Genomic DNA, 40,862 nt, shown 5'->3' on the forward strand with positions numbered 1-40,862 from the left:
GTCAATGGGTCCGGGCAGATTGGCGGCGCGGGAGGCGATGGTGAACTGCGAGCGCGTGTAGGCCAGGGTCAGCGGATTGTCACCAAAACCAGTGTCCCGGCGGAAGTCCCCCAACCCGAATCCGAGCCGGTAGGTGGAACGGGCACCTGCGATGGCAGGTAGCGCCTGCACTCCGCGGGCGGTTTCCACCAGGGCAACAATCTTCACGTCCTGCAGAGCTTCAGCGGTGCGGGTCACGTGCTCGGGGCTCTCCACCATGGCCAGCATGACGCCGTCGAGCCCCGGAACTCCGGACAGGGCGGCCAAATCTTCAGCCCACCAGGGAGTACCGAAACCGTTGATGCGCACCCAGCCACGGCGGCGATGCCCGCTGTCATCCAGGCTGGAGAGCCAGTCGATCACGGCCTGGCGTGCGGTGGCTTTGTCCGCCGGGGCCACGGAGTCTTCAATGTCATAAACCACCACGTCCGCAGCGCTGTCTGCGGCTGGAGCGAATCGGTCGGGCTGAGCGCCGTTGACCAGCAGCCAGGAGCGGGCAAGTTCGGGGCCCACCTGCTGGTGGGCCGTGGCAGTGGCTTGGCCGCTGGTCTTGCGCGAAGTTTCGGGAGTGGATTCGGTGATCGTGGTTGTCATGACGAGTGTCCTTCACAGTGAGGGGCTTGAGTCTGGAAGCCCAAGGTGTGCCCCACCGAGTTGTTCTCAGCATTTCCGTGTCATGCCAAAAACAGCTCAGCGAGGAGAAAAGTAACCGCCCCTGCCAGCCGGCCCACACGGTGAATCAACAACGTGCCGCCGAGCAGGTCACCGCAACTGATGGATTGCAGCGGTTACCAGAAAGATCCGTTGCACGACCACCACCGCGAGTGTGCGGGAGGGTGCACTGCGCAGACCTGATTGATGGGGTCTGCACCGGGGAACTTCTGAAACGATGAACCAGACCCTACCGGATAGTAGTGATTCAGGCCACATGGCAGCACAGCGCGCTGGCGTGGCACTCTCGGGGCCGTACGGGATCGTCTTACTACTGCCCTCACGGCAGTACCTGCCCAGTCCCGTAGGCCTGATCTGCCCAGTCTCGCAGGGCTTTATCTGCTCTTTAGTTTGACCTCATGGCCCGGTCCCGCACGGGAAACTGCCCGGTGGGTCTTTCACTGATCCGAGTGATCAGGAACAATCACCGCCGCTTGGTCCGCGCGGTGGCCGGAGCGCTCCACGGGTCTTCCGGCCAGGGGTGTTTGGGGTAACGGCCGCGCATTTCTGCCCGCACCTGGGCGTAGGGGCCGGACCAGAAAGACCTGAGATCTGAGGTGATGGCAAGCTCGCGCCCGGCGGGTGAGAGCAGATGGAACACCACCGGAACGGTCCCCTCCAGAACGAGGGGAGATTGTGCCAGCCCAAAGCACTCTTGGAGTTTCACCCGGACCACGGGCTGGTCCCCTTCCCAGTCAATGCGGGGTCGTGATCCGGATGGCACGGGCAGTGCCGTGGGAGCCAGCTCCTCCAGGCGGGCAGCTTCCGGCCACGGGAGGAGGCGTTGCAAGGCGGTTTTGAGATCCAGATCCTTGGGGCGGACCCCTTGGGCCAAGCGGGCGATCTCCGGAGACAGCCAGGTCTCCAGGTTGGCCAGGAGTGCGTCGTCGTCCATGTCTGGCCAGGGAGCGCCCACGTGGCGATGTACGGCGGCAAGGCGGGCACGCAGTTGCTTGGCCTCCGTGGAGAAGTGGAGCAGGCTCAGCCCTTGGCGCAGCAGCGTTTCCCGAAAGGCCTCCTGCGCTTGTGCGGGCGTCGGTTGCACGGGAGTGGAAGCCAGGATGATGGCGCCCAGGCGATGCACCTGCCGCGCAGTGATGGTTCCGTGCGCAAAGTTGGTCTCCACCCGATTGGTGACCAGATCACTCGCCAGGTGGGTGGCGATGGTTTCCGCGGTGGGCTGGTCCAATGCCACAGCGCTGCGGATCACGGCCCCGGTCCCCTGCGCGTTACGGCCCTGAGCACGGGCAACATCTGCCACGGCCAGCCACTCGTGATGTTGCAATGCGGAGCCGGACGGTAGCCCGGCTCGGGTGCCACCGGCAAATAGATAGGTGTTGCCGTCCTGGCGGGCAATCCATTCTGGACGGGCCAGGGCCACCACCGCGCCAACGTGGTACTCGGGGCGAACCGTGAGTGTGCCGACTACTTCAGCCAGGCCAGCCGTGGTGTTGAGCTCAGCTGTGGTGCTGAGTTCAGCCGTCGGGCCGGTTGGGGTGGTCACCACATTGGCCAGCCTGCGCACCTCAGCGCGCCACGCGGGTGCGGAACGGACCGCCCGCAGCACGGCCGTGAGGTCACCACCCGGGGCGTGCTGGTCGCTGGAGAGTGTGGCCACCACCTCGGCCGCCGTTCGGGGGTCCACCAGATGGGCTCCCACCAGCAGTGCTCGGGCCAGACGAGGATCGGCTGGGACATCCGCAAGGCGTCGGCCAAGGGCGGTGGCGCGGTCGGCGTCGTCGGTGGCTCCCAAAGTCCGCAAAGTGGCCTGGGCTTGCGCCATGGAACGTTCCGGGGGCGCGGTGGGCAAGCTCAGCCCGCTGCCACCGGGAGCGCCCCACACCGCCAAGGCAAGGGCGGCCGCCGTGAGGTCAGCGGTGGCGATTTCGGGGGTGACGTGGGCGGGCATGGCTGCCCACGTACGCTCGTCGTAACAGCGCACGGCACGCCCCGGCCCCAGGCGGGCGGCACGGCCGGCGCGCTGATCGGCCGACGCCCGGGAGGCGGCCACTGTGACCAATCCGGTCATCCCGCGTACCGTGTCCCGGCGCGGCTCACGAGCCAAACCGGAGTCGATCACCAGGCGTACGCCCGGCACGGTCAGTGAGGATTCCGCCAGGGAGGTGGTGACGACGACGCGCGCCGGCTCCCCCGGGAGTCGCCCGGAAACGGCGCGATCCTGTTCCCTGGGATGAATGCGGCCGTGTAATTCCAAAACCTCCACAGCCGGAAGCGCACCGGAGGCGCCCTGGGCATGTGGCTCTCCACCGATGTCCGCGCCGTGGAGGTGACGCAGGTGCTCGGCAACGCGCGCCACCTCCCAGGCGCCGGGAACAAAAACCAGGGCGTCCGTGGTGGGGTCTGCCGCCAGCGCCCGTGCATGCTCCCGAGCAGCCACATCCGCAATGTGCCGCAGGAAAGTGCGGGTCACACCACTATCATCCAGACGTGGTTGCTCGGCAGGTTTCCATTCGATGTCCAAGGGATGCACCACGGCGGGGCTGTCCACAATCGGGGCCGGTGCACCAGCATCAGTAGGGAGTAGGCCGGCGAAAAGTGGAGCATCCACCGTGGCGGACATGGCCATCACGGGCAGATCCTCCCGCAGCTGCCGCACTTCGGCCAGCATGCCTGTCAAGAGATCGGTGTCCAGGCCACGCTCGTGAACTTCGTCCAGTACAACGGCCCCGACCCCGCGCAGTTCCGGGTCTTTGAGCAATCGACGCAGCAGGATTCCCGGGGTCACAAACTCCACCGAGGCATCCGGCCCCAGTGTGCGCTGGCCACGCACGCTGAACCCGGCCACCTCCCCCACCCGGGTGTTGGTGAGCCGGGCCAGCCGGGAGGCTGCTGCGCGCGCCGCCACACGCCGCGGCTGAGTCACGACGACGCGGCCCGCCCCCACCTCACGGTCGCCCCGTTTGGGGGAGGTGGGTGTGCTGTCCGCGTGAGGAGGTGTTGTTGGGTTGTTGGTGTGGGCGGGTGTTGAGACGGTTGCCGCCAGGAGATTGGCCACCAAAGGAGGAATGAAGGTGGTTTTGCCGGACCCGGGCGGTGCTTGAATCACCGCTGATCCCTGATTCAAGGCATCCGCAACTTGCGTGGCCAAGTCCGCGATGGGTAAGCCTGCACCAATGCTGTTCAGGTCAAAGGGAAGTGCTGGCATACCCATAGTCTGGCAGGCCGGGGTTCTCCGCATATGAGCTCGGGCTCTTTGTATAGAGGCTTGGGCTCTTTGCATTGGGGACCGGGCTTCACTGCATTAAGGGCCGGGGGCTGTCTGCAAAGAGCCTGGGGTCGGCGTCGGGGCTGTGGCGCTGCTGGAGGTCCGCTGTCAAGGACACACTGGTTGAGTGTGGTTGCGGAACTCTGGTGGGGGCGCAGTGGCGGAGGGGCCCACTGTCGAGCTCGCAGATTGTGGGCAGTGCCAGTGGGGGAATCAAAACAGTAATCGGTGGCTGCGGCCCAGGCTGGGCACGGTCGAGGTCGCATGTGCCAGTGCCAGTGCCAGTTTAAGCAGCGCGTGCTGGCTGCATCGCTTGATCACGTTTTGGTGACTTTGATGGTGAATGTGACGTTTGGTTGTCATTTAACCCTTGTGTTGTCTGACCCCCTTGGAAGACTTGATTCATGGCACCGAACAAAGGCCACCAGGAGGACGACTCCACAGGCCAGCTCCCACTTCCACCGCTGACACCGGCGCAGCCGGACGCAGCGGCCAGGGGCGTGGTCGGAGAGCACAACCGTGCAGAGACGAACAACACCAACGCCGTTCTTGATACCGGCCGTGCAGGTCTGGATGCCAGTTGTGCGGGACCTGCTAGTGGCTGTGCGGATCTTGATGGCCGTTGCACAGATCATGACGGCTGCTCCTCGGGCTCTGACAGCAGTTGCGGACGTCTAGATAGCAGCCGCGTAGGAGGCGCTGCACCTGCCCAACCGTGCAGCGCATCAAATCTCCCCGCACCAAGCACCGCCCCGGGTTTCGCCCCCGGCGGCATGGCAGACACTCTAGGGACCACACATCAGCGCGCGCCCCATGCCCCATCAGGCACTCCTTCAGATACTCCCGAACTAGCTTCTGTTCTGGAATCACCGGAGACCACAGCATTTCGGCGCCGCCATTTTTCAGCAGCGGATGTTGAGCCGGAAGACCTGAGAGAACAGGCGGCCTCCCTGGTCACCGGGATGCAGATGGACGTCTCCGCAGAGGCTGCTGCTCGGGGACGAATCCTGCGTCAAGCGGCCGACCTACATCTGATCACGCTGCGGGCAACTTTCCGTGAGGCTCAGGAGCAGCGGGAAGTTCTTCAACGGCGCCCCGGTGGCACATCTCCCCGAGATGTGGACTCGGCAACGCTCACAGAAATCCAACGTTGGGCTCAGGAGGACGCCCGCAGCATGGTGGTCGGTGAACTTGAATTGGCTCTCAAACTCCCCCGCGGGTCCGCTATGGAACTCTTGCGGCAAGCCCTGGTCCTGACCCAGCACCTGCCCCATGTCTTGGAACAGTTGGAGGCAGGTCAGTTGCTGTGGGATCAGGTGAAGGTGATCCTCAATCAGTGGTCGTCACTGACTGAAACCCACTTTCCGGACTGCACCCATCATCTGTCTGCTCTGAACACGTCGCAGACGCTGGCGGGCACTGAAGTTGGTGATCTGTGCGACGTCGCCCCAGACGCCGATCCACCGGAGACCCCCGGAACGGCTCCAGTGGATGAGTCTGCTGAGGCAGATGCCAACAACACCGGGCACCACCTCACTGGTGCAACGTCATCCGCATCAGCACTTGAGCCGCCACCGGCGCCTCTGGGCCGATTCCAAGCGGCTGGGGAACGTCTGGTGGTGGACATGATGGAGCGTGCCCAGCAGTGCGGGGCAGCCAAACTGAATGCTTACGGGCATCGTCGTCGTCATGCCATGGGTGCACCGGCTCAGGCACGGGCGCACCAGAATGCCAAGCGGCACCGGGGCGTCTGGGTGGAACCGGAGGACGATGGTATGGCCCACCTGCATGCCATCTTGGATGCAGCCACAGCCCTTGCCGCCTGTGACCGCATTGATCGGTTGGCCCAGAACCTCAACGATTCCCCCGGTAGCGCGACTGCCACCTCTGATGACCACCAGGCCAATGCACCTAAAGGCGCATATGAAGAAGACACCCGCAGTGGTGAGCCAGTGCGTCGTGGGATCGGGGAACGCCGGGCAGATGTCTTGGCCGACCTCCTGTTGGAGGCCGAACCGTCGCAGAAATCAGAACTGCCGCGTGGCATTCGGGGTCAGGTTTCCGTGATTGTTCCGGTGGAGCACTTGGTGGCAGCTGATCCCACGCTCGTCAAAGACAACAAAGGGTCGGCTCCCGGACCGGCTCGGCGGGTTCCCGCCACGGATGCGGACACTGCCGCGCGGTCTGAAGGTAAATCGTGGCAAGCCGAATCGCCCGAGTTGATTGGATACGGGCCTATTTCACCGCTGACGGCTGTGGAGTTGGCCTCCGGAAGTGCATCCTGGAAGCGGTTGTTGCTGGACCCCGGCACCGGGGAGATCACCCAGTTCGGGAGACAGTCCTACAAAGTTCCCGCTGGTCTACGACGTCAACTGCAGATACGGGATGCCACCTGTCGTTTCCCGGGTTGCCGCCGCGCGGCTGAGCGGTGCGATGTTGACCATGCTCTCGCCTGGGAGGACGGTGGCACCACGGACGCTGAGAACCTGGCACATCTGTGCCGTGCGCACCATCTGCTCAAACACCAAAACGGTCCATTCGGCTCGTGGCACGTCACGCCACAGCACGTTTTGCCCCAGGAATCATGGGGAACGTCTGCGCCAGATAACCACAGTTCGCCCACGAACAATGTCGGGTCAGCCATGCCCAGCCCTGGCAATGACGGCAGCCCTGCCAACGGTGCCAACGGTGCCAACGGCATTATGTTCACATCGCCGTTGGGTACAACACGGCACAGCAGCGTGGAACATTCGCTGTTCGCCACCAGCGACTCGGCAACCAGCGGCATCGACAACGCCAGTGGGAACTCAGAAGCCGCTACAACACACGATGTCTTTCCCGAGGACCCACCCCCGTTTTAGGGATTTGCCCCCTACCGGGGCAGGGCTTCTGCCCACGCCTATTGGGACATGACCCCGCCCATGACGTGCACGAGTTTTGGCCAGAACTGCTCCAGTACCTCGGCCGACTCGTGATTGGCTTCGCCCGATTCAGGATTCGCACAGCATTGAGCCCAAAACGCAGGCAGTTGGCGGAACCGCCACCATCACCCGGTGTGGGAACGCTCCGGCAGAACGGGCGTGGGATCGGCTGCCCAGAACCACATGGCATCACCCGAGACAGCATCAAACTCACGGACCCGTTGCGGGTCAGCCTCACAGATCCCTTATGGGCCAACTCAACAGAACCACATGGCATGACCCCCGAGACAGCATCACGACCACAGACCCACTGCGAATCAGCCCAACAAAACCAAGTGGCGTAACGCCAGGACGTTTCATCAAATTCACGACCCCGCTGTGGGTCAGCCTCACAGAACCACGTGGCATGACCCCCGAGACGGGATCACCCGGGACAGCATTACCCCACGCCCTCCCCGCGAGCCAGCTCAACAGAACCCCCGGTACGCCCCCTGGGGAATAACACCCGACAGAACCAGGGTGGGATGACCTCTACAGATCAGACTCGCATGATCCCGGGAAACGTGCCCGGAGAACGTCACTCCGCAGAACCCGTAATGATCCGGCCACGTAGGATCGTGCTCGTGACTGATGCAGCCCAAAACTCCTCGCAGCCCACCGGTGTTTCCGCTGGAACCACTCTCCCCCACCAGGTCTCTCAGACCTTCGATCCCACCCAGTGGCATGAGGTGGACGGCTTTCAGAACCTTGCAGACATCACCTATCACCGCGCCGTCGAACGCGATGACGCAGGCAGGATCACCAAGGACTTGCCCTGGGTACGCATCGCCTTCGACCGCCCGGAAGTCCGCAACGCCTTCCGCCCCGGCACGGTGGATGAGCTCTACCGCACCCTGGATCACGCTCGAATGTCCTCAGACGTGGGCGCCGTTCTGTTGACCGGCAACGGGCCATCCGAGAAGGACGGTGGCTGGGCCTTCTGCTCGGGCGGCGACCAGCGCATTCGCGGCCGCGACGGCTACCACTACGCCGATGGCGAGACCGCCGAGTCCATTGACCCCGCCCGGGCCGGTCGCCTCCACATCCTGGAGGTCCAGCGCCTGATCCGCACCATGCCCAAACCCGTGATCGCCATGGTCAACGGCTGGGCGGCCGGTGGCGGGCACTCGCTGCACGTGGTCTGCGACCTCACCATTGCCTCCCGCGAACACGGCAAGTTCAAGCAGACAGACGCCACCGTCGGTTCTTTCGACGCCGGATACGGCTCAGCACTCCTGGCCCGTCAAGTGGGACAAAAGTTCGCCCGCGAAATCTTCTTCCTGGCCCGCGAGTACAGCGCCGAGGACATGCTCCGCATGGGCGCCGTCAACGAGGTGGCCGATCACGCCAACCTGGAAAACCTGGGGATCGAATGGGCCAAGATGATCTGCCGTCAATCCCCCCAAGCCATCCGCATGCTCAAATACGCTTTCAACCTTCCCGACGACGGCATGGTCGGCCAACAAGTCTTTGCCGGCGAGGCCACCCGCATGGGCTACATGACCGATGAAGCCGTGGAAGGCCGCGATGCCTTCCTGGGTAAACGCGACCCTGACTGGTCCAACTTCCCCTACTACTTCTGAGCCAGCGCCAGTTCGCAGTGAGCGCCACCAATTTCGAGCCCACCACAACCAGCCCACACACACCCGAGCAGCATCCGTGAACCTCGACACCCCCCACACCTCCGCTCTCCCGCGGGACACAGTCATTTTGGACGGCCCCGAGTCAGTCACCCGCGCCGGTGGTGTGACCGGTCTACTCTCGGCCTTCCAGGAGGTCTTGCAGAGGGAGGGGCCGGCGGTCGTCGTCGCAACTTCAGGTAGCACCGGGCGACCCAAACGGACCGTGCTGAGCACCCACGCCCTGAAATCCTCTGCACAAGCCACCGCCGAGCACCTGGCCGCCATGCTCCGGCACACCCACCATCAGCCGGACCATCAGCTGAGCAGTCAGCCCAGTCACAATCCCGACCAGCGTCACAGCCAAGTCCCAGAACTCAGCCACGGCCAGCAGCTCAGTCAGGCCCAGCCCCCCAGTCCCGACCAGCAGCTCGGCCACGGCCAGTGGCTGCTGTGCCTCCCCCCGTTTTATGTGGCCGGCGTACAGGTGCTGATCCGCTCGGTCATCGCCCGCACCACCCCCGTGGTTCTGCCGGACGGCCCCTTCACCGCGCAGAACTTTGTGACGGCAGCCGCCCGCATGACCCACCCCCAACGGTTCGTCTCCCTGGTCCCCACCCAACTCCAACGCCTGGTGGACGCCGCCCCAAACCCCACAGTCCGCCATACACTGCGCTCGTTCACCGCGATCCTGCTGGGCGGATCAGCCGCCACACCCCACCTCCTGGAGGCTGCACACGCCCTGGGTGCCAACGTGATCACCACGTACGGCATGTCGGAAACGGCCGGCGGCTGCGTTTACGACGACCTCCCTCTCCCCGGCGTGTCCATTCACCTGGAACACACCGCCGACGACGACGCCACCTCCCCCGGGCGGATCTGGCTGGGTGGCCCCATGGTCACGGATGGCTACCTGGACGACCCCGCTCAGACGCACCGTTATGTCTTCGATCGTCTGCCGGATGGCGTCACCTCACCTTCCATGACCCCAACTGCACCACTCGACCCCGCGACCCGTTGGTACCGCACCGATGATCTGGGCGTCCTCACCACATCCCCCAGAGAATCATCCCCACGCCTGCGGGTGATCGGTCGCGCAGATGACGTGATGGTGACCGGTGGGGTCAAGGTTTCCGCCGGTGTTCTCCGCAATCTCATGGTGGCTCACCCGGGGGTGCGCGACGTCGTCGTCGTTCCGGTGGCAGACCCCCAGTGGGGGCAGAGGATCGTGGCTGCACTGGTGCCCGCTAAAGGCACGAGCACAGGCACAGGCAGCGCAAGCCTCCAGGAGGAACTGCGCCGACTGGAATCAACCATCCGCCAAGAACTCGGTCCGGCCGCCGTCCCCAAACAATGGCTGTGGGTCCCAGAAATCCCCCTCCTACCCACCGGCAAACCGGACCGGGCAGCGGTGATGGAGCTGTTCGTGAAAGAATGACCCGGTCCCTGCGGCGCAGATCAGCACTGCGGCGCGCCGGGGCTGCGGACCCGCCGGTCACACGGCGCGCACCCCGGTCTGCACCCTCACATCAGGAAGGTTGTCCGTGGCAACTGCCGCCCAGTGGATCGAAGGCGCACGGCTGCGCACACTACCCATGGCACTGGCGCCGATCATCGCCGGAACTGCGGCCGCTCAATCCATGTGGAGCGCCAACCTCAGCCTGGCCTTTCTGGCCTTCCTGGTGGCGCTGTTCCTGCAAGTGGGCGTGAACTATGCCAATGACTACTCGGATGGCATCAAAGGCACCGACGACAACCGCGTAGGCCCCCTACGTCTGGTCGGCTCAAAAGCCGCCACCCCCAAGCAGGTGCTCTACGCAGCACTGGGCTGCTTCCTCGCCGCGGCCGTGGCCGGGCTGGTCTTGATCGTGCTCTCACGGCAGTGGTGGTTCATTGTCATCGGCATCTCGGCAGTGTTCGCGGCCTGGGGCTACACCGGCGGCAAGCGCCCGTACGGTTACCGCGGATGGGGAGACATTGCCGTTTTTGTCTATTTCGGCTTGGTGGCCGTACTGGGAACCACCATCACCCAGGCGGGCAAGCTCAACCTGGATGCCTGGATTGCCGCCATCGCCACCGGCCTCTTTGCCTGTGCGCTGCTCATGGTCAACAACATTCGGGACATCCCCGGAGACCGTGAAGTGGGCAAACGCACCCTGGCGGTCCGCCTCGGCAATCACCACGCACGCGTGGTATTTGCCGCCGAACTGGGCCTGGCATTTGCCCTACATCTGTTCCTGTTGCCCTTCAACCTGTGGATGCTGCTGGTCTTCCTGGCGGTGCCTCTGGCTGTGATCGCCACCCGCACCGTACTGTTCAGCAACCAACGTCAAGCCCTCATCCCGGTGCTCAAACTCTGCGGGATTCTGAACTTGATCTGGTCACTGCTCTTCTTGGCCGCCGTACTACTGCGCCAGTGGGTCTGACCGGCAAAAGCGGTCAGTCTGTGGTCAGCTGTCCAATAGGCGCTCGGCACCCTGCTGGAACCACCTGATCAACGACGTCGCTGCCTCGCCTGATCGTCAGCGTCTCCCCCATTGATCCGGGCCGGTCTGCGGCTGAGTCTGTATTCGTGTCTGCGCTGTCCGCAGTCCCAGCAGACTCCGCATCCCCTGTGGCGTCCGTAATCCTGGTCGTATCCGTGGAGCGCGCAGCGCTCACAGAGCCGATGGCGTCCGTATGGCCTACAGCGTCCGTGTCACCGGTCGTGTGTGGAGCCCACGCCTCCCGCGCCGCCGGTGGTCTCCGCATCCTCGGCAACCTCCGCAGTCCCCGTGGTCTCCGTATCGCCGGTGGCATCCACGTAGGAGTCCTCCGCCTCTGCATCCTCATCCGCCAAGGTGTCCTTGCGGATTTTGGGCGACCGCGAAATCCATCGGCCCAGATCTTGCCTGGCCCCCACGTGGAGCTTGGGGAAGAAGATGTAGCACACCGCAAAGGCGATGATGATTGCAGCCAAGCCAGCGAACAGGATGCCCAAGCGGAGGTAGAGGCCCGCCACAAAAACAACGATCAACAAGCCCAAGCGCAACGCGGAGTACTTCAGAAAATTCACCACATCAGTCTAATGCCGTTGCCTGATGATCCCCCGAGTAGGCGAGTGCGCAAGCCGGTCAGCACAACCCATCCCGCTAGTGGCCGGCCGAAGCCTGCAGGGGCCACCGATCCTCCCAAGCTCCGGGTTCTTGGGTCCATTGCGCCACCTGATCGGGGAAGTGACCGGTCAAAACGTCTTCCAGGGTGACCTCATCCAACACGCTGCGCAGAGCGGCGCGCACAGCCACCCACACCACCGGCAGATGGGTAGCAGCTCCTGCGTACTCGGTGTCGGACGGGCGCATCCCACGGACCCCGGTCAACGGGCCATCCACCGTGCGAATCACGGCCCCAATGGTCATTTCATCAGCGGGTGCAGCCAACCGGTAACCACCGGCAGCCCCACGTTTGCTGACCACCAGACCGCCTCGACGCAGTTGCCCCATCACCACTTCCAAAAACTTGGCCGGCAGCTCTTGCCGCTGCGCCAAGGTGGCCACCGGCAGCGCCTCTACGCCACCGGCGTGGGCTTCCGCAAGCATGAGCAGAGCCCGAATGGCGTATTCGGAGCGCGCTGAGATCTCCATATGACGATTGTTTCACGATCTTTGACCCAGCCTCCCACCACTGGTTAGCTCCTCTTGTCCTAAACCCCACACCTTTGATGGGAATTGTGGGAAATGCTCTGTTCCGGCTACAGCCGGAGAATCCGTGAGGAGGTGCCCGGTGCGCACACTGATTTTGATTGCCCTTGTTGGGTTGGCTGCACAACTTGTTGATGGTGGCCTGGGTATGGCCTACGGGGTGACCACCTCTACGTTGCTGCTCATGATTGGAGCCAACCCCGCCGCGGCTTCAGCCACGGTGCACTTGGCAGAAGTGGGCACCACTCTGGCCTCCGGGCTCTCCCACTGGAAGTTCGGCAACGTGGACTGGCGTGTGGTGGCCAAGATCGGCATTCCCGGTGCCGTTGGTGGCTTCCTGGGTGCCTCAGTCCTCTCCAATCTGGATGCAGCCGTGGCCCGCCCTGTCATGAGCACCGTGCTCTTGGTTCTGGGCATCTACATCCTCTACCGCTTCACGTTCAAGGGCCTGCGCAAGGAGCGGTTGGGGCGCAAGATTCCCGCCAAATTCCTCTCGCCGTTGGGGCTGTTTGCCGGTTTCATCGACGCCACGGGCGGCGGTGGCTGGGGTCCGGTAGGAACCCCGGCGCTGCTGGCTGACGGCCGCTTGGAACCCCGCAAGGTGGTCGGTTCCGTGAACACGGCTGAGTTCATGGTCACTGTGGCGGCCTCCCTTGGCTTCCTGCTGCACCTGGGTTCACAGGGCATCAACTTTGCCTGGGTGGGCGCCCTGCTGCTGGGTGGTGTGATCGCAGCCCCCGTTGCCGCGGCCCTGGTCAAGGTCATTCCCGCCCGGGTGCTGGGCCCCGCCGTGGGTGGCCTGATTGTGCTCACCAACACCCGCACCTTGCTCTCCGCTGATGCCCTGGGTGCACCCCCGGTACTCACGCAGGTGATTCTGCTCGGCATCGTTCTGGTGGCCGCAGCCGCACTGACCTACGCCGTCCGTGCGCACCGCGCCGAGAACCAGCACGACGACGCCGCAGCCGGTTCAGCAGACACGGAACCATCCGGTGCTGCAGAATCCGTGGAATCCTCCACGGAAACAAGTGAGCCTTCGCTTGTGGCTGACCAGCCCCGGGCACGGTAAGGCACCCGTTGTGTAAGCAATATGATTGATCCATGATCCGAGCAATCGCAATCATCGGCGCCGCGGCGTTGGCAGTCGGCGTGATCATCTATTCGTTCTTCGACTGCCTACGCTCCGACCCCCGCGATGTCCGCGGTATCAAACGCGGCCCGTGGATCGCCGTGATTCTGCTGTTGCCGGTGATCGGTGGCATCCTGTGGCTCACTTTGGGGCGTCCGCGCTATGCCCCTCCCAGCTCTCAGCCCAGCCGCGGCAAGGGCCCTGACGATGACCCCAACTTCCTGCGTCAACTCGACGAAAAGCGCCGTTCCGAACAAGCGGACGCCCAGTTGGAGGAGTGGGAGAAACGCCGTCAGGCGGGAGGGGCAGCGGGGGCGGCCGACTCCACGGAGGACACCGTCCCGCAGCAGGAAAACAACAGCAACGACGACGGTGGTCCTGGTTCCGTCACGGATTCTCCGTCCGATTCGGAGACGAGGCCCGATGCCGACTCCACCACACCGGATGACGGCCAGGACCCCTCCGACGGTCTCCCGGGGGATGAACACCCGGACGACCCCCACGGGCGCCCAAGGTTCTGAGACCCGGTCAACCAGCTCTCCGGTCACACCAGCTCCGGTGGCACGGGAACCGGTAGGCCACAAACTTTGGACATGGAAAAGGGCACATCCAGTTGGTGGATGTGCCCTTTTCCATGTCCAAAGTTGAGCTTGGGTGTGCCCCTCAGAGACCCGAGTAGGAGTGAAGGCCGTCGAACACCGTGTTGACCACAAAGTAGTTGAACAGGATGCACACAAAGCCAACAATCGACAGCCACGCTGAACGGCGACCGGTCCATCCACGAGTGGCACGCGCGTGAAGGTAGGCGGCGTAGACCACCCAGATCACAAAGGTCCACACCTCCTTGGGGTCCCAGCCCCAGTAACGGCCCCAGGCATCGCGGGCCCAGATGGCGCCAGCGGCAAGGGTGAAGGTCCAGAACACAAAGCCCACGCTGTTGAGACGGTAGGAGAAGTTCTCCAACGTCTGGGCCGAAGGCACAATCTTCAAGAAGGCCCACCCGCTGGGGCCACCTTCCAGAATGCGCTTTTCACGCCGGTCCTGCACCAGCTGAAGGATGGCCATGGCAAAGGTGATGGCAAAGATTCCCATGGCCGCCACCGCAATGGACACGTGGATCACCAGCCAGTAGGACTGCAGAGCCGGCTGCAACGGTGAAACAGGTGTGGGATAAGCAATGGTGGCTGCCGTCAACATCAAGGTGACCAGGCCGGAGATCAGCACTCCCACAAAACGCAGATCCTTGATGGCCAACATGACCAGATACACGGCCACGATCAGCAGCGCCCCCGTGGTGGAGAACTCATACATGTTGGACCACGGAACGCGGTTGGCGGCAATGGCACGCATGATCACTGCGGCCAGGTGGATGGCAAAAGCCAGGACCATGAGCACCACGGCAATACGCGCCGCCGGACGGCGGTGGTCGTTGTCCGCATACGCCATGCTGGAATCGGCCACCTGGCCTTCCAGGGCCTTGGCGCCGTTGGAACGCCATCCGGCACGTGAGCCAGATCCGGCGTCGTTGCGATCATCCCGAGAGCTGGTGGCCCAGTCCTGTGCTGCCCCCTCTCCGGGGGCAGCTGCGGAACCGGCAGCACCACCGGCACGCGAACCCGCTCCTACCAGCGCCTCAGCACGATCCTCAGATCGCTGCTCCCGGCGCTCAGCCTCCCGCAGCGTTTTGGAATGCGATGCCATGTCCCACGCAAACGCGATGAAAACAAACATGTAGACCAAGGCGGCCATGAGCATGAACAGCTCAGACCAGGTCCCCAGTGTGGTGTTGACGGTGCTCATGGGGTCATTGTCTCACTTTCATGTGGGGGCGGTCGCCAGCATCACTGGGTTTCCGCCGGCGTCACTGGCTTGCCACCGGGGTCATTGGATTACTACCGGCATCACTGGGGCTCCGCAGCATCACCCGCATTTCCGCCCCGGACGCTGGCTGTCCACCAGCCTCAGAGGCTTTCCACCCGGGTCGCTGATTTTCAGCCATCCTCCCTGGCTTTCCGCGAGTATCACCGCGTTGGCTCTCCCAGGCGTCCTTGCTCCGTGGACCAGCGGGCGATTCTGAGGAGTCAGGCTTTCTGGCGCGCTGCGGTGGTGTTGCGTTGGGAATCTCGCACGCCAATGTCTTCCCATTCGGCGGTGAACAGGTCCACCAGGTTTTCAGCTTCCGCCTCCAGTCGCGGGTCCTCACCCCGGGCCAACAGGCCGTACTCCAGAACCAGGCGATCACCGGCGTCGGTGTGCACGGTGTTGACCCGAACCCAGGCGCGACGTCGCACGATGAAGAGGGACATGATCAGGCCCAAAAACGCCAGGCAGAAGGAGATGAACACGCCGCGGGTTCCGGGATCGTAGTGGAGGTCCAGACCCACATAACGCACTGTGTCCAGATACTCGATGGTGCCCAGGCCGTTCGGGAGGTCCACCCGCGGATTGGCTTCCGAAAGCATGACCGGGCCGCCGCTGGTCATGGGAGAGGCCACCTCATTGAGGTCGCTCACATCCAGGACGTACACGTTCTGCGGGGTGCCGTCGTCCAGGCCCAGGTCACCGCTGTAGACGGAGAGCACCAATGCGGGGTTGCCCAAATCTGGATCGGCTGAGGTCAGCTGCCCGGTGGCCTCATCAGTCCAGGCGGTGGGGAGGAAGGTTCCCGTGAAGCCAAGCTGCTGCGGGGATGCGTCCGGCACCTTCAAGGTGAAGGAGGAGATGTTGGAGGTGTCCTCCGGGACCGTGACCACGGGCCCTTCGTAGGAGACATTGCCTTCCCCGTCAGTCACCCTGACCACCGGGGCGTAGCCGTTGCCGATCAGGTAGGCGCTGACACCATCCACTGAGATGGGGCGGTTCACGGTGAGTAGTTCCTCCCGCGGTTCTTCCCCGGGGGCATCCGTGATGGTCACGGATGATTCATAGTGCAGCGGAATGCCGTAGTTACCCGGGTCTGAGGTGTCCCGGTTGTACTCCACAGTGAAGTCGTCCACCCGGATGGTGAACGGCTCCAACCAGTCAGCGTTGAAGTTGGACCCCGGGGTGAAGGAGTCGTAACTGATCAACGAATTGGCAAACGTGTCCCCCACGGTCAGAATCTTCTGTCCTTTGAAGCCGAACAGTGAACCGTAGGCCACAAAGATCAAAATACCCACCATGGCCAGGTGGAAGAGAATGTTGCCCACCTCCTTCCACATGCCCCGTTCAGCCCCCACGGAGGGGGCACCCGAGCCCAGATCCCGAACGTCCACGCGATAGCGGCGCTTCTTCAGGACCGCTGCGGCCCGCTCGATGACCTGATCGGCATTCGGTGCGGGGGCGCCGTCGCGTCCGCCCAGTTCCAGGGAACGTGACACCGGCAGGCGCCGCAGTTTTGCCGGGGTGCGTGGCGGCTGCGCCCTCCATGCCTGCCAGTGCTTGCGAGCGCGTGGAATCACACAACCCACCAGGGAGATGAACAGCAGAAGGTAGATCGCGGAGAACCAGACGGAGGAGAACACGTCAAAGAACTGCAGCTGATCCAGGATGGGCCCCGTGGTGGGGTTGGCCTCGATGTAGGCGTTGACCGCGCCAACATCTTGCACCCGCTGCGGGAAAATTGATCCCGGCACAGCCGCAACGGCCAGCAACAGCAGCAGGAACAAAGCCGTGTTCATTCGGGTGAGCTGGGACCACGCCCACCGCACCATGCCCAGGAATCCCAGGGCCGGGACCGCCACGTCCGACGACGCCCGCTGCTTCCCCTCCGCTGAGCGCCCCCACAATCTGAGGCGCCGTTTTTCACCGCCTGCGGCGGGGTGGCCATCAGACACAGGCTGGCCATCTGACACAGGCCGGCCGTCAGACGCAGGGTGACCATCAGGGACGGGCTGGCCACCAGGCACAGCGCGGCCAGCAGGTGCAGACTGATCATTCAGTGCAGAGTGGGCATTCGTTGCAGGGCGGCCGTCAGATACAGCCTGGCCTTCCGCTGCGGAGCCAGCACCCTCGGTGGAGGTTGCAGGAGCAGCACCCTCGGTGGGGGCTGTGTTTGCCGCGGACCTGCCGTGGGCGGACCCGTCCTCCGAGTGGGATGCAGCGGAGGGGGTCACGGACTCGTCGTCGTGCTGATTCTGGCTCACGTCACTCCTGCGGGCCATCGCCGTGGTCCTGGGGTTGGAATTGGTGCTGGGGCCGGTCCTTGCCGCTGGGACAGGCCGGCAGTGATCGGAAAATCTCCGGCGGCGGGTGCTGGCTGGGCATCAAATCACCGGCACAAAATCTTGGACCAGTTCCGCTTGGAACCAGGAGACGAACGCGGTCCACACACCGGTCATGAGCAGTAGTCCAATCAGGATCAGCATGGCACCGCCCAGGCGTTGCAGCGTCAGCCGGTGTTTGCGCATGAATCCCAGCGCCCCCATGCCGCGACGGAAGGCCAAGGCAATCAGCAGGAACGGAAGCCCCAGCCCCAGACAGTACGCCAGGGTCAGCACCGTTGCCTTGCTCACGGAGGCTCCCCCGCTGTAGGCCAGCATCTGAACGGCCGCAAAGGTAGGGCCAATGCACGGGGCCCAACCCAGGCCAAAGGTGATCCCCAGCAGCGGGGCCCCCCACAGCCCGGGTGGCGGTTTGCGGTGAATCTTGCGTTCGCGTTGCAGGAACCCGAATCCGCCCATGAACACCACGCCCATGAGCACCACCAGAGCACCCAGCACCACCATGACCCAACTTTGGCCGCGCAACCACGGGAGGGCACCCAACTGCGCCAAAACCACGGACATCAGCACAAACACCACGGTGAAGCCGGCAATGAACAACGCCACACCGGCAAACATCCGTCCGCGTTTCTGCTGGTCCAGGTCAACACCGGTCAACCCGGTCACGTAGCCCAGGTAGCCGGGGACCAGGGGGAGCACACACGGGGAGGCAAAGGAGACCAGTCCCGCCAGAAACGCCACGGGGAAGGCGGCCCACATGGAGCCGTCCAGGATCAGGGACGCAAACTGATTGCCATCCGTCACGCGCTCACCACGTCATCCAGCAATGCCTTCAAAATGGACGGTTCAGCGATCCCCAGCACACGTGAGGCCACCCGTCCTTCAGCATCCAGGATGATTGTGGTGGGAACGGCCTGCGGCGGCACAAACTTGGACAGCGCCAACAGGACGCCACCATCGCGGTCTTCAAAGGACGGGTAGGGAATCTCAAAGGTGCGCTCAAAAGCCTCCGCTGTGGCGCGTTCGTCCCGAACGTTGACCCCGTAGAAGGCAATGGCGCCGTCGTGTTCGTGGGCCATCTCCACCAGGTCCGGGGCTTCCTTGCGGCACGGCGCGCACCCTGCATACCAAAAGTTCAGCAGGGCGGGCTTGCCGCGCAGCTCAGCTGCCGTGACTTCCGTACCGTCAAAAAGGGTTCCGGAGAAATCCACCGGTTCGCCGCGTTCGGCCTGCGCGTACTCGGTGACGGACCCGTCGCCGGCAATGTAGCCGGTGTCTCCACCCGCATTGGCCTGCTGGGTCAGGCTCTCTTCTTCCGGGGTGCAAGCCGCCAGAACCACAGCGCTGAGACCGGCACCCGCACCGGCCAACACCGCCCGACGGCTCAGCCCGAGAAACCGCCGTTTGGGCAGCGCAGCATCAGATGACGGGGTGGCGGAGGAACGTGGCACAGCAATATCACCTGTGGAGTTGGCGGTGGGGTCTACGGGCATCATGAACCGGGAAGCTGATTGACTCCTGGGTACAGGTGGGCAGCGGGTTCGCTGTAGACCACCCGTGGGCGCAAGCCCGCATGGACGTCGTCGAACACCATGGAGGTCAAGGAGGCCAGATTGCACTGACGTGCGCGGGGATCATGCGGCAGCAACTTGCCCTCCGCGGACCGACGGGCCATCCAGATGGGCAGTTGATGGGACACCAGTACGGCCTCCGCACCGTCACCACCGATTTCGACGGCGCGGCGCGCGGCTTCCACCACAACCTCCGCCATGCGCGCCACCTGGTCACGGTAGGGCTCCCCCCAAGACGGGCGTAGCGGGTTGAGGAGGTACGGCCAATGCACCACACGGGCCAACTCGGCTCCGTTGACGTGCAAACCCTCAAAGTGGTTGCGGGGTTCAATCAACCGTTCGTCCGGATGAATCTCCAGATCCAACGCAGCGGATACGGGGGCTGCGGTCTCCAGGGTCCGCGTCAGTGGGGAAGCAGCCAGATAGACCAGCTTGGCCCCGGCTTCCCGCCGCTGCGCCAACGCCTCACCAGCCACCTGAGCCATCTGATGCCCCAGGTCAGAAAGGTGAAACTCGGGCAGGCGTCCGTAAACGATCCGGTCAGGGTTGTGGACCTGGCCGTGACGCAACAGATGCACGGTGGCCGAGGACGGCGCTTTGAGAGAAGGCATAAGTGCCATTGTCCCAGACCTGGCCGCCGGGCTCGAATCCGGCGGCAGACCCCGGACTCAGTGGTGATCGCTGCTACCCACCCACCACGTATCGTGGATCACATGACCCAAACTTTCCAGAAGTATCAGCGCCTCACGGCCCTTCCCCTGGGCAAACGCCTCTTCAGCTTGGCCTATGCGCAGTTCGCCCCGTATTTCTGGACCGTTCGACCGCAAGTACGGGAAGTCCGCCCCCACTATGCCGAACTCAGTATCCGGAAACGCCGCGCCGTCCAGAACCACATTGGGACCTTCCACGTGATCGCTGTGGCCAACGGCCTGGAGGCTGCCATGGGCCTACTGGCGGAGGCCACCGTGGCGGACACTCAGCGCTGGATCCCCCGAGGCATGGAACTGACCTACCCGGCCAAAGCCACCACGGACCTGTTGTGTGTGGCCGAATCCGAGCCCGCGCGCTGGGAAGCCGGCGGGGACGTTCCCGTACGGGTCAAAGCTCTACGCACCGATGGCACGGTGGTGGTGCAGGGCATCATCACGCTCTACGTTTCCGCCAAGCCCAACAAGTAGCCCACCGCATCCACCCGCTGACAGGAACTCCTGCACGGCGTGACATACCCAAGAGCCAAAGCCCATGCGGTTGCCTCACCAACGCCAGCTCTAGGATTTAGAGGGTCAAACACGGTCCAGGTCGACCACACAATCACCGGTCTTCCGCTGCGCCTCCCGTGCGTTCGCGCAGCAGGCGGCGCAGCCTGCGGGGGTCGATCTGCCAAAAGTCGCGTTGGATGCCGTCGATCAACAGCACGGGCACCTCCACAGACCATCGGTCCTTGTCGGAACCATCGGGAACCTCCGCCAAGGCAACCTCCGCCCACTGCACCCCGAACTCCCCTGCTGCTGCCTCCACCACGGCCAGACCTTCAATGCAGAGGTGACAGCCCGGCGTCGTGATGACCTGAACGGGCACTGAACCGATGGGTGAGGGCAGAGGGTCCGCAGGTGAGTTCATGTGTATCTCCTATGTCAAGCGGCTTGGGGAATGCAAGCCGTGGAGGTGGGGTTCAAGGGAATCGGGGTATCCGTGAGGGGTTGAGCATGAGCTCGGGTAAGACTGCGCCAGATACGTCGGGCGATCGCGTTCTTCAAGCAACGCAGGGCTTCCATCACGGTCTTACCCTGTCCACGCAGACGTTCGTAATACTCCTTACCCGGCCCCTGAAGACGGACCTGAGTGATCGCGATACGGTGGATCGCGCAGTTCAACTGCCTATTCCCACCCCTGTTCAACCGAACTCTTCCCTCGGTCTTACCTGACCAGACCGGGATCGGGGCGCAACCGGCGTACATCGCGAACTTCGACTCCGTAGAGAACCGTTTAATCCCAGCGCTCTCAGCAATAATCTTCGCAGCCGAGAGCTGCGCGCATCCGGGGATTTCCAGCAACACCGGCTCCACCTCACCCACCATGACCCGCAGCCGCGTATCAAGCTGCCTGATCGCTAGACAGAGCCGTTGCAGATCAGCCAGAACCATACCCGCGATCTCCGCAACGATCCCATCACTGGCCTCGATCACTGCCTGCACCCGTGCCTGAGCTGGCCGGTGAATCAGCGCCCGTGGGGCAGGGTCGAGTTCGGGATCAAGCTCATGCACATGCCAGCGCAGACGATTGATCACCCGAGTCCGTTCCGCGACCAGGTCTTCACGACGTGCCAGGACCAGCTTGATCTCCCGCGCCGGCTCATCAGTGAACGCGATCGGTAGATCTTCTTCTCTGGCCATCGCTCGGGCAACCGAGAGCGCATCAATCGGATCGGACTTACCCCGAGTCCGGACCGCAGCGCGTTGACGGGCCATCAGCTTCGTCGGCACCCTCAGCACCGGCTCACCGTGGGCCAGGAGGTCGCGTTCAACAAGACCGGTGAGGTGGCGACAGTCCTCCACCCCCCACCGGCGGTCCTGGTCGATGAAGGACTTCTTGGCCCAGCGGTAAGCCTTCTCGTGACCGCTGTGAGTCGCTCGGACAGTGATCTGTCCGATCTGTTTGCCTGCCGCATCAACGGCGACGAAGGTATGCGAGTTCTTGTGGACGTCAGCGCCGATCAGTACCACCATGGTGGTTGCCTCCCTTGAATTCGAGTGGGGGTTTAACGGTCGGGCCGGTCGGTGGACAAACCTCAGTGGGGCAGCTGCACGCTCCTATCAAGTCACGCCGACCGGTCCTTCCCACCCTGTGACGGCAATACGCATGCAAGCCAACTCAACGAACAGCGGCACCCAGCCTAGGAGCCAGTCACCAGGTGAAAAGGAATCCAACCACCGCGACACCCGCGGCACCAGCAAGCCTCACACTGACTTCAGCCTAGTGATCGCGGGCAACCAGCACTGATTCGTAGAGCTCACGCTTGGAGACCCCGCGAGCGCCCGCCACGGCTCCGGCTGCATCCTTCAAGCGCACACCGTCGGCCACCAGAGCTTCCACTTCTTCCACCAGGTCTTCGGGTTTTTCGGGTTCGGGGGCGGGTGCCCCCTGGACAACCACCACGATCTCGCCGCGGACGCCGTCGGCCTCCACGCGTTCACGCAGTTGACGCAAGGTTCCGCGCAGCACTTCCTCGTGAAGTTTGGTCAGTTCCCGCGCCACCACACCGGGGCGCTGCCCACCAAATGCTTCCTCCAAGGCGGTAAGCATGGTCACCAGCCGATGCGGGGCTTCGTAGAACACCATAGTGCGCTGTTCAGTAGCCAGCTCGGTGAGCCTTGCTTCCCGCTGACCACTTTTGCGTGGCAGAAAGCCCTCAAACACAAAACGATCACTCGGCAGTCCGGAAACCGCCAGAGCGCTCAGCACGGCCGACGGTCCGGGCAGCACCGTGATGGGCAAGCCCTCCGCTGCGGCTGCTGCTGCCACGCGGTAACCGGGGTCGGAGACGGTGGGCATCCCGGCGTCGCTTACCACAAGAACGGTGTGGCCCGTGCGCACCTCGGTGAGCAGCTCGCCGGCGCTGGAAGCCTCATTGTGTTCGTGATGAGCCACCAAACGCCCCCGCAGGGTGATGCCCAAGCCGCTGGCCAGTTTGCGGGTTCGCCGGGTGTCCTCGGCCGCAATCACATCTGCCGTGGCCAATACCTCCCGCAGACGTTGTGTGGCATCACCCAGATTTCCAATGGGGGTGCCCGCCAGCACCAGTGCACCCGCAGGCAGCAGTTTGCCGGTTGTTGCACTGGTTCTTGAGTCGGTGCTCGGGCTGCCCTGAGCGGGACTGGAGGGTGCGGTGTGGTGCGGCTCGGTGCGGTCTTGAGAAGTCACGCAGTCAACTCTAGGCCGGACATTGCCCATTCAGCCGAGAACTTCCCACACAGTTCCCCTACCATGACGGCCGTGACATCATCCCCCCCAGCACCTGAAACAACCACCGGTGCGGCCACCGAATCCAGCGCGTGGACCCCTGCCCGGCAGGCCGTGGACACCGCGCAATTGCGGGAAAAGCTGCTGCCTTCCTGGCCCCCCGTTGCCACCTGGATGTGGTTGCTGCCCGTCCTGCCGGTGATCTTGGGTGCAGCCATGCGGTTCTGGCAGTTGAGCCGCCCGCAAGAGATCGCCTTTGACGAAACCTATTACGTCAAGGACGGCTGGTCCTTGGTGCTCTCCGGTTTTGAGCAGCAGTGGCCAGATGGCGCCGACAGCGGATTTTCCAGCGGCAATGTGCCTGACCCCACGGGAGATGCCTCTTTTGTGGTGCATCCACCGGTGGGCAAATGGCTGATCTGCCTGGGCATGGTGCTGTTTGGGCCGGACAATGCCTTTGGCTGGCGGTTCTTCCCGGCCGTTGCCGGCACCGCCATGATCGCCTTGGTGGTCATCGCGGCGCTGTTGATGTTCCGCTCCCCCGTGGTGGCTGCCATTGCCGGAACACTGCTGGCCGTTGATGGACTGCACTTGACGCATTCGCGGCTTGCCCTGCTGGACATCTTCCTGGCCTTTTTCATCCTGCTGGCTTTTGTGTTTCTTCTCCTGGACCGCATTGACGGCCGAAAACGCCTGCTCAAACGCCTCACCGAACAATCCCGGAACAGCTCGCGCAATCCGTGGACATGGGGCCCCTGGCTTGGCATCCGCTGGTGGCGCATTGCTGCGGGCATCTCCTGCGGCTTGGCCGTGGGCGTCAAATGGAATGCCCTGTACTTTGTGGCAGTGCTGGGGATCATGACCGTGCTCTGGGACATCGGTGCCCGCCGCACGGCGGGGATCACCGCCTGGTTACCCGCCGGGGTGCTCAAAGACGGCGTCTTTGCGTTTGTCTCCATGATCCCCGTGGCTTTGGTGACCTACGTGTCCACCTGGGTGGGTTGGCTCAGCACGTCCGGTGGTTATCACCGTCAGTGGGCGGTCAACAACCCGGGTGAGGGAGTGCAGTGGCTTCCGGATTCACTGCGCTCGCTCTGGGAGTACCACAAGGCGGCTTACGCCTTCCACGTGGGCCTGGATTCCGGCCACACCTACATGGCCGGTCCAGCGCAGTGGCCGATTCTGGGCCGTCCCACCTCTTATTTCTACGAATCATTCCAGCGGGGCGAAGCGGGGTGCACGGCCTCCAACTGCTCCCAGGCCATCCTGAATCTGGGCAATCCCGTGATCTGGTGGAGCGCCATTCCGGTCATGATCGCCCTGCTGGTATTGGTGATCGTGTGGCGCAAGTGGCGCCTGGATTGGCGGATCCTCTCCCCCATGGCCCTGGTTGCCGTGGGCTGGCTCCCGTGGTTTGCCTACCCGGAACGTACCCAGTTCTACTTCTACGCACTGCCGTATCTGCCCTTCATGGTTTTGCTGCTGGCCGCTGGCATCAGCATGTTGATTCCAGCGCAGGACGCCAGCCGTTTGCACCGTTGGGTGAGTTGGGGGGTCATCGAAGTGTGGCTGGCGCTGGTGTTGGCTGTGGCTGCCTACTTCTGGCCCATTTGGACCGCCCAGGTCATCCCGTACGAATCCTGGCACCAACGCATGTGGTTCCCCAGCTGGATCTGACTGCGGGTGACCACACCACGTCATCTGTGACCAGAGTTCACCTGCTCAGACCCTCACCGGAGGTGACGACGTCGTAACGCCCGCCGGCCCCACACAATCACCACCGCACACCCCGCCACGGTCAACAGCGCCACCGTGGCCGCAGCATCCACCCAGAATCGGGTGGGGTACAGCCGGATGAGGGTGTCCGAAAGGCTGAAAGTCCAGGTGCCATCGGCAAAGAACAGGCCGTGGAAGGTGGAAAAGAACCATTCCCAGGACAGTGCCCCCACCACCGCAAGCACCACCAATGCGGCAATGCTGACCCAGGCTCCGCGCACTGCAGCACGGATCAGCCCCGCCGCATCCTGCCGACGCCGCAGCAGCACAGACACCGCTGCCAGCAGCACAACCACCAGGGCGAACCCCAAGCCGAACTGCATCACGTACTTCACGTCCGTCATGTGGGAGATTTCTTCCGGACGGAACCAGGCCAGTCCATTGGCGGTGCGGACATCCCCCAGAAAGCTGGACGGTGCCCAGTTCAGGATGTAGTCCACCCCGTGAGAGCCCAGGCTCATCCTTTCGTCAGGACCGAATCCGTAGGGGTCCTCCGGAAACCCGGGGCGGTGGTACTCCGCCCACAAGAACATGGGGGAAGCCACCAGGCGTACAGCCAGTGCCAGCAGACCGAGCGGCACCGCAACTCCAACCAAGATTCGGGTCAAAATCCTGATCACCGAAGACTGACCAGCTGCCCCCGTCACGTCCTCCCGCGTGCGCCCCGAGGACAGTCGATCCCACGCGGGAGCATCACGGTCGGGGTCGGCCTGGGTGGAGGCCACAGGTTGCCCGGGCTCGGCGTCGTTGCCTTGACGGCCTTGTGCCGCATCCCTCACCGGGGCTTCCCCGCTCCGCCCCCGCGCCCACGGCCCGCCAGCGGGCTGATCGGGCGCGGGCTCCGCGGCCACCGCGCGGATGGATCCCGTTTCCGTAGGGATGTTGCGCAGCAGATCCATGGAACCGGTGGGTGTTACCGCAGCCCCCAGACGGCTCCATCCCTCAGCATCCTGGTGTGAACCGTTACGGGTGTTCGCCACTGCACTCTCAGAATCGCCGTGTGCGTCCGCAGGCGCAGTGTTGGATTCAGCGGGCTGTTGGCTGTGGCGTCGTCGAGGGCTCACGGGGTACTTCCTTCAAGGCAACCCCGGCCACGGTACTTATGCGTCAGAGGTCTGGGCCAAGGGTAGAAAATTCGGAATCCCGTCTGTCACGGGAAACACTGGATGGACACCTTCACGGAACGGGCGTTCACTCATCAGATGATGCTCGTCCACGGCCACAAGTTTGGCACGTGTCATGGGGCACCGGAGCACGGCGCGCAACGCAGGCGACAGGGAAGAAACTCCATCACCCCGCCGCATTCGCACTACAGGTGGCTGCGATGCCCCGTCGGCAGGCGCTTGCGCTGTGGAGGTGCGCTCTGAGTCCGAGGGGGAGGTGGGGGGAGTTGAAGTCATGGGAGGCGTCTTTCCAATTCCCGCTGGAGTTCTGTTGTCTTGTTTTCTGGGGGCTCAGGTGTGACGCCGCGGACGACGACGCAGGTGCGGAATCCGCATTCCCCGCGGTTGATCCGCAGTGGCGTCACTGTTTGCGGCGGAGTCGGGGGTGTCCCGCGCAAAAATCTCATTCACCAGTGAGTCTTCATCATCGTAAAACTGCTCGGTGTCTTCCGGGAATCCTTGACGGTCGGAATCCTCAGCACCGTCCGGAGGCTGGGGGGAAGGTTCGGCACCCTGTTCAAGATCAGAAAGTTCAAGCTCGGAGGGTTCAAGCTCAGAAGGCTCGGCAGCAGAAGCCGATGATGGACTCGCATCAGGCACCGCAGCCAGCCTGGGTGTGTTCTCCGGGCTGGTCTGGTTCGCTGCACGGGCACCGGTAGAGGATTCCCGATCAGTCGGGGTGGACGTGGTTCGCGGGCCGTCTGATCGCACCCGGTCCACTGATTGCAGGCGATCCACTGGCCGTTCACGCTCTGGCTGAGCGCTCTGGTCCGCCGGAGTCCGACTGAGGCCGGGGGTCAGTTCCGTAATACTCGCGTGGCTCGCAGCCGTCAGGCTCTCCCCGGGCACGGGGACTTCCACGCGCAGAACCTCCCACCCGCGCGGGGCCGTCATCCGCGCCGCGTGAATTTCACACAGGTCATAGGCGTGGGGTTCGTTGTGAACCGACAGCGGACCGATCACCGCAGTGGAATCGGCGTACACGTAAGTCAGGGTGCTCAGTGCTTCACGCTTGCAGCCTTGGCGGGAGCACAGTCGCGCCAGCGGAGCTTCGGAAGACGTGGAGGCCACGGGTTGGCTCCTGGGAGCTTCAGCGCCCGGCGCGGCGCAGGCGACGCCGCTCCCGTTCGGACAAACCGCCCCAGATACCAAATTTCTCATCATGCGCCATGGCGTAGTCCAGGCATTCTGAACGCACGGGGCAGGCTTCACACACGCGCTTGGCGTCCCGAGTGGATCCGCCCTTCTCCGGGAAGAATGCCTCCGGATCGGTCTGAGCGCACAGTGCGTCAGTTTGCCAGGCCAGCTCGCCCTCATCGCCATCGGTCCCGTATTCACCGGCCACTGCCTGCCAGATGGAACCTGGCACCGCGGCGGCATCCGAAACCTGCTCAGATGACTCCGGCGCACCCACATACTGGCGCTGCGCCGACTGAGTGGAGTCCGAATAGCGCTGAGCGGCATCAGGATCAACCGGGTCCAGGAACCAATCCTGCGGAACAGAACGGCTTCCCCGCCGTCGCCGTGCGGCCTGTGCCACCTCGGCGTTGTTGTAGGCGGGCTCTCCCATGGTGTTCCTTCCGGTCAGTTGGCCAGGGGTGGCGGCTGCAGGAGCCACCGGGGCGAGTGCGGTCCGGACTGGTTCCGCTCGGGGACACGCTGACCTAGACTTCTAGAGTCTGCGATTCGGGGGCTTCCGAGCACCTGTCAGGGGCTTACGGCACCTCGCCACTGAATTAATTACACGCTTGTAAGCACTCAATCGTCAAGCTCGAATTTCAAGTTGACAACTTGAACATCACCGTTCAGGACTCTTGAACGTGTGGCTGGACGAGCACAATCACTGCACGTCACCCCCGGAAGTCACCGCCACCGCGGGAGGTCCCATGCCCATGATGCCCACCAGCAGCCACCACCGGCCCCGCACGGTGTCAGCAATTTTTGAGCGCTTGGCCGCTCAGCCCACTCCGGCTGTGGTCTTCTACGGGCACGACGGCGGCCGAGTGGAGCTGTCCGGGCGTGTGTTTGAAAACTGGGTGGCAAAAACTGCCAACCTCCTGATGGATGATCTGGGCCTGATGACCGGTGACCGCACCCTGGTGGAGCCCTCCATGCACTGGCGCAATGCCGTGGTCATGGCTGCCGCGTGGCGCATAGGCGCCACAGTGGAACTCCGCACACCGGATGAATCGCAATCGTCGGTGGGTGCCGGCGAACCGGCCGCGCTGGCCGTCGCACTGGTGGATTCACGCAACGCACCGGCAGACTCACATGATCAGGTGGTGGGAGCTGGCGACCGGGCGGTGGAAGCACACGACCAGACCGCAGTCTCCCCACGCGAGGCCCCAGATCTGCCCACTCCCCCACGCACTGCGCCACCAATGGCCCAGAACCCGGCGTTCCAGGCCCAAGCCGATGATCTGATGCTGCTGGCCTATCCGGCACTGGCCATGAGCCTCCCGCAAGATCAGCTCCCGCCGGGAGCCATTGATTTCTGTGCGGAAGTCAGGGCCCACGGAGACCATTTCTCCGCTGTGCCTGCGCCTGCGGAATCTCAGCCGGCTCTGGTCGCAGGCCCCCTGCTGTGGACCACAGGTGATCTACTGACTCAGGCGACCACGCACGCCGACCAGCTGGGGGCGCACAACTCCCCGGTCACAGCGGTGCATCTGGACAGCTCCACCTGGTCACCGGCGCTTCTGGCCGGGGCGCTAGGAGCTTGGATGACCGGCACAGCGGTGGTGATCACGGATCGCACACCCGAGAACGTGGAGCATCTGTTGGCCTCGGAAAAGGTGCAGCTGGCCTGGACCTAGCACCCCGGTGCTCAGCTGGCCGTGGGACTAGCGACCGGTGGGGCCGGTGGTGTTCGAGTCCGCGGCAGCTGAATCGGTGCCGTCGGAAGGTGTGGAGGGCGCCGTCGTTTTGGCTTTGACCACGGGAATCCGCCCGGTGATCGCTGCCATTTCCGAGGTGGTGGAGGGCGCAAACCCGGGTTCGTCGTCCAGCTTGACGGCATAAACCCAGAATCGGTACGCAAAGTACCTGAAAATGGTGCCCAGGGCCGTTCCCACGATGGTGCCGGAGATGAAGGAGGCCGTGGGGCTGGTCAATCCGAGCACGTAGTAGCTGACCACCACACAACCCAGTTCGATCAACATGCCAATGCCGTTGGCGATCAAGAACTGGAACAGTTCCTTCTTGGTGTCCGACTGGCGCTTGTCCCGGAAGGTCCAGTAGCGGTTGGCCACCCAGGAGAACAGCGTGGCAACCACCGTGGCAATGGCTTTGGCTTTGACGTGGCCGCCATCTTGAAACACCGTGTGCATCAGAATCCAGACCACACCGGCGTTGACCAGGAAGGCCAGGCCACCCACGGCGCCGAACTTCATCAGCTCCGCCATGAAAAGGTGCCAAATGGCCTTGAAACGGTTGATCATGTGCAGCAGGCTCCAAATGCTCTAGGGCGGATGGCGCCTGATACCCGGGATCACCCCAAGCAGCACCCGTCACAGTGCGGGATCTTGCGCCTGCGCCCCACAACCCGATCGGCGCTGGGGCCCATCATAATCACGGCTACGCGCATTACTCTGGGTGGCGTGACCAACGCGACCTCTTCCGAGCCCAGCTCGCCCATGCCTCAGACCCCAACCGCCACCACAACTGGTGACGCGGGTAGAGGTAGTCACCTGGGTGGCAGCACAACCTCCGGCAACCGCCGCTGGAACTCGCCTGCCCCTGTCACCGGTCCCGCGGTGGGTGTGGTGGGCGGCGGACAACTGGCCCGGATGATGGGGCCGGCGGCCACCGCTCTGGGCATTGAACTGCGTGTGCTGGCAGAAACCCCGGACAGCTGTGCCATTCCCGCAGCCGCTACCCACACCGTGGGCGACTACCGGGATGTGAAGACGTTGATGGACTTTGCCGATGGTCTGGACGCCTTGACCTTTGACCACGAACACGTGCCCAATGAACACCTCCAAGCACTGCTGAGTGCCGGAGTCCACGTGGAGCCGCGTCCGGAAGCGCTGGTCCACGCCCAAGACAAAATTGTGATGCGCAAGGCCGTGCAACGCCTGGGGTTGCCCAACCCACGATGGGCAGAAGTCGCCACCGTGGAAGAACTGGTGGCCTTTGCTCAGAACACGTGGCCGGTTGTCCTGAAAACCCCCCGCGGCGGTTACGACGGCAAGGGCGTGCTCCTGGTCCATTCCGCCCGAGAGGCCCGGGAATCCACTGCGGCTGATTGGTTTGCCGAAGGGAAGTTCCCGGCACTGCTGGCTGAGGAAGCCGTGCCGTTCAGCCGTGAACTGTCCGCATTGGTGGCCCGCACGCCATCCGGTGAAGTGCGCTCCTGGCCCGTGGTGGAGTCCATTCAGGTGGAGGGCGTGTGCGATGAAGTCTTGGCCCCCGCCCCGGGGCTCGATCCTGATGTGGCCCAGGCTGCTGCGGCGGCGGCGCGCACCCTGGCCACTGAATTGGGGGTCACCGGCGTCATGGCCGTGGAACTCTTTGACGTGCCAGGCCGTGGGTTCCTGGTCAACGAGTTGGCCATGCGCCCCCACAACTCCGGGCACTGGAGCATGGACGGCTCGGTGACAAGCCAATTCGAGCAACATCTGAGGGCTGTACTGGACCTCCCACTGGGGGACACGGACTGTACGGACGGCGCCACCGTGATGAAGAACATTCTGGGCGGTGAATGCCATGACCTTTTCCAAGGATTCACCGCGGCCATGGCAGCCGTTCCCACGGCCAAACTGCACCTGTACGGCAAGAGTGTTCGCTCGGGCCGCAAGGTGGGACACGTCAATGTCACGGGCCGCTCCCCCCAGGAAATGGATCAGCTGCGCCAAGATGCCGAACGCGCAGCCGGCATGATTCGGCGCGGCCAGTAGCGGGCTCCCACGTTCAAGGACAAAGTCACTGGCCACTGATGCATGCAACACCACATGGGCCTACCGGCGGATGCTCAGCCGGGCGGGGTAGCGTGAGCTGACATGGACAAAGGAGAGCAGCATGGATGACTCCCAACCCGCTGTGGGCGTGGTCATGGGTTCAGACTCGGACTGGCCAGTCATGGAGGCTGCCGCTGAGGTTCTGGGTCAATTGGGGATCCCCTATGAGGTTGACGTGGTCTCCGCCCACCGCATGCCGCATGAAATGATCCGCTACGGGGCTCAGGCCGCCGAGCGCGGGCTACGCGTGATCATTGCCGGCGCGGGAGGGGCTGCTCACCTGCCAGGCATGTTGGCCTCGACCACTGTGCTACCTGTGATCGGCGTACCCGTACCCCTGAAAACCCTTGACGGGTTGGACTCGCTGCTCTCCATTGTGCAGATGCCCGCCGGGGTACCCGTGGCAACTGTCTCCATTGGCGGAGCACGAAATGCAGGCCTGTTGGCGGCACGTGTCCTGGCCGCAGGTACAGACCCGGAAGCGCAGCAGTTGCGCCAAGCCCTGGACCACTTTGCCCACGACCTCAATCAAGTCGCCCACTCCAAAGGCGCGGCCCTCCGCGAGCGCTTGTCCGACTGACTTGCGCTTTGCCATCGTGTGATCACAAGGTTCAACACTTGCGCATCACGCCTCTCCACACTTCCCCGAGCTACAGGCGTTCACCCCCGTGACAGGACCCCAAGACTTTCGTCAGCACAACCGCGGCCACCGCTCAGACGGGGTCGCCGATCAGTATGCGTACGAATCGGGTGACTACGACGACGTCGGTCACTACAGTGACAATGGCCGCTACGGTGGTGGTTACGGGGACGGTGGTAGTTACGGTGAGAATGGCAGCTACGGCGATTTTGATGACTACGACGACGTCGTAGGGGAAGTTCCCGCCGATGGCTCCGTACGTGCTACCACCAGGGTGAGTTCCTGGGCCGCGGCCATGGCCAATCCGCGATATGTCTCTCCCCAGGCACGCAACAAGCGCGCCGGTCTTTTGATCGGTGCAACGCTCTTGGTGCCGGGCAGCGCTCAGATCGCGGCAGGCAACCGGAAGATCGGTCGCGTTGCTCTGACCGTCACGGTGATCTGCTGGGCGCTCCTGGTCCTCATCCTGCTCTCGGCCATGTTCTGGCGCACACCGCTGATTTTCCTGGTGACCAACGGGTTGACGGCACCTGTGATCAGCCTGGTTCTGGTGGCACTGGCCATTGGGTGGGGTCTGCTGTTCCTGGATGCCTTGCGGCTGGTCAAACCGGGTCTGCTCGCCAACAAAGCGCGCACCGTGACGATTGTGGGCACCATTGTGGCCATGGTGATCACCTCCGGTGGGCTGGGCTACACGGCTCACTTGATCAATGTCACGCGGGCCGCCGTCGGGGACATTTTTGGTGGTGGGCTCCCCTTCCGTCCCGTGGATGGGCGCTACAACATCTTGCTCATGGGCGCCGACGCCGGTGCAGACAGAGTGGGATTGCGTCCGGATTCCATGACCGTGATCAGCATTGATGCCAAGAGCGGTCAGACCGTGACCATCTCCCTCCCCAGGAATCTGCAGAACACCCCGTTCCCAGATGACTCCCCCATGCACGAGCTCTACCCGGAGGGGTACAACTGCGGGGACGAATGCTTGCTCAACGCCATCTACACGGATGTCACCGAGTCCCATCCGGATATTTACGGTGATGTGCAGGACCCCGGCGCGGAAGCCATGATGGATGCTGCCTCCGGAGTGCTGGGCATAGAGGTGCAAGGCTACGCCATGATTGACATGGCTGGCTTTGAACAGCTGATTGATGCCTTGGGTGGCATCACCATTGACGTCGGTGGGGAGGTCCCCATCGGCGGCGGCACCAACGAAATCACGGGGCTGCCAAACCCGATTGACGGCTACATTGAGCCCGGGGTTCAGCACTTGGACGGCTTCCACGCCCTGTGGTACGCGCGCTCACGCGAAGGAGCTTCTGACTACGACCGTCAGGCGCGTCAGCGCTGCGTGCAAACGGCCATGCTCAAACAGCTGAGCCCCATCAACGTGGTCTCCAAATTCGAGGAGCTGGCTGCCGCCGGAACGCAGGTGGTGGAAACGGACATCCCGCAGTCCAGCATTGGATCGTTCGTGGACTTGGCATTGGAGGCTCAGAACCATGAGCTGGTGGGATATGCGGCAGGCCCGCCCTATTACGACGCCATGTTCCCCACGTACCCGGACTACAACCAGCTTCACGCTGATGTCCAAGAACTGTTGGCCGGCGCGGATGGCACCTCTGCCCTGGGTGCAGTCAACCAATCCAGCCCCATGGCATTGGGCGCCGGACTGGGTTCCCGCGGCCTGACCCTCTTGCCCGCTGAGACCGGCAACAGCACTCCGGGCACCGAGGACGGCTCCGCCACCGAACTGTCCCCGAACGGAACCTGCTCCGTGCCCTAAGCCACAGGTCCGTGGCGTCACAGGCCCGTAACCCACCGGTACAGTTGAGCGCGTGACGAACATTCTGCAAAGCAAGGCATGGGCAGACTTCCAGGCTGAACTGGGCCACACGGTGGTCAAGGACCAGGGCCCCGGATACTCCTGGCAGGCCACGGTGGAAGGTGGTGCCACGGGCCGTTATCTTTACGCCCCGTACGGTCCGATTGCCGATTCCCCGCAGGCTTTTGACGCTGCCCTGGAATCTTTGAAACGGGCAGCCAAAGCCCACGGCTGTTGGTTTGTTCGCGTGGAACCGGCCTTTGCACAGATTCAGGATGGATTGGAGACCCCGGAAGCTGCTTTACGGAGACGTGGGTTGAAGCTCTCCCCGCGCCAGGTTCAGCCCGGGCACACCCAGATCATTGATCTGACCAAAGATGAAGACGCCTTGCTGAAGGACATGAAGTCCACCAAGCGGAATCTGTACCGCAACATTCACAAGAAGGGCGTGACTTTCACGTCCACCACGGACCCTGAAGCCATCTCCATCCTGTTGAAGTACCTGGATCAGACGGCGGAACGCAAGCATTTCAACCGCCAGCAGGATGACTACCTGCGGACTGCCGCCAAGGTGCTCATGCCGCAGGGTGCGGGAGTTCTTTACCTGGCGCTGCTGGATGGCGAACCCATTGGCGCCTCCTTTGCCTATGACTCGGATGACACCCGTGTCTACGCCCACGCAGCCATGGACTACGAGCACCGCAAACTAGCGGCAGGAACCCCTTTGGTGGTCCAGATGATCCTGGATGCCAAGGAGGCGGGTCTCCAGTACTTTGACCTCTTTGGCACCGCACCTGAAGGTGCCGGACCAGAACATGAGTGGTACGGGTTCACCAAGTTCAAGCAGGAGTTCGGCGGGCAGCCGGTGGAGTTCCCGGGAACGTGGGACCTCCCGGTCTCCACCGCAAAGTACGCGGCCTACACCGGGGTCCGAACCGCGCGGGAGGCCGCTGCAACTGTCAAGTCCAAGGCCCCCGGCATGGTGGCCACACTCAGGAACAAGGCACGCGCCGTGGTTCGCGGCCGCGGTGGCGCCTCCCAGGAGTCCTGAACCCCGGCCTTACCGTCCGGCAGCGTCCTTGAACGCCTGCACGCTGTCCGAGTACACGCGCTTGCCGAAGGCAAACGGACCGCGCCCGCGCTTGCGGTCACTGCCCGCGTCCGGATGGTACCGGTCGGAGCGCTCCTGGCCATCGGCGGAGTCCGCCGCCGGAGAGTGCGCCCGTTGCCGGGCCAGAGCATCGGCCTTCCGGGAGATGTCCGGGGAATGACCGCCTGATTCCTCCCGCTGCGGCTTGTGCTCAGTCCGGTTTTGAGCATCCTGCGGCTGCTCCGGTTCAGATGCGGACTCCGCCCCGTGCGCGGTCACCGGTTCGCTGGTGGCCAGGGTGTCCGTGGGGTGGTTTGCGCTGGACTGCTGGTGAGTTTCCGGTCCGTCCTGCGCATCGGGGCCCTGCGCCGGCTGTGGCTGTTCGGCGGTGACGTGCTGAGCCTCAGCCGCTTCAGAAGAGTCGTCCGGGGCCTGTGATTCGGCCGGGCTTTGCTCCTGAGCGCTCGAACGCTTGTTCTGCCTGCGTTGTTTGCGAGCCTGGCTCTTGGAGAGCTTGGCGGGCTTGCCCGTTGCCGCAGCACCGTTCTCGGCAGGTTCGGTGACGGCATCAGGTGCACCCCCCGCAGAGGCGGAGGCGCCCGGAGCCCCCTCAGATTGACCGTCGTCGTCCGTGCCTGCACCCCAGGACGACGACGCCGCAACGCCACCCTTGCGCGCCCCGTTACCCTGGACTACAGCGCTGGGGGTCCGCCCCTCAGCACTGGAATGATCCGGAGTTGAGCCGCCGCCCAGGGCAATATCGGACTGGGCCGGGGTGATCCCCGTGGTTTCAATCCCCAAATCTGCGCTCACCGCTTGCCGGACCTCATCCACCCGTCGAGGGGGCGTAGGTTCCTCCGGGGCCTGAACCTCCGCCACCGGGGTTTGGGCCTTCTTGCGGCCGAACAGTCGTCGTTTGGTGGGCTCTGACACGGGGGCCGGAGCCTGTTGCGCCACCTCCACCAGGTCCTTGCGCCAGGTCCCCAGCACCGTTCGATCACGGTCTGCCAGTTCACGAACCACGGTGGGAACATCCTTGTCAGCGGAGTCACCGCCGTCCATCCGCTGGACCCCACGTTTCTGCAGTTCTACCGCGCCGGTGAGCAGAAGTGCGTCGTCGATCCCCAACTCCCGCGCTTTGCGGGTGAACCCGATGCGATAGAGCATGGCAAGCCCCACGGTGTGCACAAACCAGAGGTAGCCCAACGCCTCTGGTTGCTCATCCGGACGTTCCTGAGCGGCCACCAGCAGCAAAGAATCCTGCCCCAGATCTTTCAGGAGGTGGTTGATCTGACCTGTTTTCAGGCCAACGGCGCGGACGCTGCCGGAGTTGGCGGTGATTTCCCGGACCGCCACATCAGAAACTTTCAAACCGGCCCGGCAACGGTCCAAAGTGTCTGCGGAGAGCCTGGCGGACAGTGCGGAATCTGCAGCCCCCAACGGAACTCGCAAGCGGCGGGGGCCTGTCTCCCCCTCACTCACTGTTTCCTGGCGCTTCCACCCGCGTTCGGTCAGGGCCTCGGTCAGAGGTTGGGCAGCGGGAGTGTCCACGCTCAGCGTCAGCGATTGTGCATCGTAACGGTCCGCCACATAGCCGGCCAGGGTCTGCATGAAGGCCGGAACGGTGGCCGGCCGGTTGACATGCGCCTGATGAGCCTCGGCATGAAAACTGTTGCTTTCCTCCCGAATCAGTAACTGCGCATAACCCACCATGCGTTCATCCGCGTCCCGCACCAACACCCGATCCACGGTGAGATTCACACCCTCCGCAGATTGTTGAACGGCCCCGATTCCCCAGAGCTGATTGGGGTGACCACCGGTCACCCGGACCGTGGCATCCCACGTCTTCTGGTTCAGGCTGGAACTGACGGTCAGAGCCACGGCGTGCGTATTCCTTTGGACGGTGATTGGCACTCACGGCCGGGGTAGCCGGAGGACAGCACTTCACGGAGTAGTGCGGTGCCCCATGAAGCGGCGCAGGAACTCGCCCGGCAATGCCCAGTCTGATGGGGCAATGCGGAAACTCCTGCGGCAACAGTGTATGCGTCTGACTGGGCAATGTAGGCGCCTGACTGGACGCGCGTCCCTGAGGTACGTGGTGTGGCGCGGGCACGGCGCCAGCACCTCAGTGGCGCGCGTACTTCTCCCACTTGGCTGCCACGTGCTCAGCTTCCACCACACGCACGGTGCCGGAACGCGAGCGCATGACCAAGGACTGCGTGGTGATTTGGTTGCCGTGGTAGCGCACGCCACGCAGGAGGTCGCCGTCGGTGATACCGGTGGCGGCAAAGAAGCAGTTGTCTGAGGTCACCAGGTCATCGGTGGTCAGGACCTGCTCAATGTCCAGACCAGCCGCGGCCGCCCTCTCCCGTTCGGCCTCATCGGTGGGGGCCAAACGCCCCTGAATGACACCGCCGGTGGCCTTGACGGCGCAGGCTGTCACAATTCCTTCCGGGGTGCCGCCGGTGCCCATCATGACGTCCACGCCGGTGCCTTCACGGCAGGCGGCAATGGCGCCGGCAACGTCACCGTCCAGGATCATGCGAGTCCGCGCGCCTGTCTTACGGATCTCATCCACCAGATCGGAGTGACGGGGGCGGTCCAGAACACACACCGTGAGCTGGTTGACGGGCACACCTTTGGCCCGCGCCACCAGATGGAGGTTCTGCTTGACCGGCAGGCGCAGGTCCACAAAGTCCGCGGCCTCCGGGCCCACCACCAGCTTTTCCATGTAGAACACCGCGGAGGGATCAAACATGGAACCGCCGTCAGCCACGGCAATCACGGACAGGGCGTTGTTCATGCCCAAGGCCGTGAGGCGGGTGCCGTCAATCGGGTCCACGGCTATGTCAGAGGCAGCACCTGAGCCCTCCCCCACCTGCTCACCGTTGAACAGCATGGGAGCTTCATCTTTCTCCCCTTCACCGATCACCACGGTTCCGTTGAAATCCACGGTGGAGAGGAACGAACGCATGGCATCCACAGCGGCACCGTCAGCGCTGTTCTTGTCACCGGCCCCCACCCAGTGCCCCGCGGCGATTGCGGCGGCCTCGGTCACACGGACCAGTTCCATGGCCAGGTTACGGTCTGGGGCATTGGTGGACTTTGTCTGCTGGGACACAGCTTTCCTCACCTTCGGTGCGCGGGGGTCAACGTCGTCGTTGATCTTCCCTCAAGGGTAGCCGCGGAAAAACACATGCGCCGGATTATGGCGCACCAAACACCGGCAGTGGGACCGCTGGGTGCCATCACCTGCAGCCGGTGCTGTGGTTACGCTCCAGCCCAGGCACAATGGAACCCGTGAGTCAGCAGAACCCCCAACCAACGGAACACCAGCGCACCGCAGAATCAGAGGCCGCGCCGGAGTTCACACCACAGATCACGGCCAAACAGGCCCAGCGCGTGAACGCGCCCGCACGCGGCATGATCATCTCCATGGCGGTCCTGGTGTTGTTGGCTCTTCCATTTTTCCTCCTGCAACCGCGTCCGGACGGTCAGACGTATCGGCCAGATGTGAACGTTGCACAGGAAGCCTCCTACGCCGCGGATGTTGCCCAGTTCCAACCGCTGGCTCCGGACCTGGGCGAAGGCTACAGCCCCAACTTTGCCCGCTGGCAAGGCAATACAGCAGATGGAGTGGACCGCTGGGAGGCGGGGTGGGTGACGCCGTCGTCACGGTTCATTGAGTTGGTGCAAACGGACCTGGCCAATCCCACCTGGCTGGTGGAAACCGTGGACCAGGCACCGCAGACCGGCAGCCGTGAGGCACACGGTCTCACCTGGGAGACCTACCAGAAGGAAAATGACCAGGGTCAGCTCACTCGCGCCTGGGTGGGTGAGCTGGATGGAAGTACCGTGGTGCTCAAGGGCAGCGCCACGGAGGAAGAGTTCGATCATGCCGCCCAGGCCGTTGTGGCTGCAGACACTGAATAGCTGCTGCGGGTACCGAACAGTGGCCGCAATTGCCCCTTAGCTACTGCAGGTACCGAACAGTGACTGCCGCCGGTGCCGGATCAACATCATTCAGGAGACAACTGTGGAACAGCATGTGGACAGCCCCGCTGCGCAGGACCAGCTCAGCCCCCAAGCCGCCTGGGACAAGCTGCGGGAAGGCAACCGCAGATTTGTTCAGGGGGATTCCGAACACCCCAATCAGAACGCCAGCCGCAGAGAGTCCCTGACCCAGGCACAGCACCCGTTCACCACCATCTTTGGTTGCTCCGACTCCCGCCTGGCTGCTGAGATCATTTTCGATTTGGGCCTGGGAGATGCTTTTGTGGTTCGCACCGCCGGGCAGGTGGTGGCGGACGCAGTTTTGGGCACTCTGGAGTATTCAGCGGAGGCCTTGAAGGTTCCGCTTCTGGTGATTTTGGGCCATGACTCCTGCGGTGCGGTGACAGCTACCAAAGCCTCGGTGGACAGCGGAGACTTGCCCCGCGGCTTCCAACGCTCCCTGGTTGAGCGCATCACCCCCGCCGTGTTGGAAGGGCAACGCCAGGGCAAAACCACCGTCAATGACATGGTGGTGGAAAATGTCCGGCTGGTGGCCGAACGCATCCTCGATCAGTCACAGTCCATTGCGGCTGCCGTGGAACGTGGCGATCTGGCCATTGTGGGTCTGTTCTACCACCTGGCCGATGGCAAAGCGGAGTTGGTGTACCAACACGGAAAAGCACTCCAGGCCAACTGACCCGGTGCGCGGGAACAAGCTGGTACCGGCGTGGGCGGGAGTGTGTTCCGGGCCATAGACTGGTGTCATGGCTGAAAACAACGCTGAATTCCGCATCGAACACGACACCATGGGCGAGGTCAAGGTGCCCGTCAACGCCCTGTACCGGGCACAGACGCAGCGCGCTGTGGAGAACTTCCCCATTTCCGGCAAGACCCTGGAGCCGCAGCACATCAAGGCTCTGGCTCAGGTGAAGAAAGCCGCAGCCCAGGCCAACCTGGAACTGGAGGTGCTCGACGCCGAACGCTCCCAAGCTATTCAGGACGCCGCTGACCTGGTGGCCTCCGGGGATTACGACCAACACTTCCCCATTGATGTGTTCCAGACCGGCTCCGGTACGTCGTCGAACATGAACACCAATGAGGTGCTGGCAACTTTGGCCACACGTTCATTGGAGGGCACCGGCACGGAAGTACACCCCAACGACCACGTCAATGCCTCCCAGTCCTCCAACGATGTCTTCCCCACCTCCGTGCACGTTGCCGTCACCGCTGCTCTGTCCCATGAGCTGATCCCGGCCATGGAGACTCTTGCAACGTCGCTGGAGAACAAGGCCGCGGAGTTCAAGGACGTGGTGAAGTCAGGGCGCACCCACCTGATGGACGCCACTCCGGTCACCCTGGGCCAAGAATTCGGTGGCTACGCGGCGCAAGTCCGTTACGGCATCGAACGCATCAATGTTTCCCTTCCGCGGGTTGCCGAAGTCCCGCTGGGCGGTACGGCCGTTGGCACCGGCATCAACACCCCGGCTGGTTTCTCCGCCCGTGTGATTGAACTACTGGCGGCGGAGACCGGGCTGCCCATCACGGAGGCTCGCAACCACTTTGAGGCCCAGGCCAACCGTGACGGTCTGGTGGAGGCCTCCGGGCAGTTGCGCACCATCGCCTATTCCTACATGAAGATCAACAATGATCTTCGGTGGATGGGTTCTGGCCCCAACACCGGGCTGGGTGAAATTGCCATTCCGGATCTGCAGCCCGGCTCCTCCATCATGCCCGGAAAGGTCAATCCGGTGATCTGTGAGGCCGCCATTCAGGTGGCTGCTCAGGTGATCGGCAATGACACCACCGTGGCGCTGTCCTCCACCAACGGTGCTTTTGAACTCAACGTTGGTATTCCGGTCATGGCTGCCAACCTGCTGGAGTCCATCCGCCTGTTGGCCAACACCTCCACCGTGATGGCGGAGAAGATGATTGACGGTTTGACCGCCAACCAGGAGCGCTGCCGCTTCCTTGCGGAGGCATCGCCGTCGATCGTGACTCCGTTGAACAAGGCAATCGGATATGAAGCTGCGGCCAAGATTGCCAAGCACGCCGTTGCCAACAAGGTCACCGTGCGGGAGGCCACGGTTGAGCTGGGCTACGTGGATGGCACCCACCTTACGGAGGAGCAGCTGGACGCTGCACTTGACGTGACCACCATGACCGGACCCAACTCCTGATGCCCATCCGCTGAAAATCGTCAGCGAACGCGGCTGAGTCACTGGGGGTTGGGTTTGTTCGCCCATCAGCTGATGGGGGGCCCAACACCACCCCCCCGGGGCACCTACCACCCCAGTGGGGGGGGGGGGGGGTGACCCGGGGGGCA

General features: G+C 63.5%; 34 protein-coding genes (1 of these 34 only partly in view). 16 read left to right on the top strand and 18 right to left on the bottom strand.

Translation table 11 applies throughout. The annotated features are described in order from the left end of the window. Both Q4G32_RS01735 and hrpB read right to left on the bottom strand, forming a co-directional pair. Nucleotides 1-633, bottom strand: the 5' portion of a protein-coding gene (locus tag Q4G32_RS01735; RefSeq protein ID WP_303348781.1) for an HpcH/HpaI aldolase/citrate lyase family protein. Its footprint begins 327 nt before the window's first position; only the first 633 of its 960 coding nucleotides appear in the window; the start codon lies at nt 631-633; the stop codon falls past the left edge of the window. Between the two features lie 541 nt (nt 634-1,174). Beyond that, nucleotides 1,175-3,916 carry an ATP-dependent helicase HrpB gene (gene hrpB, locus Q4G32_RS01740; RefSeq protein WP_303348782.1) on the bottom strand — a complete coding sequence of 914 codons (2,742 nt, stop codon included), beginning with the start codon at nt 3,914-3,916 and terminating at the stop codon, nt 1,175-1,177. Nucleotides 3,917-4,749: 833 nt separating this feature from the next. Here hrpB and Q4G32_RS01745 point away from each other — a divergent pair. The 4 genes from Q4G32_RS01745 to Q4G32_RS01760 all read left to right on the top strand — a co-directional run bounded on the left by Q4G32_RS01745 (nt 4,750) and on the right by Q4G32_RS01760 (nt 10,981). Beyond that, nucleotides 4,750-6,837: an HNH endonuclease signature motif containing protein gene (locus tag Q4G32_RS01745; protein WP_303348784.1), complete on the top strand. Its 2,088-nt coding sequence runs from the start codon at nt 4,750-4,752 to the stop codon at nt 6,835-6,837. A gap of 683 nt (nt 6,838-7,520) precedes the next feature. Beyond that, nucleotides 7,521-8,519: a 1,4-dihydroxy-2-naphthoyl-CoA synthase gene (locus tag Q4G32_RS01750; RefSeq protein ID WP_303348785.1), complete on the top strand. Its 999-nt coding sequence runs from the start codon at nt 7,521-7,523 to the stop codon at nt 8,517-8,519. A gap of 76 nt (nt 8,520-8,595) precedes the next feature. Next, nucleotides 8,596-9,993, top strand: coding sequence for an AMP-binding protein (locus Q4G32_RS01755; protein ID WP_303348786.1), 1,398 nt, complete (start codon nt 8,596-8,598; stop codon nt 9,991-9,993). A gap of 106 nt (nt 9,994-10,099) precedes the next feature. Continuing rightward, entirely contained in the window at nt 10,100-10,981 is an 882-nt protein-coding gene (locus Q4G32_RS01760; protein ID WP_303348787.1) for a 1,4-dihydroxy-2-naphthoate polyprenyltransferase, read from the top strand. 272 nt (nt 10,982-11,253) lie between these two features. Here Q4G32_RS01760 and Q4G32_RS01765 read toward each other — a convergent pair whose 3' ends face one another. Both Q4G32_RS01765 and Q4G32_RS01770 read right to left on the bottom strand, forming a co-directional pair. Further along, nucleotides 11,254-11,610, bottom strand: a complete 357-nt coding sequence (locus Q4G32_RS01765; protein ID WP_303348788.1) for a DUF4229 domain-containing protein — start codon at nt 11,608-11,610, stop codon at nt 11,254-11,256. A 76-nt stretch (nt 11,611-11,686) separates the two neighbouring features. After that, nucleotides 11,687-12,178 carry an RrF2 family transcriptional regulator gene (locus tag Q4G32_RS01770; RefSeq protein ID WP_303348789.1) on the bottom strand — a complete coding sequence of 164 codons (492 nt, stop codon included), beginning with the start codon at nt 12,176-12,178 and terminating at the stop codon, nt 11,687-11,689. Between the two features lie 139 nt (nt 12,179-12,317). Between Q4G32_RS01770 and Q4G32_RS01775 the strand changes: the two genes are divergently transcribed. After that, a complete protein-coding gene (locus Q4G32_RS01775) occupies nt 12,318-13,304 on the top strand; it encodes a sulfite exporter TauE/SafE family protein (protein ID WP_303348791.1) in 987 nt (328 codons plus the stop codon). Between the two features lie 32 nt (nt 13,305-13,336). Further along, entirely contained in the window at nt 13,337-13,885 is a 549-nt protein-coding gene (locus Q4G32_RS01780) for a PLD nuclease N-terminal domain-containing protein (RefSeq protein ID WP_303348793.1), read from the top strand. 142 nt (nt 13,886-14,027) lie between these two features. On the opposite strand, the gene ccsB is transcribed toward Q4G32_RS01780, so the two are convergent. The 5 genes from ccsB to Q4G32_RS01805 all read right to left on the bottom strand — a co-directional run bounded on the left by ccsB (nt 14,028) and on the right by Q4G32_RS01805 (nt 19,748). Then, complete coding sequence (gene ccsB, locus Q4G32_RS01785; RefSeq protein ID WP_303348795.1) at nt 14,028-15,164, bottom strand: c-type cytochrome biogenesis protein CcsB; 1,137 nt, start codon at nt 15,162-15,164, stop codon at nt 14,028-14,030. A gap of 281 nt (nt 15,165-15,445) precedes the next feature. Continuing rightward, the gene (locus tag Q4G32_RS01790) at nt 15,446-17,488 is read right to left on the bottom strand and encodes a cytochrome c biogenesis protein ResB (RefSeq protein ID WP_303348796.1); all 2,043 of its coding nucleotides are present in this window, start codon (nt 17,486-17,488) and stop codon (nt 15,446-15,448) included. A gap of 120 nt (nt 17,489-17,608) precedes the next feature. Beyond that, on the bottom strand, nt 17,609-18,325 hold the full coding sequence (locus tag Q4G32_RS01795; RefSeq protein WP_303348999.1) for a cytochrome c biogenesis CcdA family protein: 717 nt from the start codon (nt 18,323-18,325) through the stop codon (nt 17,609-17,611). Nucleotides 18,326-18,366: 41 nt separating this feature from the next. Continuing rightward, nucleotides 18,367-19,017, bottom strand: coding sequence for a TlpA family protein disulfide reductase (locus tag Q4G32_RS01800; protein WP_303348797.1), 651 nt, complete (start codon nt 19,015-19,017; stop codon nt 18,367-18,369). Nucleotides 19,018-19,058: 41 nt separating this feature from the next. After that, nucleotides 19,059-19,748, bottom strand: a complete 690-nt coding sequence (locus Q4G32_RS01805) for a histidine phosphatase family protein (protein WP_303348798.1) — start codon at nt 19,746-19,748, stop codon at nt 19,059-19,061. Nucleotides 19,749-19,850: 102 nt separating this feature from the next. Here Q4G32_RS01805 and Q4G32_RS01810 point away from each other — a divergent pair, with 102 nt between their 5' ends. Continuing rightward, entirely contained in the window at nt 19,851-20,315 is a 465-nt protein-coding gene (locus tag Q4G32_RS01810) for a hotdog fold domain-containing protein (RefSeq protein WP_303348799.1), read from the top strand. Between the two features lie 133 nt (nt 20,316-20,448). Here Q4G32_RS01810 and Q4G32_RS01815 read toward each other — a convergent pair whose 3' ends face one another. The 3 genes from Q4G32_RS01815 to rsmI all read right to left on the bottom strand — a co-directional run bounded on the left by Q4G32_RS01815 (nt 20,449) and on the right by rsmI (nt 23,058). Continuing rightward, nucleotides 20,449-20,757: a glutaredoxin family protein gene (locus Q4G32_RS01815; protein ID WP_303348800.1), complete on the bottom strand. Its 309-nt coding sequence runs from the start codon at nt 20,755-20,757 to the stop codon at nt 20,449-20,451. 14 nt (nt 20,758-20,771) lie between these two features. Then, on the bottom strand, nt 20,772-21,863 hold the full coding sequence (locus Q4G32_RS01820; protein WP_303348802.1) for an IS110 family transposase: 1,092 nt from the start codon (nt 21,861-21,863) through the stop codon (nt 20,772-20,774). 247 nt (nt 21,864-22,110) lie between these two features. After that, a complete protein-coding gene (gene rsmI / locus Q4G32_RS01825) occupies nt 22,111-23,058 on the bottom strand; it encodes a 16S rRNA (cytidine(1402)-2'-O)-methyltransferase (RefSeq protein WP_303348803.1) in 948 nt (315 codons plus the stop codon). Between the two features lie 72 nt (nt 23,059-23,130). Here rsmI and Q4G32_RS01830 point away from each other — a divergent pair, with 72 nt between their 5' ends. Further along, a complete protein-coding gene (locus Q4G32_RS01830) occupies nt 23,131-24,774 on the top strand; it encodes a dolichyl-phosphate-mannose--protein mannosyltransferase (protein ID WP_303348804.1) in 1,644 nt (547 codons plus the stop codon). Nucleotides 24,775-24,827: 53 nt separating this feature from the next. Here Q4G32_RS01830 and Q4G32_RS01835 read toward each other — a convergent pair whose 3' ends face one another. From Q4G32_RS01835 to Q4G32_RS01845, 3 genes are all read right to left on the bottom strand, one after another. Next, the gene (locus Q4G32_RS01835) at nt 24,828-25,937 is read right to left on the bottom strand and encodes a DUF1461 domain-containing protein (RefSeq protein WP_303348805.1); all 1,110 of its coding nucleotides are present in this window, start codon (nt 25,935-25,937) and stop codon (nt 24,828-24,830) included. A gap of 390 nt (nt 25,938-26,327) precedes the next feature. Continuing rightward, entirely contained in the window at nt 26,328-27,107 is a 780-nt protein-coding gene (locus Q4G32_RS13900; RefSeq protein WP_368660346.1) for a DUF3499 family protein, read from the bottom strand. Between the two features lie 19 nt (nt 27,108-27,126). Then, nucleotides 27,127-27,606, bottom strand: a complete 480-nt coding sequence (locus Q4G32_RS01845) for a WhiB family transcriptional regulator (RefSeq protein ID WP_303348806.1) — start codon at nt 27,604-27,606, stop codon at nt 27,127-27,129. A 316-nt stretch (nt 27,607-27,922) separates the two neighbouring features. On the opposite strand from Q4G32_RS01845, the gene Q4G32_RS01850 reads away from it, so the two are divergent. Further along, nucleotides 27,923-28,852, top strand: coding sequence for a TIGR03089 family protein (locus Q4G32_RS01850; RefSeq protein ID WP_303348807.1), 930 nt, complete (start codon nt 27,923-27,925; stop codon nt 28,850-28,852). Nucleotides 28,853-28,879: 27 nt separating this feature from the next. Here Q4G32_RS01850 and Q4G32_RS01855 read toward each other — a convergent pair whose 3' ends face one another. Further along, nucleotides 28,880-29,476, bottom strand: a complete 597-nt coding sequence (locus Q4G32_RS01855; protein ID WP_303348808.1) for a GtrA family protein — start codon at nt 29,474-29,476, stop codon at nt 28,880-28,882. A 348-nt stretch (nt 29,477-29,824) separates the two neighbouring features. Between Q4G32_RS01855 and Q4G32_RS01860 the strand changes: the two genes are divergently transcribed. The 4 genes from Q4G32_RS01860 to Q4G32_RS01875 all read left to right on the top strand — a co-directional run bounded on the left by Q4G32_RS01860 (nt 29,825) and on the right by Q4G32_RS01875 (nt 34,507). Beyond that, the gene (locus Q4G32_RS01860; protein ID WP_303349000.1) at nt 29,825-30,934 is read left to right on the top strand and encodes a 5-(carboxyamino)imidazole ribonucleotide synthase; all 1,110 of its coding nucleotides are present in this window, start codon (nt 29,825-29,827) and stop codon (nt 30,932-30,934) included. A gap of 121 nt (nt 30,935-31,055) precedes the next feature. Next, nucleotides 31,056-31,574 (top strand): 5-(carboxyamino)imidazole ribonucleotide mutase, encoded by a 519-nt coding sequence (gene purE / locus Q4G32_RS01865; protein ID WP_303348809.1) that lies wholly within the window; start codon nt 31,056-31,058, stop codon nt 31,572-31,574. An 88-nt stretch (nt 31,575-31,662) separates the two neighbouring features. After that, nucleotides 31,663-33,417, top strand: a complete 1,755-nt coding sequence (locus tag Q4G32_RS01870) for an LCP family protein (protein ID WP_303348811.1) — start codon at nt 31,663-31,665, stop codon at nt 33,415-33,417. A 52-nt stretch (nt 33,418-33,469) separates the two neighbouring features. Next, on the top strand, nt 33,470-34,507 hold the full coding sequence (locus Q4G32_RS01875; protein ID WP_303348812.1) for a lipid II:glycine glycyltransferase FemX: 1,038 nt from the start codon (nt 33,470-33,472) through the stop codon (nt 34,505-34,507). Between the two features lie 9 nt (nt 34,508-34,516). On the opposite strand, the gene Q4G32_RS01880 is transcribed toward Q4G32_RS01875, so the two are convergent. Beyond that, nucleotides 34,517-36,427, bottom strand: coding sequence for a hypothetical protein (locus Q4G32_RS01880; RefSeq protein WP_303348813.1), 1,911 nt, complete (start codon nt 36,425-36,427; stop codon nt 34,517-34,519). 244 nt (nt 36,428-36,671) lie between these two features. Further along, nucleotides 36,672-37,619, bottom strand: a complete 948-nt coding sequence (gene glpX / locus Q4G32_RS01885; protein ID WP_303349002.1) for a class II fructose-bisphosphatase — start codon at nt 37,617-37,619, stop codon at nt 36,672-36,674. 227 nt (nt 37,620-37,846) lie between these two features. On the opposite strand from glpX, the gene Q4G32_RS01890 reads away from it, so the two are divergent. The 3 genes from Q4G32_RS01890 (at nt 37,847) to Q4G32_RS01900 (ending at nt 40,716) form a co-directional block, all read left to right on the top strand. Beyond that, nucleotides 37,847-38,479 carry a DUF4245 domain-containing protein gene (locus tag Q4G32_RS01890; RefSeq protein ID WP_303348814.1) on the top strand — a complete coding sequence of 211 codons (633 nt, stop codon included), beginning with the start codon at nt 37,847-37,849 and terminating at the stop codon, nt 38,477-38,479. A 103-nt stretch (nt 38,480-38,582) separates the two neighbouring features. After that, nucleotides 38,583-39,236, top strand: coding sequence for a carbonic anhydrase (locus Q4G32_RS01895; RefSeq protein WP_303348815.1), 654 nt, complete (start codon nt 38,583-38,585; stop codon nt 39,234-39,236). Nucleotides 39,237-39,303: 67 nt separating this feature from the next. Then, nucleotides 39,304-40,716, top strand: a complete 1,413-nt coding sequence (locus Q4G32_RS01900) for a class II fumarate hydratase (protein ID WP_303348816.1) — start codon at nt 39,304-39,306, stop codon at nt 40,714-40,716. Nucleotides 40,717-40,862 lie beyond the last annotated feature (146 nt).

It is taken from the genome of Kocuria sp. (genome assembly GCF_030538595.1).
Taxonomy (GTDB): Bacteria; Actinomycetota; Actinomycetes; order Actinomycetales; family Micrococcaceae; genus Kocuria.

What these genes read in the sequence shown, in the direction of transcription:
- ccsB (WP_303348795.1), bottom strand. Translation starts at nt 15,164, where the DNA reads ATGAGCACCGTCAACACCACACTGGGGACCTGGTCTGAGCTGTTCATG.
- Q4G32_RS01855 (WP_303348808.1), bottom strand. Translation starts at nt 29,476, where the DNA reads ATGATCAACCGTTTCAAGGCCATTTGGCACCTTTTCATGGCGGAGCTG.
- glpX (WP_303349002.1), bottom strand. Translation starts at nt 37,619, where the DNA reads ATGGAACTGGTCCGTGTGACCGAGGCCGCCGCAATCGCCGCGGGGCAC.
- Q4G32_RS01745 (WP_303348784.1), top strand. Translation starts at nt 4,750, where the DNA reads ATGGCAGACACTCTAGGGACCACACATCAGCGCGCGCCCCATGCCCCA.
- Q4G32_RS01860 (WP_303349000.1), top strand. Translation starts at nt 29,825, where the DNA reads ATGATGGGGCCGGCGGCCACCGCTCTGGGCATTGAACTGCGTGTGCTG.
- Q4G32_RS01845 (WP_303348806.1), bottom strand. Translation starts at nt 27,606, where the DNA reads ATGGGAGAGCCCGCCTACAACAACGCCGAGGTGGCACAGGCCGCACGG.
- Q4G32_RS01810 (WP_303348799.1), top strand. Translation starts at nt 19,851, where the DNA reads ATGACCCAAACTTTCCAGAAGTATCAGCGCCTCACGGCCCTTCCCCTG.
- Q4G32_RS01900 (WP_303348816.1), top strand. Translation starts at nt 39,304, where the DNA reads ATGGCTGAAAACAACGCTGAATTCCGCATCGAACACGACACCATGGGC.
- Q4G32_RS01850 (WP_303348807.1), top strand. Translation starts at nt 27,923, where the DNA reads ATGCCCATGATGCCCACCAGCAGCCACCACCGGCCCCGCACGGTGTCA.
- Q4G32_RS01815 (WP_303348800.1), bottom strand. Translation starts at nt 20,757, where the DNA reads ATGAACTCACCTGCGGACCCTCTGCCCTCACCCATCGGTTCAGTGCCC.
- Q4G32_RS01795 (WP_303348999.1), bottom strand. Translation starts at nt 18,325, where the DNA reads ATGTGGGCCGCCTTCCCCGTGGCGTTTCTGGCGGGACTGGTCTCCTTT.
- Q4G32_RS01805 (WP_303348798.1), bottom strand. Translation starts at nt 19,748, where the DNA reads ATGCCTTCTCTCAAAGCGCCGTCCTCGGCCACCGTGCATCTGTTGCGT.
- hrpB (WP_303348782.1), bottom strand. Translation starts at nt 3,916, where the DNA reads ATGCCAGCACTTCCCTTTGACCTGAACAGCATTGGTGCAGGCTTACCC.
- Q4G32_RS01780 (WP_303348793.1), top strand. Translation starts at nt 13,337, where the DNA reads ATGATCCGAGCAATCGCAATCATCGGCGCCGCGGCGTTGGCAGTCGGC.
- Q4G32_RS01820 (WP_303348802.1), bottom strand. Translation starts at nt 21,863, where the DNA reads ATGGTGGTACTGATCGGCGCTGACGTCCACAAGAACTCGCATACCTTC.
- Q4G32_RS01770 (WP_303348789.1), bottom strand. Translation starts at nt 12,178, where the DNA reads ATGGAGATCTCAGCGCGCTCCGAATACGCCATTCGGGCTCTGCTCATG.
- purE (WP_303348809.1), top strand. Translation starts at nt 31,056, where the DNA reads ATGGATGACTCCCAACCCGCTGTGGGCGTGGTCATGGGTTCAGACTCG.